The sequence below is a fragment of the Mucilaginibacter achroorhodeus genome (assembly GCF_007846095.1).
Classification (GTDB): Bacteria; Bacteroidota; Bacteroidia; order Sphingobacteriales; family Sphingobacteriaceae; genus Mucilaginibacter; species Mucilaginibacter achroorhodeus.
This window is the reverse complement of the sequence record NZ_VOEI01000001.1, coordinates 57,672-114,694: the sequence shown is the minus strand read 5'-3', so window position 1 is coordinate 114,694 and position 57,023 is coordinate 57,672. Positions and strand designations below refer to the sequence as shown.

Below are 57,023 nucleotides of genomic sequence, written 5' to 3'. Positions count from 1 at the left end.
CGCTTCGGTCTTCCCATCGGTTATCTGCTTTCTCAGCTCGGCATTGCCGGCCAACTTATTAAAGTAGGCCGTGAAGAAATGCTCTTTATCCGGGTAGATCTTGTACATATCAATTATCCAGGCCAAGTTAAGTTTTCCGCTTTTGCGGATGGTTTGCATATTGTAATTTTTGAGGTCGAGGCCGTAGCAAACAGTATCTTTTAATGGCGGGTTATCGCTCATGCCGGGTATGCTCACAGGCTTAAATGAAAAATCATATTTATCCTTCAGTTTTGGGCTGCCTATTACCTGGAACGGGAATAATGTGCCACGGCCGAGGCTTAGCTTTGTACCCTCAAAAAAGCAAATATGCGGATAAAGTAAAATGGATTGCTGTGTGTTTAAATTAGGCGACGGATTTACAGGTAATGTGTAATCCATGTTGCGGTTATAGTTGCCTGCCTTAACTATTTTTAGCTTGCACTGTACTTTGTTTTTCAACCAGCCCTCGCCATTTATCATCTGGGCATATTCGGCAATCGTCATTCCATGGAGAATGGGGATCGGGTGCATGCCTACAAACGATCTGAATTTTGCTGTGTCTAATATCGGGCCGTCAACGTAAACTCCGTTTGGGTTTGGCCGGTCTAAAATCATCAATTCGATATTGTTTTCGGCGCAGGCCTCCATCACATAATGCAGGGTAGAGATGTAGGTGTAAAAGCGAGTACCCACATCCTGTACATCAAATATTATCAGGTCAATACCGGCAAGGTCTTCCTTGGTTGGCTTAAAGTGTTTGCCATACAGGGATATAGCGGGCAGACCTGTAACCGGGTCTTTTGTAGAACTAACCGTAGCGCCATCGCTTGCGTTACCCCTAAAGCCATGTTCGGGACCGTAGATCTTTTTTACATCTACACCTAATTTGATCAGGCTGTCTATCAGCGGTTTTTTATTGCTGCCGATAATGGATGTCTGGTTGATAAGCATACCTACCTTACGGCCTTTCAAATAGGGCAGGTAAAGCTCGGTACGGTCGGCCGCGGGTAGTATGGGGTAGGTAATCTTTTTAACGCTTGTTGCTTCGCTTTTGCCGGGGGTATTTTTTACCTGTGCAAAATCGTCGCAACTGCAGGTGAGCATGGTAGCAGTTATCAGGAGCGTGTATATTTTTATGCCTTTCATAGCTGATTTTTAAAGCAAATTTAATGGCAGTATGTTACGTGTAAAAACGCATCTTTGCGAAGGTACAAAAACATTCTACATTGAATTTCGCCGCATTTATATCAAACCGCATAACTTTTAAAAGTAAACGCACATTCTCAAAGCTCATTGTGCGTATTGCCATTATCGGCATTATGCTGGGCCTTGGTGTAATGATACTTTCTATTGCGATTATCCGTGGTTTTAAACAAGAAATACGGGAAAAGGTTAGGGGTTTTGCAGGCGATATGCAAGTGGTTAAAACTGACAACAATGTATCTTATGAGCGGTCGGCATTTGTTGATAGCGCTTTATACGTAAAGGGTATCAAGTCGGTTGATCTGGTTAGCGATGTGCACGCTTACGCAACCAAACCCGGCATCATCAAAGCAAATAACGAGATAGAAGGCGTTATCTTAAAAGGTGTAGATAGCACCTACAACTGGAATTTTTTAAAAAGTAACCTGGTGGCCGGCAAGGTGATGAACTTTGCAGACTCTGCCGAAGCGATGAAACAGATCATGATTTCGCAAACTACCGCCAATCGCCTCAAACTTAAAGCAGGCGACGACTTGTGGATGTATTTTGTGCAGGAGCCCGTGCGCAAGCGTAAACTGAAAATTGTGGGCGTATTTGATGTAGGGGTAGAGGAAGTAGATAAAACCTTCGTGATAGGGGATCTTAACCTGGTGCGCCGCCTTAATAACTGGACAAAAGGGGAGATTGGCGGTTACGAAGTTCGACTTAAGAATTTTGGCGACATTGCCGTTGCTGCAGAAGCCGTTGAGAGTCGCATACCTATCACGCTTAAATCTTACACTGTTTTAGACAACTATCCAACCATATTTGAGTGGCTGAACATGCTTGATGTTAACACCGTGGTGATGCTGGTATTGATGACTATTGTGGCAGTGATCAATATGATATCTGCCCTACTCATCATGATATTGGAGCGTACATCAATGATAGGTATGTTTAAGGCCATGGGTGCATCAAACTGGCTTATTCAAAAAGTGTTTTTACATAATGCTGCCTGGTTGATAGGTTTGGGTTTGCTCCTGGGCAATGCGTTCGGCGTTGGTTTGGCACTTTTCCAGGAAAGTACCCATTTCTTAAAGCTCGACCAATCGTCTTACTACATGACGTTCATCCCTATACAATTGCGGTGGATGGATGTGATTCTGCTTAATGCGGGTACATTGGTTATTTGCCTGCTGGTGTTGATCATCCCATCAACGCTGGTTACACGCATTACACCGGTTAAGGCAATACGGTTTAAGTGATTTAAAATACTTTGAAGCCTACTCCAAACCTGAAAACGTTGGTATAAGCACCTCGTGGACCGGCAACCGATGTTCCATCGCCGTGGTCAGTAAAGCCATGGGCGTAGCTTGCATTTAAGCTGATCCTATCATAATGCACAGCAAATCCTGCCTTAGCACGTATATCCGTTTTTAGGTTATCGAACCTGTATTCAACTTTATACTGTTGTCCATTTTCATTTTTAACAAAGCCTTCGATGTTTGAAACCAACTGAAAACCGGCCTCCGCACCTACTAAAGCATCTAAACTCATTTTGCCGAAAGTAAATCTATAACCAACATAAGGATTGGCATTTATGTATTGATTATCCTGATTTACTATGCCGTTTGCATAATATGTATCCCAACTGGCTGATGTTGTATATCTTGTTACCTGTATCTTGCTTCTTAATTGATCGGTACCTGCTTGTAAACCTGCAATAAAGTTATGTTTATTTATTACCTGGACTTGTATAAAGAAGCCGAAGCTGCTACCGTTTTTTGTACCATATGGGTTAGCAAGGCGGTTAAAAGGGGTGCTACTAACTGATGTTGTACCAGCGGACCCAGATCCGGAGAAATGCATCAGCGTTCTGTAAGCACCAAAGGAAAATTCTGTTTGTTGAGCAAGGGTTGTCAGATAAAAAAAGGACAATACGAGTGATGATAAAATTCTTTTCATGTGATAAGTTAGTGCGCAAATATATAAAAATGCAGTGCGCTCTAAAATAGCGAAAATACCCTTTATCTATACTTATCTCCTGCCGCCTTTGAAGCTGAACTTCAAGTTGACACCGCCCGATCCAAACCGAATATCCTGCGCACCTAAACCTCCGAGCGGATATTTTACAAATGGCTCAACTATCAGCCTGTTGGTACCTATCGGGTAACCTATACCGAATGATAGGTTGAGCAGCCTGCCAAAATAGAAATTACTGTTGCCGCGTACCGACTGGCTTTGGTCTTGCCCTGCATCTGCTGCGTTAGACACAGTTCCATTACTGTAAGTATAACGGTAAGTATAATTCTCATTAAAGAAGGTTCCAGAGCTTAAACCAGCAGAGATAAAAGCATCTGTTTTATCCGGATTGAATTCATATTTCAAGTTTATAGGTACATCAATACCCAGCATACTCACATTGTAATTGCGGAATACCGGCAAAGCTGCAGACATGGCGAAGAAACCTCCTTGCCTTAATACAGGGGCCTTAGCAGCCACAGCAAATGCTGCCTGCGGCGCAGTATTGGCAGAGCCGTAGTTAAGCGAGTTTTGCGCCAATGCTACACCTGTTGATAGCTTAAGCTTTTTAGTCAGCCTGAAATCAGACGCAAAGCCTGCGCCTGCATTAACCTGGTTGGTACTGCCTTCGGCGTAATTGAAATAGGTGGTAGCAAATACGCTGAAAGTAACTTTTTTATCTCCCTTATCTGTTGGTTGCCTTTGTGCGGTTTGCGTGCCTTTTTCACGCTCAAACATATCCATGATGGTGCCTGATCGCTTAGTATTGTTATTGGCCGCGATAGTGGTTTGCTGCGGTTGTTGGGTTGCACTCTCCGTCGGTTTGGTTGTTTGTGAAAGCTGCGGCTGCTGTACCTGTTGCGCCTTAACCGTATCGATTGGAGTAGTTGTATATACAATACCGTTATCCTTTACAGGCGTATTGTTAGCCTGGTTATTTTCGGGTTCAGTAGCTTTAACAGGCTGTTCTGCATTAGATAACGTTGAAGCTTCCTTATAATGCCTCACTTGATAAGCCATAACCGGCCCCGCAGCTAAGGAATGCACATACGAACTTTGGTAAGGCTTTTTAACAGCTGTATCCGTCGGTGTTTCTGTGCTTGCCATTGCAGGTGTTTGGTTGGGCTGAACAAGATTTGTTGACGAATCTTTTTCAAGTGGTTTAGCAGCAGGTTTTAAAACGATATTATTTTGCGGTGTTTTATCCTGTCCTTTAAACCAAAGGCCAACGCCAAGCATCAGCAAAATTATTGCTGCAGCACTGCTCCACCAAAGCATGGCTACTTTGCGGTCTTTACCCTCAGCAGGGTATTTTTTCCTGAATTGTTCCCAACCATGATCTGCAGACGGGTGCTCGTAGTTATCGAACACTTCCCGTATGCGGTTGGTTAGTCTGTTGTCGTCAAACTGCTCATCCATGGTTACGTGATTCGATTGTTAAAAGATGCCTGAGCTTTTCCTTCGCCCTGCTCAGGTACACCCGTGACGAGCTTGCCGGCAAATTTAATATCTGCCCTATCTCATCATGGTTATATCCATCTATTTCGTACATGTTAAAAATTGTAAGCTGTATCTGCGGCAATTGCTTCATCAGCTTTAATATATCCTGTGCATTTAGGCTTTCAACAGCGGTGGCGTTATGGCCAACCTCGTAAGCATCTTCAATATCTGTATTGGCCTGGTGCCTTAGCTCCTTACGCCGCCTGTCAATTGCTGTGTTTACCACAATGGTGCGCAGCCAGGCCCTAAAAGGTTTATCAGTATTATAGGTTGTTATGTTATTAAATATCTTTATAAAAGCATCGTTCACTACCTCTAATGCATCGTCTTCGTTTAGGCTATATCGCATACTTACACCCATAGCGTAGCCATAGAACTGCTTGTATAAGAGCTCCTGGTGTTTAATACTGCCAGATTTACATTTACTGACGATCTCTTCCTCAGTAATGCGGTGAAGTAAATGCATTTAATTGTAACACTGCTTAGTTGCCAATATACAGTACGCCTCCAATTCCCAAACGTTACAGCCGCCTCAAAAAATAGTGCAATAGCAGTTATGTACGCTATGTATAGCTTAGTTTATCTTTTTAAGATCGTATTCAAATGCCAGCGAATCGCCAATAATGGTTTTCATCTGTAAAACGCTGCCGTTATAAACAAATAAATAAGTGCCATGTAAATGTGCCTTGCCGTTAATGATGGGCGCATTAGTAGTGGCTAAAGTTGCAGGTACCGATTTATCGGCAAAGCCGATGCCTTGTCCGTTTATGCCATATAAACCTTTGCTGGCTGCATGAATCTTCGAAGTGTCGCCGCCAACCGAGTAAGATGCCGTTGCTTGTGTTAACGACAATGAGATGTTGCATTTAGCAGTATCAATTTTTGTTTGTCCCGGCTTCCTGCTTATCAGCCTGAACTCGCCGCTGAAAGCACCTTCAGGGTTAGGAGTAACAGGTTGATCATTACCCTTTAAACAGCTTGATGTTAAGGCCACACCCAGTAAAACTGGTATCAAGTATCTTAATCTTTTCATATGAACTGATTTACAAATTGGATTACGTTATTGAAATTGAAAACGCTACAACAAAAAACAAACGTTTAAACTTTTTTTGCCTCTTCCCAAAAAACGTCCATTTCGGCAAGGTTCATATCGTGCAGGTTCTTGCCATGCTCGCGGGCTTTTTCTTCGAGATATTGAAAGCGTTTAATGAATTTACGGTTGGTTTTTTCAAGGGCATCTTCAGGGTTGATATTGATGAAGCGTGCGTAATTGATGAGTGAGAACAGCAGGTCGCCAAACTCACCTTCGGCCTTTTCTTTATCTATAAGGGTTTCGTCAGCAGTGTTAAATTCGTCTTTAAATTCCTGCAGTTCTTCTTCAACCTTATCCCAAACCTGGTCTTTATTTTCCCAGTCGAAGCCTACGCCACGCGCTTTTTCCTGTATGCGCGATGCCTTTACCAGCGCAGGTAACGATGCCGGTACACCACCCAAAACCGATTTATTGCCTTCCTTTAGCTTTATCTGTTCCCAGTTGCGTTTAACGTCTGCCTCATCGTTCACATGCGTATCGCTGTAAATATGCGGATGGCGGTTTATCAGTTTATCGCAAATGCTGTTCAACACATCGGTAATATCAAAGTCTTTGGTTTCAGACGCGATCCTTGCATAGAAAACCATGTGCAGCATAATATCGCCAAGCTCTTTTTTTATCTCCGTCATGTCGGCGGCCAGGATGGCGTCTGATAGTTCGTAAGTCTCCTCTATGGTGAGGTGGCGCAGGCTCTCCAGGGTTTGTTTCTTGTCCCAGGGGCAATTGGTGCGCAGGTCGTCCATGATGGTAAGCAGGCGCTCAAATGCGCCGCTTGGGTTATGTGATGCAACTGGTGCTGTTAAAGCCATAATATTTTGTGTTTACACAAAGATACTTATTCAGTTGGCAGTTATCAGTGAGTAGTTTGCAGATAGTGACTGGTAATAAAGTATAACGAAGTGGAGTTACAGCTCACTAATAGTTAGTTGCGGAGAAGGACGTGTGTAGCGTACCCTCCACAGCTAACCAAACAAAGCTGAAAACTGCTCACTGGCTACTGCACACTCGCGACAGCGCGGAGCATCTCGCGTTTGCCGGGTGCGCCGGGCGCTTTCTCCACCTTTAATCCTAATGCTTTGACGCTTCGCTTTAAATTGCCGGTTATGGCATAGGTAACAAACACGCCGCCCGGCTTTAAAAATTTAAAAGTATGCGCTATAGCCTCATCCGTCCACATTTCGGGCTGGTGGATAGCAGCAAAGGCGTCAAAGTAGATCACATCAAAAGTTTTACCTGATGAAAAATTCGTCAATTGTGTTACTGCTATCTCCAGTTCAATGTTTTCCAAAAGTTGACTTGGGGCGGCCAAAGCTGCCGGATAATCGCTTATGAAATTTTCCCAGGTAGCCGGTGCCACAAAATTTTCATAGCCCGTTTCGGCTATCATGTCAGGCGTAAGCGGATAGGCCTCTATGCCGGTATAACGGAGCTTGATATTTTGTTCTGAACAGTAATCGGCAGTGAGCAAGAAATTTAACCCCGTGCCGAAACCAACTTCTAATACAGACACCTCGCCCGAAGGATTTTTATCCAGGAAATGTTGCAATCCCGATTTAAGGAAAACATGCTGGCTTTCCTGTAATGCGCCATGCTTAGAATGGTAGTTTTCGCCAACTATCGCGTTGTGTATGGTTTTCGAACCATCGGCCGTAGTTACTATGGTGAGGTGAGTATTTTCTTTGTTCATCTATGCAAACAAACAAAGAAAAGAAATAGGAATTATAATTTTTTCTAACACCATGTCATTGCGAGCGATAGCGCGGCAATCTCATAGGTAGTTCTCCGTAAAGAATGTAAGTGAAGTAAGTTATCATCAGTGGATGTTACTTTCTTTTCTCTCAAAGATAGTAACCAGAGAAAAGTCGCGGCTGCCGCAAAATGTTTTTAAGTCTCTCCTACAGCAGTGCATATGCTTGCCGCCTTTAACGAAGGCCGATTTTTTGGTGTCGTTAAGTTCCGCTATTCTTTCAAGATCTCTAAAACCTGATCTCTGATCACAAATCTCTAACGCTAACTTACGCCGTCATGGCGATAAGGTGGTTCAAACTATGGCAGTAATCGGGTAAAGAAATAAGGCCTTTATCGTAATCTGCAACAAGCTTATCCAACTGTTTCTCAACCTGGCTGTGGTCAAACCGGCGATCATTCACGGCTGCCTTCAACGCGCGCATTTTATGTTCTGCAGCTTTTTTCATCAGCATAGGTTGGGTGCCTTGCGCCTCTACCAAAATCTTACTTAACTTTTGCCTGTTCTTTTTATCAAACAGTAGTATAAAATAAACCAATGTTGAGCCTGCCACTAAGAAGTAGAAAAAAATCGCTGTCGGTGATGTAAAATAGTCGTTCATAAAAATACCCCTTCAAATCAATTTCAGTGACAGGTTGCTTAGTTTTATTTATTACGGAAGCGTTTAACCCGGGGTTGCAATTGTTTATAAAAAAATTAACTATTGCGCATTTTCACTATTAGCAATTTCACAAATAACCACTTGTTTTAGTTTAATCCGTATACCTTTGCGGCATGTTAAACAGGCACTTAACAACAACCTTCGCTTTTATTGCATTTTTATTAATCGTAAATGATCAGTATGTCGCTGCTCAAGGCAAAAGCAAAAAAACTGCCGAAACTGCGCACTCCACTTATAAATTTAAAACCATTGTAATCGATCCCGGCCATGGCGGCAAAGACCCTGGTTCGCATGGTACTTTTTCAAAAGAAAAAACTGTGGCGCTTGAAATAGGGAAGAGGCTTAAAAATATGCTTAATGATGAGATGCCGGCCGTTGATGTGATCATGACCCGCAGTACCGATAAGTTTATTGAACTACATAAACGTGCAGATATCGCAAACGATAACCATGCAAATTTGTTTATATCTATACACTGTAACTCATCGCCGGAGAAAAAAGGTACCCACCGCGGCGTTTTATTACTGGTTTATGGTTACCATCGTAAGCAGGAGCAAATGGAGGCACTGCGCGAGAATGCTTCTATATTTATTGAGAAGGATTATAAAAAGAAATATAACGGTTATAGCGAGGATGCTGCAGTAAATGCCATTATCATGAGTGCTTTTCAACAGCGCTACAGGAAACAGAGTATCCACTTTGGTAACCTTTTAAATACGCAGATCAAAGAGAAAGATGGCCGCCGCAGTTTGGGAGTTAAAGAACAGGGAGTATTAGTTTTACAACAAAGTGGGATGCCGGGCTTGCTTTTAGAAACAGGCTTTATTAACAATCCGGCTGATGAAAAATACCTCAATTCTGCCGAAGGACAAAATGCCATTGCCCGCTCCATTGTAAACGCGGTAAAGCAATACAAAAAAGGGTTTGATTAAACGATAAACATTAAAACAAAAGCATTATGAAACCAGGAGTAAACACATCAAGAAGAGATTTTATACGTAATGGTTCCATAATGGCGGGGGCGCTGGTCATCAGTCCGGCGTTGTTAGCTGCTGCCGGTGCATCACCGGTTAAAAAACTGGGCATCGCTTTGGTGGGCTTGGGTGGGTACGGAGGCGGACAACTGGCCCCGGCGCTTCAGCAAACGCAAAATTGCTACCTGGCAGGCATTGTTACCGGTACACCTTCAAAGGCCGAAGAATGGTCAAAAAAATATAACATTCCGCAAAAGAACATTTATAACTATCAAAATTTTGATGAGATAGCGAAAAATCCGGACATCGATATTGTTTACGTTGTGCTGCCGGTATCTATGCATAAAGAGTACACCATACGCGCCGCCAGGGCGGGCAAGCATGTAATATGCGAGAAACCGATGGCGCTAAATGCTGCAGATTGCCGTGAAATGATCGCCGCTTGCAAAAAAGCCAACCGGTTGCTTTCAATTGGCTACCGTTTGCATTTTGAACCGCATAACATGGAAGCCATGCGCCTTGGCCAAAAGAATGTGTTAGGAAAGGTAACCGTAATTGACACGGGCAACGGTTTTGTTTACACCGGCGACCCTAACGCATGGCGCTTAAAAAAAGCCCTGGCCGGTGGCGGAGGTTTAATGGATATGGGCATTTATGCCATACAAGCCGCCAGATACACTTTGGGCCAGGAACCCATAGCCGTTAAAGCCACTCAGGAAAAAACAAAACCTGAGTTATTTAAAGAGGTAGATGAAACCGTTTTTTGGGAACTAAAATTTCCGGGCGGGCAAAAGGTGACCGGCAAATCAAGCTATAACAATAATTGGGGCTATTTAAGAGTAACAACCGAGAAAGGCAAGTTTGATATAGAACCCGCATACGGTTATGATGGTATCGACGGCCATATTAACGGCAAGCCTATGAACCTGCCAAACATAAACCAGCAGGCTGCCCAGATGGACGACTTTGCCACCTGCGTGCGCCTCAATAAAACCAGCCGTGTACCCGGCGAAGAAGGCGAAAAGGATATGAAGGTAATAGATGCCATTTACCGCAGCCTTGATAGCGGAAAGTGGGAGAAAATAGGGTAACAATGTTTTTATAAATTTTTCCTGACAAAATAATGTCAGCGTTCACAAGCGTTCACGGTGTTCATTGTTGTAAACGTGAACACTCATAAGGGCTTTTTGCAAATAAGGAATATCATTATCTTTCACAAAAAAAGTCATGCGCCTTAAACGTTTTTTACTAATGGGCATTATCCCGCAATTATTAGCTGTGTTAGGCTACGGCCAAAAAATACCTTATGGCAGCAACCCCGCCGCTGGTAAGTATTACCAGGTTAATGGCATCAAACTTTATGTAGAAGAGTACGGCCAGGGTAAACCACTACTGATGACCCATGGCAATGGCGGAGATATGAGCGCTTTTAGCGAGAATGTAGCCTATTTTGCTAAGAAGCACAGGGTTATTTTGGTCGATAGTCGTTCGCAAGGCAAGTCTGTTGATCCAAACCCAAAGATCAGCTTTGAGCAAATGGCTGACGATTTTGCCGCACTGCTCGATCTGATGCATATCCAAAAAGCCTATGTTTTAGGATGGAGTGATGGTGGTATCAATGCCATTATGATGGCTATACATCACCCCAATAAAGTTATAGCATTCGCTGCAACCGGTGCCAACGTTACCCCTGATGCCAGCTCATTTGCCGACCCAAAGGGCTGGGCGAGCGGCAAAAAATATTACGAGGAAAACAAGAACCGCGTATGGAAAACCACAGCAGATAAAAATCGCTGGAAAATGTTCCTGCTTGATTGGGAGCAGCCTAACCTAACCGCAGCAGATCTGCACAAAATAAACTGTCCGGCCTTTATCATTGCCGGCGACCATGACGTGATAAGCGATAGCCACACCCGCTACATTCAGAAAAACATCAAAGGCTCAAAGCTTTGGATAGTGAAAAACTCGGGCCATGGTACCTTGGTAGAACATGCTGCAGCGTTTAACAAGCGGGTTGATGAGTTTTTCTCTCAGCATTGAATTGTCATACACATTTAAAAAAAGGATGTTTAAACATCTTTTATAAAAACCTTTTATACATTTGTCTCAATTAAACTCAGAAAAAACAAAATGAAAAAGATCTTCACCCTAATCACTGTTGCTTTTTTAGCAACGGCTGTATCTGCGCAAAGCACCTGGACGGTTGACAAGGCGCACTCACAAGTAAAATTCTCTATCACTCACTTAGCAGTGTCTGATGTTGATGGCAAATTCAAAGATTTTGATGCAACTATCGTTGCCGCAAAACCTGATTTCAGCGATGCGAAATATACTTTCTCTGCAAAAACTGCTACAGTTGATACAGACAACGAAAGGCGTGATGGCCACCTTAAAGGTGCTGAGTTTTTTGATGTTGAAAAATTCCCAACGTTAAACTTCGTTAGCACTTCAGTTAAGCCAAACGGTACTAACAAATACAAAGTTACCGGTAACTTAACCTTACATGGCGTGACCAAACCGGTAACTTTAGATGTAGTTTACCGCGGTACCATTACTAACCCAATGACCAAAGGCCCTGATGCAGGTTTCAAGATCACCGGTACTATCAAACGTTCTGATTTTGGCTTTGGCAGCAAATACGGCTCGCCAATGCTTAGCGACGAAGTTGAACTTGTTGCTAATGGCGAGTTCATGAAACAATAAGTTTTTGATTAATTTATATAATGACGGCGCTTTTTTAAAAAAGGCGCCGTTTTTTTATACCCTTTTAAAGGTGAGCGTTTTGCCAATAAATTTGAAGTGCCAATAGCCTTTAACCTTCAACTCGCCTTTGCTGTTAATGTAAGCACATGAGTTCCAGAGGCGGCCATGTTTGGCATCATAAATAACACCGTTTTCCCACGTATTAGTGTTAGGAGCGTATTGAAGTTTTTCCAAAACCTCCATCCCAACGATCTTACGGTTACGTAGTGTTGGGTCTGGGTTCAGCCTGTCAAAGTGGTCATCAAGCTGCATACTTTCGTCACGGTCATCAAACCAAACTATTTTTGCATGATATTCAAGGTTATCTTTCGAGACTTGAATAATCAGATCTTTGTCCTCTGAAATCCATTTACCACAAATTACCTCATCGCTGTGCACATTGCCTGCGGTACAAGTTAACCCAGTAAGCAGTACTGTGATTAACGAAATTTGGAAGATCTTCAACATAATTATTGGATGACATTGATGTGACATAAATATATGAAACAAGAATGTTACAATCCAAACTTTTAAGAAAAAAAATTTCTTGATTTATTGACTATACTCTCTTAAAAGTCAGGGTTTTACCGATAAATTTAACGTGCCAATAACCTTTAACTTTTAGAAAGCCCTCCTTTGTCAAATAAGCTGAGGAGTTCCAATGGCGGCCGTGTTTGGCATCGTATATAACGCCGTCTTCCCAAGTGTTGGTTGTTGGGTTGTAAGTAAGCTTTTCTACCACATTCATACCCAAAATTTTGCGGCTGCGCAGAGCGGGGTTTGGATTAAGGTCATCTGTCCAGTAATCCATCGGTTTGGTATCATCGTGGTCATCAAACGAGATGATCTTTGCCCTAAATTCAGAACCCTCCCGATAGACCTGCACTGTAAGCGCGTCGTCAACCAGTTGCCATTTCCCGCACACCATATCTTCTACTGCTTTGTTGTTTGGTGTACTATAATTTGTACTGCTGTACAACATTATGATGCAAAAAATCGATAAAAAGCGTTTTGTCATGGTATTGTCTTTAGTACGTACTATAAAGGCAATAGCAATGCCAATTAAGGTTAAGCTTAAATTCTATGAAAGGTCATGGTTTTCCCGAGTAGTTTAACTTTCCAATACCCTTTAACTTTCAAAGTGTTATCGCCATCTAAAGTAGCCGCAGCGCTCCAGTATTTACCGCTTTGCACTTCATAAATGTGGCCGCCTTCCCATGATTTTGTTTTAGGGTTGTAAATAAGCCCTTCAACTACATCAAGGCCTAAAACTTTGCGGTTGCGTAATGCCGGATCAGGGTTTTTTTTATCGGTTATATTTTCCATAGGTTTGTCTTTGGTAACGCCGCCGGTAAAGCGTATCATTTTAGCCCTAAAGGTGTTTTTGTAAGGATATACCTCAACAACCAGGTCTTTTCCGCTCGATTCCCATTTGCCACAGATGCGGTTGGCATCGCTCACCTCATCAACAAGGACAGATCTGAAAGAACATAACACAATCAGGATTAAAACGGAAAGTAAACGCATAGTAATTGCAATTATAGAGATTTAAGCAATAACAGTTTAGGCGGGGATTGTTTGAATGCACTAATAAATTTTACTTTACCGTTTATCCTTTAAATTAGCAACTATGATCCGCACCGAATGGACACCTGCTGCCTACAAAGAAAATGATTCCCCGATCATCCGTAAAGCTACACTTACGGACAAACCCGTCCTGTTGCGTTTTGAGCAGGGGGTGGTGGAAGCAGAGCGTACTTTTACGCCGGAGATGAAACCCGGTCCGCAACAATATTATGATCTGGATTGGCTGCTCACCTCATCGGATTCATACCTGGTTGTAGCAGAATTAAACGGAGAGGTTATCGCCAGCGGTTATGCCCGCATCAACGAGTCGAAACCGTATCTACGTCATTCGCACGAGGCTTACCTGGGTTTTATGTATGTGCTGCCGGAGTACAGGGGTAAAGGAATCAATAGGTTGGTAATTGATGCGTTAAAAGATTGGGCCAAATCTCGCAATGTATCTGAACTGCGACTGGAGGTATACAGCGAGAACGCTCCGGCAATAAAGGCCTACGAAAAGTTTGGCTTTAAGCCTTACCTGCTGCAAATGCGTATGGATGCAGGCAATTAGCATAATGCGAATATATGCCTCAGCCAGCTATCAAATCGAACGTTAGAGGTTGCAAGACAGATGGGTTTATTTCCAATCAGAAATTATAGCTTAAATGGGCTACCGCAAAAAACTTAGTGCCGGGCGTAAAGGCTATGTTATTTATCGGCATCTGGCCTTTTAAGCGGGTCTCTGTCTCAAACTGGGTCTCTTTCCATTTTACGTTGAACAGGTTGTTTATCGTAATCCCGATCTCATACCTGCGTTTGGTGTAATTGAGAACAAGATCGTTAACAAAGTAGCCTTCAGCCTTTAAGCTATAATCCTCATTGGCCGCCCTGTTGCCCAGCCACCGGTAACGCAAACTACCGTTAAAGCCATCTCTAAATATGTAGGTTACACCACCTGTGCTGCTCCACACCGGGGCCAACGGAATATAGTTTTGCCCGGCGGGGTCATCGATAGCACGGCCATGGGCGTAGTTAATATCTGCATCAAGGTAAACAGATGATAGAGGTTGATAACGACCGGACAGATCAATACCCACACGCCGGGTTCTTCCGCTAAATTCAACTGAACCGCCGTCGCCGGCATAAACAAATTCTTTTTGCAGGTAACTATACCATATTGCTGCATTAAAAAGCAGATTTTTGGTTGGCTTTATAATGCTGCCTAAATCCGCTCCGTAAGCGGCAGGCAGGGTTTGCAGTCCCTTTTCGGTTACTACAACCCGTGTGTCATTTGAATGGAATCCTTTGCCTAAAAACAAGTAGAACTGGGCTTTATCAGTAGCCTGATAATAGAAGTTTATTTTAGGGCTAATTATGTTATTGGTGGCTTTATAAATACCCGCCCCATTAAGTGTACTATCACTTGGTAATTTGTTGTTGTAACGGTAAAAGAATTGATCAAACCGCAATCCGGCGTTTAAACTGAATTTAGGTGTGAATTGAAATGTTTCGCTTAGATACGCGCCTGCACTTGTTTCAGTAATGTTGCCCAGCTTTAGGGGATCAAGCAGTGTAAAGTTATTTACCGTATGTGAAAGTTCTGAACCTTTTGTAGCGTCCAAACGTGCGTTAATTCCAAATTCTGAGGTAAGCTTGGTGCCACCAATATAGCTTTCGTGCAGATAACTCCCGTTATAGCCAAATAAGTTACGCGCCTCCCGTTGACGTATCTCATCACCATTAACGGTATCAACAAGATAAAAAGTGAAGTTGGTATGCAGATCAAATTTATAACGGGAGTAATAAAGTTGATTCTTTAGCAGATCATTGTTTCCCAGTGTAGTAAGTAATTGGGCGTTTACGTTAGTGCGCGAGGTTAAGCCGCCTTCGTTTGGGTCTATAGCACCGTAAAAACCGATGATGCCCTCATCTACCGCGCTCTCCGGTATTTGGCCCGATGCCTTCCATTTACTGTACATGGTTGAAGCGCTAAGTGTAAGTATATTATTGGCATTTAAGCGCCCATGATATTTGGTGAAAAAATTAAAGCGGTTAAAATGCTGTGGATTGTCAAAATAACTGTTGCTGTAACGATATTCTGAAGCAGCGTACCAGGATTGTCCTTTCACTTTAGCATTATCGTTTAATAAATTAACCATGCCTAATAAACGATACGTATCAAATTGCCCGGCTTCTGCTTTAATGGTATTGCCGCTAATTGCATTTGCAGTGTTGAAATTTACCCAACCTGTTACAGCAAGATCACCTTTATCGGCATCATACATGCCTTTTTTATAGGTAGTACTCTCTATTGTTTCGGGGATAATGAAGTGGCTATCGGCATACCCTTGTCCGTGTGCCTGTGACACCATATTAATAGGCATGCCATCCACGCTCATGTTGATGTCTGTGCCATGGTCGTTATCAAAACCCCGCAAAAATATTTGTTCAGCTTTTCCTCCGCCCTGATGCTGCCCGATAAACAAGCCCGGCACTATCCGCAAAACTTCCTGAGAGTTAGACACGCCGCGGAGTTTGATATCCATTTCACTGATTGCTTTGTACGGGTTAAAAGTATGCGTCGTGATCGTTACGTCTTGCAATTGAGTTTGCTGAGTTGCCATCACTATGGTAATATTATTTCGTGATGCTGACAGATCTACGATCTGTTTTCTGTATCCTACTGCACTAAGAATCAGCTTCTGGCCCTGTGCGTTCTTAAAGAAAAACCTGCCGGCTTCATCTGTAACATCTGCCTGGCCGTTGTCAAGCTTGACCACCAAATTGCTAATCGGGATACGTGTTGCACTGTCAATGACAAGGCCGGATATTTTTCCCTGCGCGAACAGGTGCGTAATAGATAATGAGAAGATCAAAAGCAGTAAAACTTTCCTCATGAAGATCCAGTAAAGCGGCGAAGATAAAGAAATGTCCCTTTAATGTGGAAATGCCAAAACTTGTTGTCAAATTAGACATCTTCCATCACTATAAAGCCACCTACCAAGGGTGACTTTTGCTTTTTTGCATAATTTAAAAAGTTTTATCACTTATTGCTGTGTTCTGAAAAAATGCTAATTTTAAACAGCAGTTTCTACAGAAACTATTTAAAGTATACGAATTATCCCATGGAAGTTAAGAGTACCGGTGTTAAAAGTAGCTGGCTAAAAAATATGATCATTAAAAGGTTGTATTTTGATAAAGCAATGTCTTGTGCCGGTTTAAGCCAGCTTTTTGATAAAAGTATCCCGTCTATAGCCAAGGCAATCAATGAATTGATAAAAGAGGGCTTTGTGGTTGAACAGGGTTATGCGCCATCAAGCGGTGGACGCCGCCCGCTGATGTACGCTATCAATGCCAATGCTATGTTCATATTAGCCGTAGCGATGGACCAGCTATCGGCAAGGATACAAATGCTTGATCTCAACAACAGCCCAATTGCCGATATGGCTACGGTTGAGTTAAAGCTTCATAATAATGATGAAGCACTTTCCCAACTGATAAACCACCTAAAAAAATATATAGCTCAAACCGGTGTAGCTAAAGATAAAATTGCAGGTATAGGCATAGGCATGCCCGGCTTTATCAACGCCATTGAAGGTATCAACTATACCTACCTTGATGCCGGCGGCGAAAGCCTGAGCAAATACATAGAGCGCGCTACAGGCATCACTACTTACATAGATAACGACTCGAGCTTAATTGCACTGGCCGAGCAAAAGTTTGGTATTGCCCGCTCTCAGCAAGAGGTGATGGTAATAAACCTGGGCTGGGGTATAGGTTTAGGCATGATCATCGATGGCAAAATATTCAGAGGCTACAACGGCTTTGCAGGCGAGTTAAGTCATATACCGTTATCTGACGATGGCGAGCTTTGTGTATGTGGCAAACGTGGCTGCCTGGAGGCGGAAGCATCGATGCTGGTTGTGGCAAAGAAGGCTGAAAAGGGGATAAAGAAGGGCCGGGTTACCAGTCTGCAGTTGCAGGATGGCCAATCGAAACTGATAGGGGATGCTTTAATGGAAGCCGCTAATCAAGGCGACCAATTTGCCATTGAGTTGCTTACCGAAGCCGGTTATAAAATTGGCAAGGCGCTGGCTATACTGATCCATATCATGAACCCTGCTAATATTGTGTTGAGCGGCCGGGGAGCAAAGGTTGGTAAGATCCTGATGGCTCCAATACAACAGGCTTTGCACAAATATTGTATCCCAAGACTATCATCCGGCACGGAGCTTTTAATTTCTTCATTAGGCTTTGATGCCGAGCTGATAGGTGCTGCCGTATTGGTAATGGAGAATTTCGATAAAGAAGATAAGGTTGTTTAGTGATCGGAGATTAGTTAACCAGAGATTGCTAAAAGTGCTTAGAATATGTCAAACGCTTATGCCATCGCCTATCTCAATGATCTGGTGAAACTCAATACCTGATCTCTCAAAATGTTTTCTGTAGTTTTCATAACGCTGCTTCAGAAAGAATTCTTTAGCGTAGCCATCGTGTACAGGCAGTATCCTTTTAGGCCTCACTCGGTCTGCAAAGCCTGCTATACGCAGTTCGTTGGCAAAGGGGGACATGGTAACCATGATAAGTACTTCAATATCTCTGAATTCGGTGAGTTTAGTCTCCATTGAATCAACCGGGTGCAAAACTTTATCGTTGATGATAAAGCCGGTCATTTGAGGTATCGAGTTATCCAGCAATGGTTCGTGTTGCACGGGGAAGGCATGTAATTTAAACGGCCCCAGGTCAAATGTGCCTTCTTTGATGATGTTGAAGGGTATATCTTCTTTCGCCAATGCTTCGCCCACTTCATCATTGGTGTAAACGCGGGCTTGGCTGCTCGCAACTATCTTTTTAAGGTTATCTACATCAAGATGATCGGGGTGAATATGAGTGATGATTATCGCATTAACATCAGCAAAGCTATCCGGTTTAATTAATCCCTCTGCAAAAGTAAACTTACCGGGGTCGAATAAGATCTTATACCCCTTATCTTCAAACACCAGGCACGAATGCAAGAATTTAGAAATATTCATTTTTAGCAACAGTAGTTTAAATTTTAAACCCTACTTATTGCCTAAAAGTTTGATTATAATATTTCTTTTAGTTCCTCAAATTTGTTGATAGTTGCAACCATACCTGTTTCAACGGCCCCAAAACCATAGGCCGCAAAAATGAAGGGAACGCCGGCTTTTGCAGCAGCGTCATAATCGCCCATAGTATCACCTATATAAACAGGTGCTTGCAGGTTATGATCATTCACAATGTCTTTTATGTTATCTGCCTTAGGGTTTCCTTTGGTGCCAAAACATTGATGGGCAAGAAAATGCGGGTGCATGTTATGCAGATCTAAAAACAATTCGATATAGCCGCTCTGGCAGTTACTTACAATATAAAGCTTGTATAATTGGCCTAAGTAAGTTAACGTATCCGCAAGGTTTGGATAAAGCTCGCCGCCTTGTTTGTGCAGGATATCCAACTCGGCAACTGAGCAAAGTTGTTGTACCTGGCTGCGTTGTTCAACGCTAAGCGATGGGAATAACTTTTGGAAAATGGCATCGTAGGTCATCCCGGTGATAGATCTTACCCGCTCACGGCTCATCACCTCGCCTGCCATAAAAGGAGCCCGGTCCAGGGCCGTTTGCCATGCACGACTGATGGTTTCTGTACTGTCCCAAAGTGTGCCATCCAGATCAAATATAATGCTGTCGAATTTTCCTTTTAAGTTTTCCATATCGGGTTTGTGCCGCAAAAATAGAATTATTTTGAGTGCACCCGATCAATAAATAGGAAACTGACCAAATATGTACAATAACGACATGACAGGTAAAGCCAGCAGCAAGAACATTCTTGCCTGCTCTACTTTGTTTGAATCGCCTTTTACAAATACGTTGTTTATATCGGTGAGTATAGTGTCAATTGCTTTTTTCATGGTAACAGGTTGTTATTTCTGTTTGTGTGACCATGAGTGGCGCGTATGGTTTAAAGCCAGTGGCAACTAATTAGAGAATTAGCTGTTAATCACCATATAAAGATGAGTTGTGGAAATTCCAATCATCTATATCAATAATACCCGGCTTAGTCTGGTAATGAGAGTTATCGACAGGGCATTTTACAACGTACCTTATGGTATCAACCCATGCAACTATGGGCCTTGCGCCGCATTGCTTGCAGTTTTTGCAACAGAAAGTTACAGGTATGTTGATAAACCCCTTCATCTGGCATAATTTCATCCACGAGACGCGCAAATTCGTTATATCATAACACGTCTGTTAAAATATAATAATAAGGTTTGCGGGCGAAATTGTTGCCTGATGAAACTGTTAGAATTAAAGCAGTATGCTATTTAGCGTCATTTATCTCGATCCAGTAGCCGTCCGGATCCTGGATGTAAAGCTGAGACACGCCATCAATACGATGTTCTATCTGGCCCGGCACTTGTTTCCAGTTGCAATAGGAAATGTTTTTTGCTTTGAGCATCTCAGCAAATTTGGGTACCGATGATACGCTGAAACAAATATGATCTGCTATAACCTTAGTAGTTGCGCAATTGCTTTGTATTACGTGCATGGCAATATTGGGTGCAATGCTGTACCAGGTATGCACGGTATCCTTAAATGGATTCGGGATAATTTTGAGATTTAAAACGGTGGTATAAAACTCGTTGCTCTTTTTCAGATCTTTTGAGCAAAGGGCTATATGATTAAACGTTGCCTGTGCTTTCGCAGCAGGGCAAACAAACATGAACATACAAACGGCTACACCGGCCAGTAATTTGGGTAGAGAAATACGCATGGTTATTGGTTTGTGTAAATATACGTTAGTAATTGTATAGGGATCAGCTTGTAGAAAAATTATGTGTAACAATTATACTTACAATCATTTTTACGGCATTTTGGTTAAAGCTTTATGTTAAAGCAGATAAGTTCCGGTACGCGCGCATTTTGCGCTATTATATCATTGTTGTGCATTGCAGCTATTGTACTTCAGCTAAGCATGTCCCTACCTGGCTATGCAGACAGAGAGCGTACATTGGGTGGCTTCCTGTTAGAGTACTTTAGCTATTTTACCATACAAAGCAATTTATTGGTTGCATTGTGCACCGGCTGTGTTGCGTTGTCAGGCTTTAATGGTAAATGGTTTACCCGTGCGGGAGTGCTGAGTGCCGTTGCGGTTTGTATAACAATTGTATCGCTTGTATATAATCTTGTTTTGCGATCTACCTTTCATCCTGTTGGATGGGCGCGTGTGGCAGATGAACTACTGCATGTGGTAAACCCGGTCTTGTATCTCATCTTTTGGGCTGCTATATCTCCTAAAGCAGGTATCACTTATAGGGGCACGTTCAGCTGGCTTATTTATCCGCTTTTTTACATCATCTATATTCTTGTTCGTGGTGCTTTAACAACCAAATACCCTTACTTCTTTTTGGACGCCGGTAAATTTGGGTACCCGCAGGTTGCACTCAATATCGCCGTTTTGGTTGTTGTTTTTTGGTTGTTTTGTATGCTGTACGCCTTTATAGCACAGCGAATTACAGGGCGGAAAAGACAATCCTGATCATTGGCATATCTTCATTTGATTGTAACAAGTTAGTTATGCGAGCCCTGCGGCATTAAACTTGGAAAGCTTTGCGCAGTTTAATATTTAAACAATGCGCTATTAAAAAGCAAAGTGAAGGAGATATTAAAAATGAAAAAGAGCATCATAAAAATAATGGCCGTACTGGTGTTAGGTACCGCATTATTCTCAAGTTGTACAGTAGACAATTATAATAACCGTCGTTACGGCAGGTATCATTATGACAGGTATCACGACCGTTATTATCGCGACCACGGCTACTATCGTAACTATTAATCTAACAAGTACATTCTATCAACCCTAAATACGAAACAATTATGAAATACTTAAAGATGGTCGCCGTTGCGGCAATAGCACTATTTAGTTTTAGTACTGCGGATGCACAGGTGTCAATTTCGGCACAAATAGGTACGCCGGCGCCTGTGGTTTATGAGCAGCCGGTTTATGTTAACCGCCCTGTATATCACCGCCCGCCACGCCGTGTAGTAGTGGTAGAGCGCCGTTACCACCGCCGTTATTACCGCCCGGTTTTTGCACCGAGGCGATCATATTACCATCATCATTACCGCGCCCGTGGCCCGATACATGTAAGGCGATATTAATAATAAAAGCTCCCGCTGCGAAATGCAACGGGAGCTTTTGTTTTAAGCCGGTTATCAAACAATGCCTCCTTCTTAAGGTTATTGTTAACGCAAAACGTAACAGGTGTTTTTACAAATCAATTACCTATCCTTTTATATCTTGCAATCTTAAGCTATCTAATTTTATGCAAAGAGGCGGTTTATTCAATTTTTTCCTTATCACATCGGCTATAGCGTTCTTAATGGATTGGTACGTTTTTAATGGCCTGCGTACCTTAACTGCCGATTGGCAATCGCGCTTTGCCAGGCAAGCGTTACCATGGGGCTTTTTGCTTATCTCGGTAGCCGTCACCGTTGTGTTTCTGGTTGGCATCAACAGCTTTAACTCTGCAAAAGGAATGACGCCGTTTCATGAGTGGATGTTAAGCCTTTTCCTTACGTTCTTCGTTACCAAATTGGTGTTTTGTATAGTATTGTCACTTGGCGATCTTGGGCGCTTTATAACGGGATTAGTTGGGAAGCATGATCAAGGCGAGCCGTATTTTCCGCAGCGGCGAAAGTTTATAAGTGAGATAGCGGTATTGCTGGCAGCTATACCATTTGCATCTTTCTTTTATGCCATGATACGTGGTAAATACGATTATAAGGTGCATAAGCATACCATTTACTACGATGAATTGCCTGAGGCATTTGACGGATTTACCATCACCCAACTATCCGATATCCACTCGGGCAGTTTTGATAATGTAGAGGCAATGCAAAAAGGCATAGACCTGGCCAATGCTCAAAAATCTGACCTGTTTGTCTTTACCGGCGATCTGGTTAACAATGCTGCCTGGGAAATTGAGCAGTATATTGATAATTTTAAGCAGTTGAAAGCACCATACGGGCAATTTTCGATATTGGGTAACCATGATTATGGAGATTACATACAATGGGAGAGCGAACAGGCAAAGCGCTATAATCTTGAAAAATTGAAGCGCCATCACGCAGAGTTGGGCTATCGCCTTTTACTGGATGAGAACGTTGAGCTGGAAAAGAACGGCCAGAAAATATCACTCATAGGTGTACAAAACTGGGGACGTGGCTTTATACAAAAAGGAGATCTTGATAAAGCCCTGCAAGGCGTAGATGATAAAGCATTTAAAGTACTACTCTCTCACGATCCCACCCATTGGGAGGAGAAGGTACGTTATTATAAAACTGATGTTCACCTAACGTTATCCGGCCATACACACGGTGCGCAGTTTGGGGTAGAAACTGCAGGTTTCCGCTGGAGCCCGGTGCAATATCGTTACCTGGATTGGGCTGGTCTTATCAAACAAAACAACAGGCATTTGTATGTTAACCGCGGCTTTGGCTTCCTGGCCTTTTCAGGCAGGTTAGGTATCTGGCCTGAGATAACAGTGATCACACTAAAAAAGAAAAGAGCTTAACCGGCTATGGATAACGACATTTTCAGGCATTTTGCAGACATCACTACGAGAGAGATCGCTCCGGGCTTTTTCTCTAAACTGATACACACCGATAGCAATACTATCAACTTTATAGAGGTTGCGGCGGGCTGTGCGTTGGGTACACATAACCACATGCACGAGCAACTATCTTTCGTTATTGAAGGAAAATTTCAGCTAACGGTGAACGGTACCGCACAAATACTTGACCCGGGTATGTTTGCGGTCATACCATCAAATGCACCGCATAGCGGCTTAGCCATTACAGATTGTAAACTGATAGATGTTTTTACCCCTGTACGCGAGGATTATAAAAACCTGTAAGCGCAGCACTTTAACATTTGTGAGCTATTCGATACATTTGCTGCATGGCTATAACTCCTGCAAAATCTTCTGATATTCCTGAACTGGTTGATCTGGTAAACTCTGCTTATCGCGGCGAAGGCGCCAAACAAGGCTGGACAACTGAGGCAGACCTGATTGACGGAACCCGCACAGACATCGGCAGCCTTACCGAGGAACTAAATGGCCCGGCTGTTACCATGTTAAAAAATACTGATGACAATGGAAGAATCACCGGTTGTGTGTTTTTGCAAAAGCGTGGCGAAAAGCTTTATCTCGGTATGCTTACCGTATCACCAACTTTGCAGGCTAAGGGTTTAGGTAAACAATTGCTGCAAGCCGCAGAAGATTTTGGCCGGGAACATGGTTTAAATTGTATGACTATGACCGTTATAACCAAACGCGAGGAATTGATTGCCTTTTATGAAAGGCGTGGCTACGCCAAAACAGGCGAAGTGATCTCCTTTACCATACCCGAGCATAACGGCGTAGCTAAAGAACCTTTAGAGATGTACAAGCTGGAAAAGTCTTTATAGGCTACTCTCCATTTTAATAAGGCGTTTGCAGGCAATTACGATGATTTATTATCTTTAAATGCAACGCCGGTAAAATATCGGTGTCCTTTATATCAGAACTATTAAGGCATTGTATGAACCATCTATCCCCTCAATTAAAGGATTTTATTGTTGATTATTGCCGAAGGTACAAGGTTGTGCCGGTTGATACATCAATGATAAAAGCCGACACCAGCCTGGATCTCGATCTCGACATTTACGACATCGAGATAGATCTTTTTCTTTCGGAGTTTGCAGAACATTTCAAGGTAGATAAGTCAAAGTTCAGCTGGTATAAATACGGTTACCCGAAAGGTTCAACAAGGGTGCGTATGATAAAAGCCATGTTCGGCTACAAGCATAAATGGGTTAAAAAGGTAACTGGCTATTGTTACAAGCCAAAGTTTAAAGTAGCGGTTTTGCAGCAGGCTATAGATAACGGAAAGCTTGTTTAGCATAAAGATAAACTGTCGTGCCACCCGTGGCCAAAGGGTGGTATCACACACAAATTACGGCTATGACAGGTTTAGTTTTTTACGGTGTGGGTCCCGGCTTGGTAGCTAACAAACCGGGATAACAGTATTTTTTTCTTATGGCATCCGCTCACCTTTTTCACTGTATTCTATTAGCTTTTGCAAACGGCTCAGTTGCGTTTTTTCTTGCTTAGCGCTCATCACCCTGTGCAGAGAAACCTTTCGATACCATGGTGCCTGGGCCTCAAAAAATTTCCACGCGGCCTTATTGGCTTTAAAGAGCTTTTTATAAGCAGGTAGTAATTTTTTCTCCTCGTTTTCAAATGCGTAAATTGCAGAGCGGTCTTCCCTTCGCTTTTCAAAAGCTGCTACTCCGGCCGGTTTCATCAACCCCTTGTCGGTAAGTTCTTCAATCTTTTTAATGTTAACAGCGCTCCATATACTGCCGGGCTTACGCGGCGTAAACCGTATGGAATAGCTTTTATCATCTATGGATCTTCGCACGCCATCTATCCAGCCGAAACACAAGGCTTCATCAACAGATTGCGGCCAGGTTATGCTGGGCAAGCCGGAGCCTGTTTTGTAGAAACCCACCAGCAGTTCCTTTTCGGTCTCTGCGTGCTGCTCAAGCCATTCTCTTAATTTAGCGGGTGTTTCAAAAAATAAGGGCTGCATACTGCTAATATACAGTAATGCTTTAGGCTTTTTTAGAGGTTGCCACTATCACAATGCCGCCAACCAGCAAAATGCCGCCTAAGTATGGTGGCCAGTTTACCGTCTTCTCCCTATCGGCTGATACCTGTATTGGCCCCGCATCAATTATCTTTTCCTTTTTGGTATAAGTAAAGCCTGTCCATATCAGCATAACTGCGCCAACCACTATCAAAATTATTCCTAAAGTCCTGTTCATGATTTGTTGGATTTAAAGGTTCAATTTGTGAATGATTTTTTAAGGGAATTTGTTTTAATTCAACTACAGATAACCTATGGTCAACGTCGATTTTCAGTCGCTACCTATTGTAGGTCTTTAGGTGTAATCCAGCCTCATTAAATCTATTTTTTTTTGCCAGACACCGATTTATACATTAGGTTTGATACGATAATCCCTCGTCGCAAGTCGTATATAATGAAAGATGAATTGATACTGGAGACCATTACGGTGACCAAAAATTTTTTTGGCGATAAATCTTCAGGCGTAAATAATGTTACTGTTTTTATACCCAAAGGCAAGATCACAGGTATAGTAGGTGAGAGTGGCAGCGGGAAAACATCGCTCCTTAAATTGCTATCCGGCCACATGAAGCCAGATTCAGGCGACGTATTTTTTCATGGTCAGCCATTGCCTGCAAGGACTACTAATCTACAGCCCGAGCACGGCAAGATAACCATGGTAAGCCAAGACAATGCCGATATGGATACAGCCGCAACGGTGTGGGATAATCTGGGCAGGTCACTACCCGCAGAAGATGTTAATTACAAGATACAAAAGATAACACAAGCATTAAACCTGTTAGGTATTGACGATCTGCGTGACCAACCATTCGGCAAGCTGAGCGGCGGGGAAAAGCAACGGGTAACCATTGCAAGAGCGCTGATAAACCGCCCGGAAGTATTAATGCTTGATGAGCCCTTTAATCAGGTTGACGCCAATTACCGCGAAGGCTTGCAGCACGATATACGCCAGATTGTAAAGGAATGGGGAGTAACTGTTGTTCTTGTATCGCATGACCCTGCAGAGCTGCTTTCCATGGCGGATGAACTGATCGTTATAAAAGAGGGTGAGATTGTAGAGCATGGTTCGCCAGAAAAGCTCTATGAAACGCCTAAACTTTTATACACAGCCAGGATATTGGCAAGCTGCAGTGAGATGACGGCTAACCAGGCTAAAACCTGTGGCATAAAATCAAAAAGAGGTACGGTAGTGATATACGCCGAACATGTACAGATAGCGTCTTCCATGTCAATGGGTTCAAAGTGGTTGGTTAAGCAAGTGCTCTACCGTGGCTTTTACGAGGAACTTATTGTAGAACGAAATCAAGTAATCCTTCGCGTTTATAACTATAACCTGCGTAAGCATCCGGTAGGTAGTAAGATAGGAATCAAGATCACTAAGTTTTATGAGTTTGGTAGATGGTTGGGGTAAAGTGACCAACAACATCCTTATTAAAGCGTCGTTGCGAGATGCGAAGCAATCTCCCAACTTGCAAAGCGCCTCTGTATAGCAAATAGATTGCTTCGTACCTCGCCATGACGCTAATTGATAACTTTACTTATACAGCTTCTGGCACACCTCGCAATAAAAACTTGTGCGGTGCGATTTGCCGGTGTCTTTGCGGATAATTGGCACGTGGTTACGCGGGCATTCTTTCTTATGGTAAGCCTTCCAGTTTTTCTTTAATGTTCCTGCCTGTTTCTGCTCCAGAAATTGGAAGCTGTATTTCACTGCTTCGTTGATCATTTCTGTAAGCTTTTTTGGTGGCAAGGCGCTTACCAAACTCTCCGGATGGATGCGGGCGTTAAATAACGCTTCGTTTTTGATGATGTTGCCAACACCCGAGAATATGTGCTGGTCCATCAGCGCATCGCAGACAAGCAGATCAGGGTCAGCTTTCATCTTTTTGATGGCTTTGCGGCTGCTCCAGTGGTCGCTCATGATGTCGGCTTGCCAGTCGTACGCCTTGTCCAACGGTTCCGTGATCAATTGCAGCTGGCAGGCATAAAAGTTAAGCTCGGTATCGTCAGTAAAACGCAAACCTAACCGGGGCGGCTTAGCAGTGTGTGTATTGATGCGGTAGGTGCCAAACATCATCATGTGTATGCGCACCGTAAACTTAGGGAAGCATATTAAAAAGTGCTTGCCCCAGCTTTTAAAGTCTATGATGCGTTTATCTACCAGCAGTGAAGCGTCTAAAGATTTATTATTACAGGTAGCTTCGGCAACAGTTTTATGTTTAAATTGCTGTACCAGTTCTTTTAAGATCAATATGCTTGGACCTTCGGGCATGTAATTGGTTTTAGCCCCTCCAACCCCCTGGAGGAGGAGCTTTTTTAAAACAATTGAAAAAGCAATTGTTTTAAATTCCTAATTAAGGCCGCAACGTGAAAGAATTTCCTAATTCCCCTTTAGGGAACCGGGGGCTTAATGCCCGCTCTTCTTCTTCAGTAAACCACCCGTGGTATCGTCAACACTGGTTTGGACAATAAAGGCAGCAGGATCTATCTTTAGTATCTCACGTTTCAAAAGCGGCACCTCCAGACGGGTAGCCACGGTGAAGATGATCTCGCGAGGAGAATTAATATGGCCATCTTTGCCATAACCGCTTTTACCCTGGTATACAGTAACCCCACGGCCCAGGCTTTGGGTAATGGCAACGCGTATTTCTTCGCCTTTGGTTGATACCACCGTCATGCCCGTGTATTGCTCCAAACCGTTAAGGATAAAGTCGATCATTTTAGAAGCGGACAAATAGGTAAGGATCGAATACAAACCCGATTCAACACCGAGGGTAAATACGGCGACAACAAATATGACTACGTTAAGGATAAGGATCACATCGCTCACGCGGACTATCTGTGCACGTTTACTTACCAGTAGGGCAGCTATCTCCGTGCCATCTAAAACGGCACCACCACGTATAGCCATACCTATACCTGCACCAATAAATACCCCGCCGAATACTGCAGTAAGCAATTTATCATGCGTAACATCAGGGAAATGAACGAAAGCTAAGCACAGCGATAGACCTGCAATTGCAGCCGCGCTTTTAACAGCAAACTTTAAACCCAGTTTGCGGTAGCCAAGTATTAAAAAAGGTATGTTGATGATAAAGATAAGTACTGATAGCGGTGTTTTCGTAATATCGGCCATCAACATTGATATACCGGTAACCCCGCCATCAATAAAGTGACTTGATAAAAGGAATCCCTTTAGGCCAAAGCCGGCAGAGAATATTGCACAAACGAGTAAGACGGTGTCAACCAGTACATTTTTAATTTTCATAGTAGAATTAGGTTAGCAAACGGGCTTAAGATAGCCAAAAAAGCCCGGATGACCTAATTTACCAGCCTCCCTGCAGGCCCTCTTTAAGCGCTGCGCGGTAGTTTTCGAGGTTAAAAGAGTATAGGTAAGGGGCTTTATGAGCGCCACCTTTTCGTGTCTCTTCCAGTTTATTAAGAATACCAAAACCAAGTATCCGGCGCTGAAAATTACGGCGGTCGAGCTTTTTATCCAGTATGGTCTCGTAGAGTTTTTGCAGCTCTGGCATGGTAAACTGCTGCGGCATCAGGCTGTAGCCTATAGGCTGGTAGTTAAGCTGCAGCCTGAGGGTATCCAAAGCAGTACGGAAGATATGCTCGTGGTCTAACTGGAAAGCAGGCAGATCATCAAGATCGCGCCATGTGCATAGTTCAGAAAAAGCATCGGGCATTGGAGTAACATCAACAAAGTCGACCAAGGCATAGTAACCTATGGAAATAAAACGTTGATTAAAGAAGCTGTTATCCTTATAGATCTCATTATGAAACTTTGACCTGTCCGGATCGCCAAAAACATGAAACTGGCGGAGAAAAACCTCATCAATGCCGGTGCGCTCCTTTAATATTCGGTTTGCTGCTTCTTCAATAGGTTCTTCTTTAAGTACAAAACCGCCCGGCAGGTACCAGGCTTCTTCATTATTGCTTTTAAGCATCAAAACTTTGAGCTGGCCTTCATGAAAACCAAACACAACGCAGTCAATAGATATATGATTTAAGTATATCTTTTCCCAATGATCGTCTAACTGCTCCTTTGTTAACATTTAAGGGGTATTATATAAAAAACTTTGATTGTTTGATTTTAATATCTACAATTGTGTACTATTTACACCTTTCCGGGCGTAAATTCTATAGCCAATTATAGTAATAAGTTTTACAGTTATTTTATAAAGATAGGTTAACATTTGAATAATGTTGGCTTTTACCGTATTTAAGCTGTTTATAGATGAAAAAAAAATTTACCCGTAACAGTGCAGCATTTATAGGTGCTGCTTTATTAATGAGCGTTTGCAGTATAAATGTAAATGCACAAACTGCTGCAGAAACTGCAAAGATGAACGCCTATGTAACCGGCCTGATGAAGAAAATGACGGTCGATGAAAAAATAGGTCAGCTTAACCTGGTTACCGGCGGTATGGCCATCACGGGCTCGGTTACTAATAACGGTATCGGCGATGGCGTTAAGAACGGCACCATTGGCGGCATCTTCGGTTTATACGGTGTTGCCGAAGTTCGTAAAATGCAGGAGGCTGCCGTTAAAGGGTCTCGCCTGCATATACCTTTGATATTTGGTTTGGATGTTATCCACGGTCACCGTACCATATTCCCCATACCACTGGGTATGTCTGCTACGTGGGATCTTGATCTCATCAAACAATCTGCACGTATTGCCGCGAAAGAGGCAACTGCCGAAGGTTTGAACTGGGTGTTTTCTCCAATGGTTGATATTGCTCGTGATGCACGCTGGGGCCGTATTTCGGAAGGTAGCGGCGAAGACCCATACCTGGGCGGTCGCATTGCTGCAGCTATGGTGCATGGCTACCAGGGCACCAGCCTAAAAAATACAGATGCTGTTATGGCTTGCGTAAAGCACTTCGCACTTTATGGTGCTGCGGAGGCTGGCCGCGAATACAACACGGTTGACATGAGCCGCCTGGCAATGTATAACTATTACCTGCCGCCTTACAAAGCGGCCGTTGATGCCGGTGTTGGCAGTATCATGAGTTCATTTAACGTGGTGGATGGTGTGCCCTCAACCGTTAATAAATGGCTGCTTACAGATCTGCTTCGCAAGCAATGGGGCTTTAAAGGTTTCGTGGTTTCAGATTATACCTCACTTAACGAGGTTACCAATCACGGCCTCGGCGACCTTAAAACGGTATCAGCCCGTGCTATTAATGCCGGTTTAGATATGGACATGGTAGGCGAAGGTTACTTAAAAACACTTAAGAAATCATTACAAGAGAAAAAAGTAGACATGGCCGATATTGACAGGGCCTGCCGTTTGATACTGGAAGCTAAATATAAATTAGGCTTGTTCGATAATCCATACAAATCGCTTGATGCCGCGAGAGAGAAAAGTGATATCATGACGGTTGCTAACCGTGTTGCGGCCCGTTCGGCTGCGGAGCATTCTTTTGTACTGCTAAAAAATGATAACCAGATATTGCCGCTAAAGAAAAGCGGTGGCAGCATAGCTTTGGTTGGCCCCTTGGCAAACAACAAACGCGATATGCTGGGCACCTGGGTTATCGGTGGCGAATGGGAAAAATCGGTAAGCGTGATGGAGGGCATTGAGCGTGTGGTTGGCGATAAGGTAAAGATCAATTACGCCAAAGGCAGCAACATTACTGATGATACAACTTTTATCAAACGTTTAAACTTTGGCCCGGGCATGGTTTCCTTAGATAAGGAGTCGCCTGAAGATATGATCGAGGATGCTGTTAAAGCGGCAAAGAGGTCCGATATCATCGTGGCTGTAGTAGGAGAGTCGCAAAGTATGAGCGGTGAGTCATCAAGCCGGTCTGATATCAGCATACCCGAAAGTCAACAAAAAATGCTCAGGGAACTTGCAAAACTACATAAGCCTATGGTGTTGGTGCTATTTAATGGGCGCCCGCTTACCCTGCAATGGGAAAATGATAATGCAACCGCTATATTAGATGTATGGGCGCCGGGCACCGAAGCCGGTAATGCTATTGCTAACGTATTGTTTGGTAACTATAACCCTTCAGGAAAGTTAACCACAACATTTCCGCGCAGCGTAGGGCAGATACCGTTATATTATAACCACTTAAATACCGGCCGCCCTTACACTAACGGTCCAACAAAGTTTAAATCTAATTACCTCGATATTGATAACTCACCGCTTTATCCATTTGGCTATGGCTTAAGCTACACGAAATTCCAGTATAGTAATTTAAAGCTCAGCAAAACCAACCTTAAAGGCAACGAAACACTTACCGCAACGGTTACGGTTTCTAATACGGGTTCTTATACAGGAGAGGAAACTGTGCAATTATATATAGGCGATCCGGAGGCCAGCATCAGCAGGCCGGTAAAGGAGCTTAAAGATTTCAAAAAGATCACGCTTCAGGTAGGCCAAAAGAAAGATGTAAGCTTTACGATAACGCCCGACAAATTGAAGTTCTTTAATAGCGATCTGAGGTATGACTGGGAGCCGGGCAAGTTCATTATCGAAGTAGGTACCAACTCTGATATTACCGAATCTGCTACTGTTAATTGGATGAAATAGCTTATAAATAAATTAAATAAACTGTCATTAAAACAGCTTTTGCACAATGCAAAAGCTGTTTTTGTTTATACAAACCTTTTACAGTGCAAGAAAAATCGACTTCGTGTATTTTGTACAAGTAAATGTCGTTTAGACATTATTAACCACTTTAAAATTTAATAATTCGTTAACATCTTATACATCCGGCGGGTCAGACTTCTTAAAAAAAATCGCGAAGTTTTTAAATGCAGCGTTTTGCTGGGCCGGGAAATCTATTATATCCCTTAAAGTGTTGGTAATTGTGGATAATTAGCACTTTTAACGCTGTAAATGAGCTTATTATTTAGATACAAAAATTGCCTTTTTTTTAATAAAAATATAAGCGGCAGGAGATATGCTGATATTTTATTAATTAATTGATTGCATTTATGAATAATTTATAATTCTGATATAAATCTTGTGTAGCGTATACACCTTAGTTATATTAGATAAATGCCAATATAAACCGGGTTCTTTTTAAATAAGCCCAAAAACAAATTAACCAGATATTAAAGTGAGGCAACATCAGCCGCTTCCATATCCTGGTTTTAGTAGGAACATTTTAATAGGATAGTGTAAATACATGATTAAACTTTTACATTTTCTTTTTTCATATCTCAAAACCGAAGGCTTAGGCTTTTACCCTGAAAAAAGAACTTCTCTAAGCTTATTGTATGCTACCACCGCACGACGGCGAACGTGCAGGTACGGCCATGTTCCTATATCTCACCAAGAATAAGGTCTTAAATCAAATATATTAATCAACTAAATCTCAATCTCATGTTTAAAAGTTTACTCCGCAAAGGGAGAGCATTGTGCTTGCTACTGGCATGCATGGTATCTTCGCTGGTAGTTACAGCTCAAACAAAGCACACAGGTAAGGTTATTGGCAGCGACGACAAGTTGCCGGTAGTTGGCGCCTCTGTATTGTTAAAGGGTACTACCACAGGTACACAAACAGATGTAAACGGTAATTACAGTATATCTGTAAAGCCGGGCGATGTGCTTGTGTTTACTTACCTGGGTTACACCACTCAGGAAGTAACAGTAGGCCAAAGCGACGTTGTTAACGTTACTTTAAGGTCTGCTAACAATACTTTAAACGAGGTTGTAGTAACAGGTTATACCGCTCAGCGTAAAAAGGACATCTCTGGTTCTGTTACAACGGTTAACGTTACTGCAGCTAAATCGGTACCAACTGTAAGTGCCGAAACTATGTTACAGGGCCAGGCGGCCGGTGTTAACGTGATTACACAAGGTGCCCCTGGTGCGGGTGCACAGGTAAGTATCCGTGGTATAAGTAACTTCGGTAACTCTTCACCGCTTTATGTTGTTGACGGTTTGCAAACCGGAAGCATCTCTAACATCAATCCTAGTGATATAGAGTCTATCTCTGTATTGAAGGATGCTGGTGCAGCTGCTATCTACGGTGTGAGCGGTGGTAACGGTGTTGTAGTGGTTACAACTAAAAAAGGTAAACAAGGCAAAGCGTCAATTTCTTACGATGCTTTCTACGGTACTACCCAGCCTTTAAGTGGCAATGTTTTCAACTTGCTTAATGCAGACCAGTACGAGCAATTAGTTGCAAAAGTTGACCCTGACAACGACCTGATGAAAGGCAACAATGGTAAATTTTACGATTACGGTTATCAATCAGGCGCGGGTTCTAAGGGTGTATTTAACCAGGCACAAGCAGGTAACTTTTTACCAAACTATCACTTAGATAATGACCCGGCTAAAGATTACCTGATCCAGAAATTTGTTAGAGGAGCAGGTACAGATTGGTTCCACGAGATCTTTAAAGCTGCTCCAATCCAACAGCACTCATTAAGTGCAAGCGCGGCAAGCGATAAAAGCTCATATTTCTTATCATTTGGTTACACTAACCAACAAGGTACACTTATTAATACATACTTTAAACGTTACCAGGCCCGTGTTAACACAACCTTTAACGTAAAAGATCACATCCGTTTAGGAGAGAACCTAAGTTTCTATTATGCTACTTCACCTAATGGTGGCGGTGGTTTAGGTAACGGTGGTAACCAAAACGAAGGTAACCCAATTTCTGAAACGTACCGTACGCTTCCAATTATCCCTGTATATGATATTGCAGGTAACCTTGGTGGTACTTACGCTGGTCCGGCTGCTTTAGGTAACGCTTTAAACCCTGTGGGTATTCAACAGCGCCAAACTACAACTCATACTAATGAGTACGGTATTCAAGGTACCGTTTTTGCTGAGGCTGATTTCTTGAAGCACTTTACAGCGCGTACAGCTTACAGTGCAGACATTTATAACCGTTATTATTACAACATTGGCTATCGCCAGTATGATAGTGGTGAAGCGCATGGCGGTAACAATAGCTATAATGAAGGTGCTTTATATGCAACTAACTTTAACTGGAGTAACACCATTGCATACAAGGAAGTATTTGGCAAACACAATATCAGTTTATTGGGTGGTTTTGAGCAAAGAGGTTTTACCGGTCGTAACATTAACGCAACTGCAAAAAACCTGTTCTCACTTGATCCATTCTACGCAAACATCACCAATGGTCAGTCTGGACAAACCACAGCAAACAGCTCGTTTGGCGCAAACAATACACCTCTTAACAGGATCATGTCATTCTTCGGTCGTTTAGATTATACCTATGACGATAAATATATTTTAGGTGCAACTATCCGTCGTGATGGTAGCTCACTATTTGCTTCAGGCCAAAAATGGGGTACATTCCCTGCGGTTTCATTAGCATGGAGAGCATCGCAAGAGGAATTCCTTAAAGGTAATGCATGGTTAAATGACTTGAAGATCCGTGGTAGCTACGGTACTCTTGGTTACAACGCAAACGTTGGTCAAAATAGTGCTTATGCTGCGTTTGGCGGTAGTGCAGGTGGTTCTTCATACCCTATTACCGGTTCATCAAGTTCAGTAGTTCCCGGTTATTTCTCAAACTCATTGGGTAACCCTAACACAACTTGGGAAACCGACAAAATATTCAACGTAGGTTTCGATATGTCTATCCTTAACCATTTCGATTTTACAGTTGAGTATTACAGAAAAACCATTAGCAATCTTTTGGTAAATGTACCTCTTCCTGCAACTGTAGGTGGTTTGGATGCTGCTATCCCTGCTGTTAACTTCGGTACAGTAGTTAACAAAGGTTTTGATATCAGCGCTAACTACCACGGTGCTTCAGGTGGGTTTACCTATTCAATTGGCGCTAACATCACAACGCTTAACAATAAGATCACCGAACTTGGTGCACCATTCTACACTACCGGTATACGTAATGGTAACGTAGTTTACAACCAGGTAGGTGGCAGCATCGGCGACTTCTACGGTTATAAAGTGATTGGTTATTGGAATAACCAGGCTCAAATTGATGCGCTTAACGCTCAGCAAAAACCGGATCTTTTCGGATCAACTCCTGTTTATCAAACAGATGCAGCTCCTGGCCGTTTCCGTTACCAGGATACCAATGGTGATGGCCGCATCACTGATGCTGACCGTACAAAGATCGGTAGCCCACTGCCGGATTTCACTTATGGTGTAAACTTAAATCTTAGCTACAAAAAGTTTGATTTAGGTGCAGTGTTCTATGGTTCGCATGGTGCTGATATATACAACACCATCAAATACTGGACTAACTTCTACGGTTCACAAACCGGTAACAAAAGTTTAGACCTGTTAAACAACTCTTGGACACCAACCAACACCAATCCTAAAGCTCCAATTTTAGAAAAAACCACAAGCTTCAGTACCTCTGATGCGATCAGCTCATACTATGTTGAAAGCGGTTCATTCCTTAAATTGAGGTCAGTTCAAGTAGGTTACACTTTTGAGCCTTCTATAATCAAGAAAATTGGCCTTGAAAAATTGCGTGCGTATGTACAGGGTACTAACCTGTTCACTGCTACTAAATATAGTGGCCTTGATCCGGAGTTGCAGTCTGTTGACCGTAACAGCCCTGGTATTGATTTGGGTAACTATCCAAATAACGAGCGCAGGTTTATTTTTGGTGTAAACGTAACTTTCTAATAATAACTAACAGAAGATATAAGATAATAGTTATGAAAACAAGCTTTAAACTAAAGGTAATTATCCCGGGCACGCTTCTGCTGGTCGGTTTAACTTACTCTTGTAAAAAATATCTGGATCAGGCGCCGATAGGCTCGCTGATTCCGGAAGTGATTGCAACCCGCACAGGTGTTGACGGTGTCCTTATTGGTGCATATTCTGTAGTAGATGGCGTGTTTGACGGCCAGGCAGGTAGCCCATGGGAAACCGGTACCGATAACTGGGTGTATGGTAGCGTTGTTGCGGGTGATGCATTTAAAGGTTCAAACCCCGGTGACCAGCCGGCTGCTGCTAACCTTGAAGCATTTAGCGCTACAGGCGCAAACGATTACCTGAACGATAAATGGCGCGTATGCTATGCTGGTGTACAGCGCGCAAACGACGTGCTAAGGTTGTTGCCACAGGTTAAAGATGGTTCTGTTTCTGATGATCAAAAGAAGCAATACATCGCTGAAGCACGTTTCCTGCGTGGATTTTTTCACCTGGAGGCTGCCAAACTTTGGAAAAACATTCCTTATGTTGATGAGACCATCACTTACGCGGCTAACAACTACAACGTGCCAAACAGTGGCCCAATTTGGGATAAAATAGAGGCAGATTTTGCAGCAGCCGCAGCAGATCTTCCTGCTACACAGTCTCAGATCGGTCGTGCTAACAAATGGGCAGCGCTTGCATTTGAAGCTAAAACCCTGATGTTTGATCATAAATATTCTGCTGCGTACACCATATTAAAAGATGTAATTGCTAACGGCGTTACCTCTTCTGGTGCAAAATATGCTTTAGGCGCTTATGCAAACAACTTTAACCCGTCAACCAAAAACGGCCCTGAGGGTGTGTTTGTGGTGCAAACGTCTGTAAATGATGGTGCAAACGGTTTAAATGGTAACGCTGGTAGCGTATTAAACTTCCCATCAGGCGGCCCTGCCGGTTGCTGCGGTTTCTTCCAGCCTACATTTGATTTTGTAAACTCGTTTAAAGTAGATGCAAACGGTTTACCGTTGATCGATACTTACCAAAACGGTTATATCAAAAACGACCAGGCTGTTCCTGCTGGTACAGTATTTACTCCTGGCGATGAATTGTTAGATGCAAGGTTAGACTGGTCAGTTGGCCGTCGTGGTATACCATACTTAGACTGGGGTATTTGCCCGGGTGCTGCATGGGCCCGCGACCAGCCAAACGGTGGTCCGTACCTGCCAATTAAAAACGTTTACTACAAAGCTGCACAAGCAACAACTTCTGACAGCTACGGCGGTTGGGCTGCTAATCAGGCAACATCAAACAGCTACAATGCTATCAGGTACGCTGATGTATTGCTATGGGCTGCAGAGTGTGCGGTAGAAGCTAACGAACTTGCAAATGCGCAAACTTATGTGAACCTTGTTCGTGCTCGTGCTGCTGATCAAAGCGGTTGGGTTAAAGGTAAGTTAACCGGTTATACCAACGGTGATGCTACCAAACCAATTGTTGATAACAGCCAGTTTGCTGCTAACTACAAAGTTGGTTTATATACTAATCAATTTGTAACAAACGGGCAGGCTTATGCTCGTAAAGCAGTATACTTTGAGCGTAAACTTGAGTTGGGTATGGAAGGACATCGTTTCTTTGACCTTTCTCGTTGGGATGCTGTTAACGGCGGCCCTGCAACAGGCTTTATGTCATCAGAAATTGAGAAGTTCCTGAAAAATACCCGCGACTTTGGTGATTCATTCACTTCAGCGGTTATGAAGGTTGCGAAGTTCACTGCTAACAAGAATGAACTTTACCCGATCCCACAAACTCAGATCGACTTATCTAAAGGTACTCTGAAACAAAACCCAGGCTACTAATAGCTTACAAATAGTTTAAAAAGAGGGGAAGATGTATCGTCTTTCCCTCTTTTTTTTGAATATATTTGTTCATAACCCGTTATGACTTCCCTAAGATACTTACTTGTAATAGCTATTGCTTTATCGGTTACCGCGTGTAAAAAGGCAACACTTTTTGAACGTATATCATCCTCTCAATCCGGTATAAAATTCAACAATCTTATTGTAGAGAACGACAGTATAAATCCGTTAGATAAATTAAATATTTATAATGGCGGCGGTGTTGGTTTAGGCGATTTCAACAATGATGGCTTACAGGATATTTATTTTATTGGTAATGCAGTACCAAACAAGCTGTACATCAATAAAGGTGATTTTAAATTTGATGATGTAACAGATAAGGCAGGCGTTGGAGGCAAAGGCGGCTGGGGCAGGGGTGTTGCCGTTGTTGATATCAACAATGATGGCTTAAAAGATATCTACGTATGTAATACTCTTTTAAACGATGCGAACAAACGCACAAATTTACTATACATTAATCAGGGACCTGACAAAGATGGTGTCCCTCACTTTAAAGAATCTGCAGAGGAGTACGGCTTAAAGATCAACGTACACTCCACAATGGCTTCGTTTTTCGATTATGATAATGACGGTGATCTGGATATGTACCTCACCGTTAATGAAGCGCAATCTACTGACAATACCAGCCAGTTTAGGCCATTGATCAAGGATGGCTCGGCCCGCAGCACGGGTAAACTTTTCAGGAACGATTATGATCCTGTACTAAAGCATCCAGTTTACAAGGATGTTTCAAAAGAAGCCGGTATCCTGATCGAGGGATATGGGCATGCAACTTCAACAGTAGACATTAACAGGGATGGTTGGAAAGACATTTATGTAACCAACGATTTCCTACCTAATAACATCCTGTACATTAACAATCACGACGGTACTTTTACCGATCGCTCGCAGGAATATTTTAAACATACCGCTACCAGCGCCATGGGGCAGGATATACAGGACATCAATAATGATGGCCTCGCGGACGTTTTTGAACTGGATATGGACCCCGAGGATAACTATCGGAAAAAGATGTTTATGCCCGGCACAACTTACCAGTTATACCAAAACTTTGACTTTTACGGCTATCAGTATCAGTATAATCATAATACCCTTCAGCTAAACCAGGGTCCGCGTTTGGGTCAAAATGATTCGGTAGGTGCTCCTGCATTCAGCGAGATTGCATTTATGAGTGGCGTAGCCCAAACAGATTGGAGCTGGGGGCCTATGATAACCGATTTTGATAACGATGGCTTCAGGGACATCGTAGTTACCAACGGTTACCCAAGAGATGTTACCGACCATGATTTTATTGCTTTCAGAAACGAGTCGTTTGCACTGGCATCAAAAAAGCAGGTTTTAAATCAGATACCGATTGTAAAGATCCCTAATTACGCTTTTCGTAACGACGGTAAATTGCAGTTTGAAGATGTTACCAAAACCTGGGGCATGGACATAGCATCGTTTTCTAATGGCTGTGCTTATGCCGACCTGGATAATGATGGCGCAATGGATATGATCATCAATAATATTGATGATGAGGCATTTGTGTATCGTAATACATCGCGTGATAAGGATAAAGACAATAACCATTACCTCCAAATTAAATTTGAAGGCTCTGCTCAAAATAGGGATGGCATAGGCGCCTGGGCAGATATTTATTACAACAACGGTAAACACCAGGTTTATGAGAATACGCCATTCAGAGGCTATTTATCAACCATTCAAAACATAGCCCATTTTGGTTTGGGCAAAGTAGCTAAGGTTGACTCGGTAGTTATTAAATGGCAGAATGGCTTGCAACAAACGCTGGCCAACGTTAAAGCCGACCAAACGCTTACGGTGAACATTAAGAATGCTAAAACCCCTTATATCTTTAAAATTGGCGGCGTAAACGATCGATCTCTTTTTGCTGAAGTAACCAAAGCCTTAGGCATCAACTATAAACATCAGGATGATGATTACATTGACTTTAATGTTCAGAAATTGCTTCCGCACAAATTTAGTGAGTATACGCCTGCAATTGCGGTAGGTGATATTGACGGCAATGGCTTTGATGATATGGTTGTTGGCGGTACCTCAAAATATCCTGCTCAGCTATTTTTGCAGCAAGCCAACGGCACCTTTAACCAACGTGCTTTGGAGCCTGCCTCTACCACTGTGCAATTTAAAGATGAGGGCATGCTTTTGTTTGATGCCGACGGCGATGGCGACCTTGATCTGTATATAGCAAGCGGCGGCTACGAGCAGGAGCCAAATTCAAAGGCTTACCAGGATAGGATTTATGCTAATGACGGTAAAGGAAACTTTGCCTTACAGCCCAACGCCCTGCCTGCAAATTTTACCAGCAAGCTATGTGTAAAGGCAGTCGACTTTGACAAAAACGGATCGCTTGATCTTTTCGTATCCGGCAGGGTTGAGCCGTGGGCCTATCCTAAACCGGTATCGAGCCTTGTGTTGAAGAACGAGAGCACAAAAGGGCAGATTAAATTTGTTGATGCTACGCCAACCGTAGCCAAAAGTTTAAATAAATTGGGTTTGGTTTGTGACGCGTCGTTTACGGATTATGACAACGACGGATGGCCCGATCTGATCATAACCGGTGAATGGATGCCGCTTACCTTTCTTAAAAATGATCATGGGGTGTTTAAGAATATGACCGCTTCTACCGGGGTTGAGAATAACCTGGGATGGTGGAACACCATAGCCGGTGGTGATTTTGACCATGATGGCGACATTGATTACATCGTAGGTAATACGGGCCTAAATACATTCTACCGCGCAACGGACCAGTACCCGATGTACATAACTGCAAAGGATTTTGATAATAATGATAGCTATGACGCTTTCCCATCGCTGTTTTTAAGGGACAAAGAAGGCAAGCTACAGGAGTTCCCGGCGCATACGCGTGATGACATTGTTAAGCAGATGATCAGCATGCGGGTTAAGTTCCAAAACTATAAAAGCTTTGCGGTAGCAACCATGGATAGTGTTATTACGCCGGAGATGCGTAAAGGCGCAATCCGTTTAAAGGCTAACGATCTAAGATCTGGTTATTTGCGTAACGATGGGCATGGTAAGTTCACATTAATGACATTGCCAATTGAGGCCCAGATGTCGCAACTTGCAGGTATGGTGATCGACGATTTCGATCATGATGGCAACTTAGATGTGATACTTAACGGTAACGATTACGGATCTGACATTAGCAACGGCCGCTACGATGCCTTTAACGGCTTAATGCTTAAGGGCGATGGTAAAGGTGGGTTTAAACCGTTAAGCATTATGCAAAGCGGCATTTATATACCGGGTGATGGTAAGGGTTTGGTTAAGCTACGCGGTGCCAACGGCAATTACTTGTTAGCCGCCAGCCAGCACAAAGGCCCTTTAAAAGTATTTCAACTTAAAAAATCTCCTAATGCCGTAGCGCTACAACCTATGGATATGTATGCTACAATCAAATATAAAAACGGAAAATTAGCTAAGCAGGAGTTTTATAATGGTGGGTCGTTCTTGTCACAATCGGGCAGATTTTTTAATATTGACGATACAATGGCCGCTGTTACGGTAACCAATAATAAGGGCCAAACGAGAACTATACCCTTAAATTAATTTACAACGCATAATGATGAGGAGCCTGAAGGTTTTAGTCGCTGCTTTTACGATAAGTTTAATTATTGCCGGCTGTAACCACAAACAAAAGATAAAGCTGAAAAGCGATACCGATGTTTTACACGAGAATGTTGACCAGCTAACCCAGGTTATCATATATGATGCTTTTAGCCCGCCGGTTGCCAGCCGCATTTATGGATACACAACGCTGGCAGCTTACGAGGCCATGAGGTTCCAAAATCCAAAATACAATTCTATAGCCAACCAGCTCAAGGGATTTAAAACTATGCCTGTCCCGCAAAAAGGGCTAAAGTATAACTACGCTCTTGCTGCTACCAGGGCGCTTTTCACCGTTGCCCATAAGGTTACTTTCTCGGTTGATACATTGAAGCGATACGAAGACAAGGTTTTTGCCATGTATAAGGATAATCTTGATGAGGAGACCTTTAATCGCTCGTTAGCATTTGGGGATACCATTGGTAAGGCTGTTTTAGCAAGGGCAAAATTTGACAATTACGCCAAAACAAGAGGCAAACCACGCTTTTTAGGGAGCCGTGATAACGGCAAATGGCGCCCAACCGCTCCCGATTATCTTGATGGGGTAGAGTTTTGCTGGGGAACCATGGAAACTTTCGTAGTAAAATCGTCTTCGGATTTTCCTTTGCCGCCGCCACCGCCTTACAGCGAGGATAAAAACAGCACGTACTTTAAGCAAAACCTTCATGTTTACGAACAAAGCAAAAAGCTAACTAAAGAACAGGTAGAGATCGCTAAGTTTTGGGATGATAACCCATTTGTGATACAGCACAACGGGCACATGATGTTCGTAAATAAAAAGATAACCCCCGGCGGCCACTGGATAGGTATTACCGCCATAGCCTGCAAAAAATCAAAGGCGGATGCTGCCAAAACCGCCCAGGCTTATGCCATGACAGCCATTGCCCTTTACGATGCTTTTATTTGCGGCTGGCAGGTTAAATACACCACGGAGTACATAAGGCCGGTTACGGTGATAAATGATAAAATAGACCCTAAATGGCTGCCGCTGCTGCAAACACCTCCGTTCCCTGAATATCCGAGCGGGCATAGCGACATTAGTGCCGCATCAGCAGTGGTTTTAACTCATCTGTTTGGTGATAATTTTGAATATCAGGATACCAGCGATCTGCGATACATAGGCATGCAAAGGCACTTTAAATCATTTTACCAGGCTTGTGATGAAACATCTATAAGCAGGTATTATGGCGGTATACACTATAAATTTAGTGTTGATGCGGCGGCTAAGCAGGGTAGGGAAATTGGAAATTATATTTGGAATACGCTTAAGTTAGAGAATTAATTAGGGAGAGGTATATGAGTTTAAAACGTAATTCTTTTATCGTAAGTGCGTTGCTAACAGGTTTGGTGCTGCTATCAATAAGTGCGGGGATCGAAGGCTGTAAGCCAAAAACTGCCGCCAGTTATAAGCTTACGGGCGATGTTGTTGCAGATGGTAAGTACCTTACCCAGCAGTACTGTACAAATTGCCATGCCCTGGTGCCAGCTAACGCGCTTACTAAAGATGTATGGCGTATGCATGCCCTGCCTGTAATGGCTGATTACCTTAAGATATCTACCTACGGCAGCGATTTTTTTAAAAAGCCGACAGATACAGGTGGGATCTCTTTAGTACACTGGCAGGCGATAGTTGATTACTATAACAAAATTGCACCTGCAGAGCTAAAACCCGCTCAGGCGCCGGTTGCATTAAGTAGCGATTGGGCAGGCTTTACTTTACGTAAGCCAAATGAGGTTACAGATGTATCTTTTACAACCACCATTAAAGGTGATCCTGCTACGGGGAAGATCTACACCAGTGACCTGGTGGCTTCTAATTTAACCGAGTGGGATACCGAGTTTAAACCCAAAGTACTCACTACGCTTTCATCGGGTGCTACGGATATACAACTGCAAAATAATGGTACAGCCGTTATATCTGCAGTTGGTCGCATAGATCATGTCGATTACCCAAACGGACGTATACAGGGTTTTAAATTAAATGGCGGCAACAAGACTTTTGACATTGCCGGTGACATGCCGAGACCCGTACAAACCATCAGTGCTGATTTTGATAAGGATGGCAAAGATGAGATTGTAGTATGCGGTGAGGGTTTCAAAAAAGGTGGTGTTTACTTGCTAAAGACTGATGCAAACGATAAACCACTAAAGCAGACAACTATTGCTGATAGGGCAGGTGCGGTACAAGCCATAGCACAGGATTTTAACAAAGATGGCTGGCCCGATCTGATGGTGCTTTATGGCATTGGTAACGAAGGATTAGCTTTGTATCTGAATGATCAAAAGGGCGGATTTACGACAAAAGAGCTACTCCAGTTCCCACCGGTGAATGGATCTACCAGTTTCCAGTTGACCGACCTTGACCATGATGGTAACCTTGATCTGATATACACCTGCGGCTACAATTTCCATGACTCCCGCATTTTAAAACCCTATCACGGCCTATACATCTACAAAAACAAAGGTGACTTCAAATTTGAGCAACAATGGTTTTACCCGATAAATGGTGCAACTAAAGCTGTGGCAACCGATTTTGACGGTGATGGCGATATTGACATTGCCACTATCGCATTCTTTGCCGATATGAAAGAAAAGCCCGCAGAGGAGTTTATCTATTTTGAGCAACAAAAACCAATGCAGTTTAAGCCACACAGCGCGCCCGTAAGCCAATATGGCCGTTGGATGAGCATGGATGTAACGGATATTAATAAAGACGGTAAACCGGATATATTATTAGGCAATTACGCCAGCGGATTTATGTTTCAGCCTAATTTTGCACCAACCTGGAATGAACATTTACCGTTCATTGTGTTGCAGAATAATTTTAAGAAATAGTCTTTAGACTATCCAATATCAAATAAGCGCCGGTTACCCGGCGCTTATTTTTTTGCCTTTAAATATTGTAATATCTTGCTTGTTTCATCAGGATATACACCGATGTGATGGGTGCGTATCATCACAGATTGCTGCTCGTTCACTATCGCTTTTGATGGCAATAATGGCATGTGGCAATCTATACATTTAGAGCGAAGTACAGCAGCATCGATTTTGCCTGTCATTTTGCAAAGGTTATGATTGGCGTTGCTGTGGCAGGTTTCGCATTTTGCAGCAAAGTACAAAGCCTCGTCGTGCTGTTTTTTATGCGGATCGTGGCAGCTTGAGCAATTCATTTTGGATGCGCTAAAGCACTTACTCGTTTTAAGCATTTCAAGCTGGTCGCCGTGTACATCCAGGTGCTTTAAATCCGGCGGCCCTGCAGAGGCGGCCCTTTTCTTAAAGTCGGCAAGTTTATCACCCGGTTTAAATTCAAATATCGAACGGCTATTATCAGTTTGCGTGCCCGAGTGACAGGTGCCGCAAAGGTCTGTTTGCTGCGTTTGTGAAAGCGATTGAATACGGGTGATATACTTCGCTGTTTTTATGTCCGGATTACTAAACTGATATTCGGCATGCTGCCTGCCGGGGCCATGGCATCTTTCGCAATCTATTTTTAGTACTACGGAGCTTTTATCAAAACCAACTGATTCGCCCGAAAAGCTGGCAACTTTGCCCGGCTCTGTTTTAGCGTAAGATGCGTGGCATTCCATGCATCTAAGATTAACCATCCTATCATAACTAGCTATGGTTGTATCAAACCCGGGGCTTACTATCCATTTGCTTTTGGTTTTGTCGTAAGAGACCGGTAGCTCAAATAATTCGTTTTCTTTCCAGTATAGATACGTCTCACCTTTTACGCCGCCTGTTACCAGGTCAATTCGTTCGCGGTTTACCTGCTGTCCGTTTATAAAACTTGCCTGGTACATCCCGCTGTCTGTTTTCTGCATCATGATGTGTGCATGATCATTATAGTACACAGAATCATTTCCCTTAAAAAAACTGCCATGAACACTACTATCAGGAGGGAGGGAAGATGCGAGATAATGCGCCGTATGTATATATGACTGATCGATATTTTTATGGCAGCTAATACATGTTTTGGCTCCCGTATAATCTTCACCTCGCGGATCTGTAGCAGCGATCTCCTTGTTGCTTAAGCATTGCGTAAGAATTGCAGCTACAGGTAAGAAAAACAGGGCGAACAGCACTAATCGCTTTCGAGGCATAATTTAAGCCGATTGGTTAAGTATATAATAATAATCATAATTATATGTGGCAATAAGTAAGGAACTGTAATGTTTCTGTTACATATTGATGGCAACGCCCAAAACGATACAAAACTGTATTCTGTCAAATTTAATTACCTGTAAATAAAAATATTATAAATTATAATAGTACTATGTATTGCATAATACCATGTAATGTTTATTTTTGCGTAAATACTTATTACAATGAACAGGCAAGTAAGATTTTTGATTATAGCCATAGGCGCATTAGCTTCAATGGCTGGATGTAACAGAGGTAGGACAACCCGCATCATCAACACAAGCGAAGATCATAAGCAGGAGATCAAATTTTCGGGAAGTGTGGTTTTCAGTCGCGATTCAACAAGTGTGGCGCATATTTCAGACAAGGGATATCTCTTCTTTGATGAGGATGGCAAGAAGTTAAGGGCTGAAAATGATGGTAAGAACCATGTGGTGTACAGCTTTGATGGCGACGGTTTTGTGAACTTGTTGTCGGCAGAGCAGAAAACCTTTTTGGCTCACGCTGTAAAAGTTATCATCCGCGAGCGTGCCAAACTGAACAGGTAGTTCAGTGAAAAATTTTGAGTTTCAATTTGAGTGTGTGAATACCTGCCGCCGCGAGGGTAGCAGGCATTTCTATGTTAAAGCGTGTCCAACTCTACTACTGTGATCTTGTCGAGGCCACTCACAACCTTCTCTGCCTTAGTTAGCACCTCAGGTGAGCCGATACCTACCGTTTTCATGCCACCATTTATGGCAGCTTCAATACCCGCAACGGCATCTTCAAATACCACACAATCAGCTGGCGATACGCCTAAGGCTTCAGCGCCTTTTAAGAATACTTCAGGGTCGGGTTTTGGGGCGCTTACGCTGTTGCCATCAATCACAGCATCAAAAAAAGATTGCAAATCTAATTTTTGCAATATATTAAGCGTGTTCTTACTGGCCGAGCCTATAGCCGTTTTAAGCCCCGCATTGCGGCATGCAATAACAAAATCTCTGACGCCGGGCAATATTTCAGAAGGTGTCATTGCGCCGATCATCTCGGTGTACCAGGTATTTTTGCGGTCGGCGAGTTCTATTTTTTGCTCGTTAGACATACCTTTAATTCCACCCCAGCCCAGTATCAGATCAAGGGAGGCCATACGGCTTACACCTTTTAGTTGCTCGTTCTGGTGTTCGGTAAAGTCGAACCCCAATTCGTTCGCAAGGCGTTTCCACGCTTTGTAATGGTAAACAGCGGTATCTACAAGAACACCATCGAGATCAAAAATGCAAGCCTTTATTTTCATTTTGTAAATGTAGCAGCCTTGTTAATAATCATTATAAATAATTATTAACATTATTTGGATTAATTATAAATAAATGTGACTTTTGTTGTCAGAAATGGTTACAACGCTTACAGAAACACAAACAGGGATTTGGGAAGATGTGTTCAGCACCAAAGCAGGGACAGTTTACCAGTGCGACTCCGAAACTTGCTGGTACATTAATTTTGCCGGTAAGGTGGCCAAATTTGATTACCGTTGTCTGCAAAAGCTTAAGAAAGCCGTTTACCACATTGATATCGAAGCTAAACTCCTCGATTCATCAAAAGATCCGGATGTTGAGATCATCTTCATTTGCGCTTGCGACCATACGTATATCCTCACACTCCTGCAGATCATCGAGCTCAAAGAATTGTTACAGGGCACATTTGTAATGTTGCAACTGAACAATATTCTTCACGATAAGCTGTACCGCACTGCTGTTTAATAATTTAGACTGAATTCATATTGCTTTTATTTTGAACGGATGGCTCAAATGAGCCGTATTATTGTTTAAATGCTTAAGTCGGCACACTTGTTGACTATAAAATTTAACAATAATCTAAATACACAATATGAAAGATCTGATCCGTGTAAAAAGCCTTCTTTCTACAGAAGTAGAAGAGCTTTTAAACCATCAAGTAAGGAAAGAAGCATTGTCTTCATCTATATATTTAGCCATGGCCTCATGGTGTAACCGTAACGGTTTTGATTATTCTTCAGAGTACTTTTTTAAGCAGGCAGAAGAAGAGCGCCATCACCAGCTAAAGTTTTACAAATACATTCTGGATATGGGCGGTAATGCCGTATCACCGGAGGTTACAGGCATCAAACAAGAGTATAATTCATTCCGCGAGGTATTTGAGGATGCGCTTGACCAGGAGATAAGCGTTACGCAATCTATCAAGAAGATCTACGCACGTTGCTTAAACGAGCAGGATTATGTAACCAATGAGTTTTTAAACTGGTTTCTGAAAGAGCAACGCGAGGAAGAATACAAAGCCCGCCGTGCGCTTGAGCTGTTTGAAGTTATTGGTGTTGAAGGTACCGGTGCGTGGGAAATTGACCGCCATGTTGGTAAAATCAAATACGACAGCGAAGCAGCCGATTAATTAATCGGTCATCAGTTTTAAAACATCTTTCTCCGAATACTCTTTTAGCCAGATATTGCCGGGAGATATAGTACAGACCGGCGCCCAATCGCACCGGTCTGTACATTCTATACGTATCACTTCTATATCCTGTCCGCTGTATTTGGCAAACCTCTTTGCTGCTTTATAAGTGTCTTTTCCGCCACGTTTAGCGCATTTGCTGCCGGTACATATAAACAACGTTTTATCAGGAACGGGGAACTTGCCCATATTAATTTCACTTTAGTAATTCAACTTACAAATATCGGGTTTGTTTTTGAGAGTGGTTTATTTGATGGGTTTATCGTTAACTCACCCCGACTACGCTTCGCTGGTCGACCCTCTCTGCTGCGCAAAGAGGGTAGGAGCTACACTGGTTGAACAAAGCAAGCATGCTGCTTGCGTGAGCTGAAAGCTTGCTTAACTTAGGGACGAAGTTACGCTATTGCTAAACTTCGACCAGTTGGCGGAGTAACTCACCCCGACTGCGCTATGCTGGTCGACCTCTCTGCTGCGCAAAGAGGGTAAGAGCTTCACTGGTTGAAGCTTGTAGCTTCGACCACAAACAAAGCAAGCATCCTGCTTGCGTAAGCTGAAAGCTTACACCATTTTGGGACGAAGTACGCTGTTGCTAAACATCGACCAGTTAGGCAGAGAGAGTTAGAATAAGCCCAATTCCCTCTTTTCGCAAACCGAAGAGATGGTGGTCAAGCGAAGCGATGACCGGGTGAGTAATTCTCCAGTAATTTAACCAACAAAAAAGGCCATACTCGCAGATGGCCTTCACAATATTTTAAACAAAGCTTATTCAGCTTTAGCAGGTTCTTCTTCTTTAATTCCGTAAGGTGCAAGCATCTTAAGAAATGATGCTAATTTCTCTTTCATCTCCCTGCGGTCAACGATGAAATCAAGGAAACCGTGCTCTAATACAAATTCTGCTGTTTGAAAACCTTTAGGCAGGTCTTTCTTAATAGTTTCTTTAATAACGCGTGGGCCGGCAAAACCTATTAATGCGCCGGGTTCAGCAATGTTGATATCGCCAAGCATTGCATACGATGCGGTAACACCACCTGTTGTAGGGTCGGTTAATAAAGATATGTACGGAACTTTAGCTTGTGCCAGCAACGCCAGCTTTGCTGATGTTTTAGCCATCTGCATCAGCGAGAAAGCAGCCTCCATCATACGTGCACCGCCCGATTTTGAGATCATCAGGAAGGGCACTTTGTGCTCAATGCTGTAATCGATAGAACGGGCAATCTTTTCGCCCACAACAGAACCCATTGAGCCGCCTATAAAGTTAAAATCCATACAGGCAATAACAATGTCCTGTCCGTTCATTTTGCCAACGGCAGCACGGATAGCATCGGTAAGGCCGGTTTTACTTTGAGTTTCTTTAAGCCTGTCGCTGTATTTTTTGCTGTCGGTAAAATTTAAGGGGTCGCCAGAATGAAGTTCTGCAAATAGTTCGGTAAACTGGTTCTCATCAAACAGTACCGAAAAGTATTCTTTAGAGCCTATACGTAAGTGAAAACCGCAATAGTGGCAAACGTACTGGTTTTCAACTTGTTCAGAGTAGTGAAGCGGTTTTTTACAATTTGGGCACTTGTTCCATATACCGTCCGGTGCTTCCTTCTTCTCCTCTGTAGTGGTAATAATGCCTTTAATTTCGCGCTTAAACCAAGCCATATCTTAAAAGTGGTTAAAAGTAACTGCAAAGAAACAAAAAAAGCTTGTAATTGATTGCAGAAATTTAACCGGCACACTATGCTTCGGTTTATAAAGCATTTAGTGTTGTATTTCAGGCAGTAACCTACCGGGCTTGTTGTATATATTACACTATTAACTTTCTACGAATGCCTATTAAACAGGTAGCATTATTTTGATTGCACCTAATTCGCTTATATTTCAGCTTATTAAATCAAAAATAGATGATAATAATTATGCAAAACATTAAATTTTTATAACTTCGAAGCCCAAACAAATGCTCATGGATTTAAAAAATTATAAAGGCGTTCTGCACGGCGATCAAGTGCAGGAACTATTTGAAGCAGCTAAAAAACATCAGTTTGCATTACCTGCAGTAAACGTAATTGGTACAAACTCTGTTAACGCTGTAATGGAAACTGCCAAGGCAGTTAATTCTCCTGTAATTATTCAGTTATCAAACGGTGGTGCGCAGTTTTACGCAGGCAAATCATTAGATAACTCAAAACTGCAAGCCTGCATTTTGGGCGCTGTATCTGCAGCTAAACACGTGCATTTATTAGCCGAGCACTACGGTGTTGCGGTTATTTTACATACAGACCATGCCGCAAAAAAATTATTGCCATGGATAGATGGTTTATTAGAGCACGGCGAAAAGTTCTTTGCTGAAACCGGCAAGCCATTGTTCTCATCACACATGCTTGACCTTTCTGAAGAGCCTATTGAAGAGAACATCGAGATCTCGGCTAAATATTTACAACGTATGGCTAAAATGGACATGACTGTTGAGATAGAGCTTGGTGTAACCGGTGGTGAAGAAGATGGTGTTGACAACTCTGATGTTGACAGCTCACGCCTTTACACCCAGCCTGAAGAAGTTGCTTACGCTTACGAAGAATTATCAAAAGTTAGCCACCGTTTTACTGTTGCGGCTGCCTTTGGTAATGTACACGGTGTATACAAACCGGGTAATGTTAAATTGATGCCGGTTATCCTGCACAACTCACAAGAGTTTTTGAAAGAGAAACATAACCTTACTGCCGACAAACCTATCAACTTTGTTTTCCATGGTGGTTCTGGTTCAAGCCAGGAAGAGATTCGCGAAGCTATCTCTTACGGTGCAATCAAAATGAATATCGATACCGATATGCAATGGGCTTTCTGGGAAGGTATTAAGGATTACTATCAATCAAAGGAAGCTTACCTGCAATCGCAGATTGGAAGCCCTGATGGCGACGATTCTCCGAACAAAAAATATTACGATCCACGCGTATGGTTGCGTAAAGGCGAAGAAACTTTTGTTAAACGCTTAACAGATGCTTTTGCCGACCTTAACTGCCTTGATGTGAATAGCAAATTGTAACAATATAGCTAAAAGGAGTTTAAAGCGCCAATGTTGAAAAACATTGGCGCTTTTTTTTAGTTGTGGCTAAATACCCTACAAATCATGGCCATACAAAAACACCGCAACAAAAACTTTTTTGAAAGATTTGCTAACTGGGCAACCATTGCTACAGGTAGCTCTGCTGCTTTTATCGCCGCAACAGCCGTCATTATTATTTGGATCATAACCGGGCCGGTATTCAAATACTCTGATACATGGCAATTGGTTATCAATACAGGCACAACAATCATTACCTTTTTAATGGTATTCCTGATCCAGAAATCGCAGAATAAGGATTCAAAAGCGGTACACTTAAAGCTGAACGAGTTGCTGGCATCTCACCAGGGAGCAAGTAACCGTATGGTGAACATTGAGGATCTTACCGAAACTGAACTTGACCAGTTAGCCAAATTTTATGTGAAATTGGCTAAATTGGCGGGACAAGATGATGATATCACGTGCACGCACTCGATAGACGCTGCGGAGGAGAATCACAACGAAAAGATAACCAGCCTGAAAACCAAAAAGCATTATCAAAATGCCGTTAGAAACAGAAGCAAAACGCATAAGTGACCCAATTGATCTTGAAAAAGCATTTGCCATAAGGCGCGAAGTTTTTGTTGACGGACAAAATTGCCCACCTGATCTGGAGAGCGAGTTTAATGATGATGCTACGCACTTCCTGGCGACTGTTGAGGGCCAACCTGCCGGCGCTGCCCGTTATCGAAAAACCGATAAAGGGTACAAATTAGAACGTTTTGCGGTACTGGACAAATACCGTGGCTACGGTATAGGGCAGGCTTTGATAAAAGCTGTTTTAGCAGATCTGCCTGCCCATGCCACCTATGTTTATCTACACGCGCAAGTGCAGGCGGTAGGCTTGTATGAAAAATTCGGCTTCAAGCCTTCGGGCCCGCAATTTGAAGAAGCGGGTATTCAGCATTACAAAATGGTGAAAGAGGATTGAGGTAGTGTAGGGAATAATATTTTGTTTAAATTTTAAAAATAAAATATTATTTTGAGATATTCAGATATCGCCATGAATAACTTAGACTTTAAAATTGCCTTCCGCACTTTTTTAAAAGCGAAATGGTATAACTTATTAAACATCTTAGGTCTTTCTTTAGGTCTGGCCGCATTCATATTTGTAACGCTGTACGTAGATCATGAAACCAGCTACGATAAGTGGAACAAAAATTATAAGCGCGTTTATTTAGTAGAGCGCGAGTTGCCCAATGGCCCATCGCCTTACACACCGGCACCATTAGCAGCTACCTTAAAAGCCCAATGCCCGGAGATAGAGGAAGTCGGCAGGACAAATACTGCGCTATTTCAGATACCTTTTTATACATCCGACGGTAGATTTTTGATCAAGAAATGGGCCGGTGCCGATTATTCTATTGCAAAAATATTAGGTATAAAGCCTAAAGGTTTTAACCTAAAGCCCGACAGTCAGTTACCTACCACTTTACTCTCAAAGGAAACCGCTGAGGTGCTGTTCCCGAAACACGAAACCATCATCAACAAAACGGTGAATATGATGTCGAAGTCAGGTATGCCTTTTACCGTGGCAGGTGTGGTAGATGATATACCCGGTAATACCAATTTCAAATTTGATTGCATTGGTTTTTCAAACGATATTGCTTCGGGCAAGGATCAGAGCTATGGCAGCCGTGTTTTCCAAACGTATATCCTGGTAAAGCCCGACGCCGATATTGCGCAATTATCAAAAAAAATAGACGCTATTTACAAAAAAGCGGCACTGGCCGATACCAGCAGGGCAGCGCGTGAATCCATTAGTCCGGACGCACCGGCCATATACCTGGATGCTTTGCAGAACCTGCACCTTAAACCGCATTATGGTTCGCCGGTCGGCGATCATATCGTAAAGGGACTGATGGCGCTGGCCATCATCATACTGGTGGTTACCGGCGTAAACTTTACCAATCTTTACATCACGCAAGCCAGCAGGCGAGCCAAAGAGGTTGGCATAAAGAAAGTGAATGGCATAAAAAAGGGTAAGATAGCGCTGCAATTCATATTGGAGATTTTTATCCAGTGCCTTATAGGTTTAGCTATTGCGTTTGTGCTGGTTGTTGCGGGCCTTCCTTATTTCAATCAATTATTGCGTGTCGATCTGCTCATTTCAGGCATTGGACTAAATATAGTCATTCAGTTAATTGCAATGCTGATAGCGTTGACACTGCTTGCAGGCGTTTATCCTGCTTTGCTAATGGCGGGCTTTAATCCGGCTGTGGTGCTTCGCGGCGATCAGTTTACGGCAGGAGGGCGGTTATCATGGCTTAAAACAGGCATCACCGTGCTGCAGTTTACTTTTGCTATTGTTTTTGTGATAACATTGGTGGTAATAAACCAGCAAATAAGATACATGCGCACACAAGATGCAGGGTTTACCGCAAGGCAAGTAGTGTATGTGGATAACCTGGCGATCTTTAACACTCCGGATAAATTTACTCCTGTCCGCGACCGAATTAAAGCCATCCCCGGCGTTAAGCATGTAACGGTAAGTACGAATGTGCCAGGCGGGATCAAGCCGGTATCTAACGAGTATACGGTAAACAACAAGGCGCTTACCATGAACACGATTGGGGTTGATTACGATTATTTTGAAACGCTCAATATCAACTTACAGCAGGGCCGCTTCTTTAACCAATCGTTCCCCGGTGATTCGGTGAACGTGATTTTGAATAATGCAGCTGTTAAGGCGTTAGGATTGCAAAACCCGGTTGGTGCAACCATCAACGGTTGTGGCGGTAGCTACAAGGTGATTGGCGTAAGTAAAGATATTAAAGCCTACGGCTTTGAAGAGAACGTACAGCCAACAGTTTACCTGATGAAAGATAATTGCGGTTTATCCAAAACACAGATCATGATCAGCGCCGAAAGCAAAGCCATAGCGCCCATGCTTAAAACGCTTAACGCTCAATGGAAAGACATCAACAAATTAGATGGCGATACATTCAGCTACCACTTTTTAGATGAGCTGTACGGGCAACTGTTCATCAGGCAGGAGCAACTGCAATCTGTACTCTATTTCTTCTCGGCACTGGCGGTATTCATAGCTTCGCTGGGGACATTTTCATCTGCTGCCAATGCCATACGCATCCGCACAAAAGAGATCGCTATCAGAAAGGTTTTTGGTGCTATGGGCCGACAGTTGATGGCTACGCTTAGCAAACCGTTTTTCTATGCCGTGATACTGGCTAATGTCATCGCGTGGCCGCTATCATTTATTTTGACGTACAAGTGGTTGCAAACTTTTGCATATCGTATCCAGCTCACGCTAACGCCATTCGCCTTGGCCTTAGGTATTTCGCTGTCAATCGTGTTGTTTACGGTTTGCTTGCAGGTGCTAAGGGCAGTAAGATTTAATCCTGCCAGCAAACTAAAAATGTAGATTAACCGAATACCTTCGACGAATAATCCATAGCCTCGGCAAGTTTATCGAGGTCGAGATCTAATGGCACGTTTTGATGGAGTAAAAAAGCCACAAGGTTTTCAGTCGCGATATTACCGGTGAGATCGTCTTTGGCCATTGGGCAACCGCCGTAGCCTTTAAGCGCTACATCAAATTTATTGCAACCGGCTTCGTATGCGGCGGCTATCTTTTCCTGCCAGGTATCAGGGGTAGAGTGTAGGTGAACACCAAACTCGGTTATGTCTGATAGTTTCTTCAAGGATGGGTACAAACTACTTATCTGTTCCGGTTTGGCAATGCCAATGGTATCAGAAAGGGCAATGTAACCAATGCCTTCGTCTATCATCTTTTGCGTCCAGTTTAAAACGATGTCGTTGCTCCACTCATCCCCATAAGGATTGCCAAAACCCATAGACAAGTAGATAAGCAATGCCTTATTATTGGCAGCGCACAGATCGTTAATACATTTAACATCGTCAAATGCTTTATCGATTGTCGTGTTTGCATTCCGCATCTGGAAGGTCTCTGAAATGGAGAAGGGATAACCCAGATAGGAGATCTCCTCATGTTTTACTGCATCTTCAGCGCCGCGGTAATTAGCAATAATGGCTAATAATTTAGAGCGGGTTGTACTCAGGTCGAGTTTGCTTAAAACCTCAGCGGTATCCCGCATTTGCGGTATCGCTTTAGGCGAAACAAAGCTGCCGAAGTCAATGGTTTCAAAACCTACTTGCAGCAGTAGGTTTATGTAAGCTACCTTAACGTCAGTAGGTACAAAATCATGCAGGCCCTGCATGGCATCACGCGGGCATTCGGTAATCTTTATATGATCGGTCATTTAATCAGGTTGTGATACTTGCTGATGTTTATCTACAAGTTCTTCTCGTTTAAAATTACGGATTATTAAACGGCTGCCGCCATTGTAGGTTACATAGCTGGCCACCCAATTGATAAACACGATCACCTTGTTACGCCCACCCATCAACGAAATGAGGTGCACAAACATCCATATCAACCATGCAAAAAATCCCTGGAACTTCAATTTACCAAGATCTGCAATAGCTTTGTTACGACCAATAGTAGCCAATGATCCTTTATCGTTGTATTTGAAGGCCTCGGTAGGCTCGCCGTTTATTAAGCGGATAATATTTTTGCCGGTAATTTCCCCCATTTGTATGGCTACCTGTGCTACACCCGGGTGTCCTTTAGGCGTTTCTGGTGTTATCATAGCGGCCACATCGCCAATAGCAAAGATATTCTGGCTGCCTACCACGCGGCAAATGTTATCGATCTTAATGCGGTTACCGCGTTCAATGGCATCTTTTTCAATACCATCGGGCACAACACCCATAACACCGGCACTCCAGATCACATTTTTAGTTGCAATACTTTTGCCGCCCTCAAATTTTATCTCTTCACCGTTATAGCTTTCTACCTTAACGCCCAGCAGGAGTTCAACGCCCATCTTCTTTAAAAACTCCTCTGCAGCTTTTGAGCCTTCATCGGAGAAAGGGCCCAATACCTTCGGCAGAAAATCTACGAGGTAAACCTTCATCTCATCTTTAGCCAGTTCGGGGTAGTCTTTATCCAATACGTGATTGCGTAATTCTGCCAAAGCCCCTGCAAGCTCTACACCGGTAGGGCCGGCGCCAACCAATACGAAGGATAGGTACGGCGCTCTTTCTTCACGAGAGGGCTTTAAAATAGCTTCCTCGAGATTTTGCAGCACCATGTATCTCAGGTTCATAGCCTCCGGTATCGATTTCATCGGCATGGCGAAATGCTCTATCTCTTTATTACCAAAGAAATTGGTGGTAGAGCCGGTGGCGATAACCAGGTAATCGTATTTGATCGGGCCAATATCTGTATGAACCGTATTCAATACCTTATCGATGCCTAACACCTCAGTATGCCTGAAACGCAGGTTCTTTTGATTGTCGAAGTTCTTTCTAAGCGAGAAAGCAATAGATTCGGCCTCTAAGCTGCCGGTCGCCACCTGGTAAAGCAGCGGCTGAAAAGTATGGTAATTATGTTTATCGATGAGGATAACCTCAACCGGTTTATCTTTCAATTGCTTGGCCACCTGAATCCCGCCGAAACCGCCGCCTATGATAACTACCGTTGGGAATTTTGATGTATTTATTGCATCCATGCCGTTTATTTTGTTTGTTTTAGAAAGCCCTTCAAACCTGTCTACAAGGAAGATTTAAAACACATTATACACTGTTGGGCTAATAGTTGTAAAACAAAAAAGACTCCAAAAGTTCTTTGAAGTCTTTTAAAATAAATTTTATGACACTTTAAATAGTAATTGATCTCGCTTGATCAAGTACTATTCAGTTTTGTTATTTCAGCTTCTTATCACCGAAGTCAACAATTACCGGTGAGGCAACGCAAATTGATGAATAAGTACCAAACAGTACACCTATCAATAATGCGAATGAGAAACCACGGATAACGTCACCACCAAATGCGAACAACACAACCAATATCAACACCACGGTTAATGCGGTGATGATGGTACG

Annotated in this window: 57 protein-coding genes (2 of these 57 cut by a window edge); 29 read left to right on the top strand and 28 right to left on the bottom strand. The window is 42.8% G+C overall.

Annotated elements, in window-relative coordinates; all coding sequences use genetic code 11:
• Positions 1-1,167: the 5' portion of an exo-beta-N-acetylmuramidase NamZ family protein gene (locus FPZ42_RS00550; protein WP_146268553.1), read on the bottom strand. 75 nt of this gene lie to the left of the window's left edge; the window shows 1,167 of its 1,242 coding nt (coding positions 1-1,167); the start codon lies at positions 1,165-1,167; its stop codon lies beyond the left edge, outside the window.
• 80 nt (positions 1,168-1,247) lie between these two features.
• On the opposite strand from FPZ42_RS00550, the gene FPZ42_RS00545 reads away from it, so the two are divergent.
• A complete protein-coding gene (locus FPZ42_RS00545) occupies positions 1,248-2,468 on the top strand; it encodes an ABC transporter permease (RefSeq protein WP_146268552.1) in 1,221 nt (406 codons plus the stop codon).
• Position 2,469: 1 nt separating this feature from the next.
• On the opposite strand, the gene FPZ42_RS00540 is transcribed toward FPZ42_RS00545, so the two are convergent.
• The 7 genes from FPZ42_RS00540 to FPZ42_RS00510 form a co-directional block, all read right to left on the bottom strand.
• The gene (locus tag FPZ42_RS00540) at positions 2,470-3,168 is read right to left on the bottom strand and encodes a hypothetical protein (protein WP_146268551.1); all 699 of its coding nucleotides are present in this window, start codon (positions 3,166-3,168) and stop codon (positions 2,470-2,472) included.
• A 72-nt stretch (positions 3,169-3,240) separates the two neighbouring features.
• Positions 3,241-4,644 carry an outer membrane beta-barrel protein gene (locus FPZ42_RS00535; RefSeq protein ID WP_146268550.1) on the bottom strand — a complete coding sequence of 468 codons (1,404 nt, stop codon included), beginning with the start codon at positions 4,642-4,644 and terminating at the stop codon, positions 3,241-3,243.
• Positions 4,637-5,191, bottom strand: coding sequence for an RNA polymerase sigma factor (locus tag FPZ42_RS00530; RefSeq protein ID WP_146268549.1), 555 nt, complete (start codon positions 5,189-5,191; stop codon positions 4,637-4,639). The genes FPZ42_RS00535 and FPZ42_RS00530 overlap by 8 nt, the downstream gene beginning before the upstream one ends.
• A 108-nt stretch (positions 5,192-5,299) precedes the next feature.
• Entirely contained in the window at positions 5,300-5,758 is a 459-nt protein-coding gene (locus FPZ42_RS00525) for a hypothetical protein (RefSeq protein WP_146268548.1), read from the bottom strand.
• Positions 5,759-5,823: 65 nt separating this feature from the next.
• Positions 5,824-6,627 (bottom strand): nucleoside triphosphate pyrophosphohydrolase, encoded by an 804-nt coding sequence (mazG, locus tag FPZ42_RS00520; protein WP_146268547.1) that lies wholly within the window; start codon positions 6,625-6,627, stop codon positions 5,824-5,826.
• A gap of 185 nt (positions 6,628-6,812) precedes the next feature.
• Positions 6,813-7,505 carry a tRNA (5-methylaminomethyl-2-thiouridine)(34)-methyltransferase MnmD gene (gene mnmD / locus FPZ42_RS00515; protein WP_146268546.1) on the bottom strand — a complete coding sequence of 231 codons (693 nt, stop codon included), beginning with the start codon at positions 7,503-7,505 and terminating at the stop codon, positions 6,813-6,815.
• 328 nt (positions 7,506-7,833) lie between these two features.
• On the bottom strand, positions 7,834-8,166 hold the full coding sequence (locus tag FPZ42_RS00510) for a hypothetical protein (protein ID WP_146268545.1): 333 nt from the start codon (positions 8,164-8,166) through the stop codon (positions 7,834-7,836).
• Positions 8,167-8,339: 173 nt separating this feature from the next.
• On the opposite strand from FPZ42_RS00510, the gene FPZ42_RS00505 reads away from it, so the two are divergent.
• From FPZ42_RS00505 to FPZ42_RS00490, 4 genes are all read left to right on the top strand, one after another.
• A complete protein-coding gene (locus FPZ42_RS00505) occupies positions 8,340-9,158 on the top strand; it encodes an N-acetylmuramoyl-L-alanine amidase family protein (RefSeq protein WP_146268544.1) in 819 nt (272 codons plus the stop codon).
• 26 nt (positions 9,159-9,184) lie between these two features.
• Positions 9,185-10,291, top strand: coding sequence for a Gfo/Idh/MocA family protein (locus FPZ42_RS00500; protein ID WP_146268543.1), 1,107 nt, complete (start codon positions 9,185-9,187; stop codon positions 10,289-10,291).
• 136 nt (positions 10,292-10,427) lie between these two features.
• A complete protein-coding gene (locus FPZ42_RS00495) occupies positions 10,428-11,240 on the top strand; it encodes an alpha/beta fold hydrolase (protein WP_222431528.1) in 813 nt (270 codons plus the stop codon).
• A gap of 90 nt (positions 11,241-11,330) precedes the next feature.
• On the top strand, positions 11,331-11,903 hold the full coding sequence (locus tag FPZ42_RS00490; RefSeq protein WP_146268542.1) for a YceI family protein: 573 nt from the start codon (positions 11,331-11,333) through the stop codon (positions 11,901-11,903).
• Positions 11,904-11,957: 54 nt separating this feature from the next.
• On the opposite strand, the gene FPZ42_RS00485 is transcribed toward FPZ42_RS00490, so the two are convergent.
• From FPZ42_RS00485 to FPZ42_RS00475, 3 genes are all read right to left on the bottom strand, one after another.
• On the bottom strand, positions 11,958-12,410 hold the full coding sequence (locus tag FPZ42_RS00485; RefSeq protein ID WP_261382198.1) for a DUF2147 domain-containing protein: 453 nt from the start codon (positions 12,408-12,410) through the stop codon (positions 11,958-11,960).
• Between the two features lie 91 nt (positions 12,411-12,501).
• Positions 12,502-12,924 carry a DUF2147 domain-containing protein gene (locus FPZ42_RS00480; RefSeq protein WP_186458660.1) on the bottom strand — a complete coding sequence of 141 codons (423 nt, stop codon included), beginning with the start codon at positions 12,922-12,924 and terminating at the stop codon, positions 12,502-12,504.
• A 92-nt stretch (positions 12,925-13,016) separates the two neighbouring features.
• Positions 13,017-13,469 carry a DUF2147 domain-containing protein gene (locus FPZ42_RS00475; RefSeq protein ID WP_146268540.1) on the bottom strand — a complete coding sequence of 151 codons (453 nt, stop codon included), beginning with the start codon at positions 13,467-13,469 and terminating at the stop codon, positions 13,017-13,019.
• Positions 13,470-13,572: 103 nt separating this feature from the next.
• Between FPZ42_RS00475 and FPZ42_RS00470 the strand changes: the two genes are divergently transcribed.
• A complete protein-coding gene (locus tag FPZ42_RS00470; protein WP_146268539.1) occupies positions 13,573-14,079 on the top strand; it encodes a GNAT family N-acetyltransferase in 507 nt (168 codons plus the stop codon).
• 76 nt (positions 14,080-14,155) lie between these two features.
• On the opposite strand, the gene FPZ42_RS00465 is transcribed toward FPZ42_RS00470, so the two are convergent.
• The gene (locus FPZ42_RS00465; RefSeq protein WP_146268538.1) at positions 14,156-16,405 is read right to left on the bottom strand and encodes a TonB-dependent receptor; all 2,250 of its coding nucleotides are present in this window, start codon (positions 16,403-16,405) and stop codon (positions 14,156-14,158) included.
• A gap of 228 nt (positions 16,406-16,633) precedes the next feature.
• Between FPZ42_RS00465 and FPZ42_RS00460 the strand changes: the two genes are divergently transcribed.
• Positions 16,634-17,833, top strand: coding sequence for an ROK family protein (locus tag FPZ42_RS00460; protein WP_146268537.1), 1,200 nt, complete (start codon positions 16,634-16,636; stop codon positions 17,831-17,833).
• 48 nt (positions 17,834-17,881) lie between these two features.
• Here the strand turns inward: FPZ42_RS00460 and FPZ42_RS00455 are convergent, their stop codons facing one another.
• From FPZ42_RS00455 to FPZ42_RS19085, 3 genes are read right to left on the bottom strand one after another with little or no spacing between them, the layout of a single operon-like run.
• The gene (locus tag FPZ42_RS00455; protein WP_146268536.1) at positions 17,882-18,541 is read right to left on the bottom strand and encodes an MBL fold metallo-hydrolase; all 660 of its coding nucleotides are present in this window, start codon (positions 18,539-18,541) and stop codon (positions 17,882-17,884) included.
• Between the two features lie 53 nt (positions 18,542-18,594).
• Positions 18,595-19,239 (bottom strand): HAD family hydrolase, encoded by a 645-nt coding sequence (locus tag FPZ42_RS00450; protein ID WP_146268535.1) that lies wholly within the window; start codon positions 19,237-19,239, stop codon positions 18,595-18,597.
• A gap of 45 nt (positions 19,240-19,284) precedes the next feature.
• On the bottom strand, positions 19,285-19,437 hold the full coding sequence (locus tag FPZ42_RS19085) for a hypothetical protein (RefSeq protein WP_186458659.1): 153 nt from the start codon (positions 19,435-19,437) through the stop codon (positions 19,285-19,287).
• 109 nt (positions 19,438-19,546) lie between these two features.
• On the opposite strand from FPZ42_RS19085, the gene FPZ42_RS00445 reads away from it, so the two are divergent.
• Positions 19,547-19,732 (top strand): hypothetical protein, encoded by a 186-nt coding sequence (locus FPZ42_RS00445; RefSeq protein WP_146268534.1) that lies wholly within the window; start codon positions 19,547-19,549, stop codon positions 19,730-19,732.
• A 115-nt stretch (positions 19,733-19,847) separates the two neighbouring features.
• Here the strand turns inward: FPZ42_RS00445 and FPZ42_RS00440 are convergent, their stop codons facing one another.
• Positions 19,848-20,300, bottom strand: a complete 453-nt coding sequence (locus tag FPZ42_RS00440) for a VOC family protein (protein WP_146268533.1) — start codon at positions 20,298-20,300, stop codon at positions 19,848-19,850.
• Between the two features lie 114 nt (positions 20,301-20,414).
• Between FPZ42_RS00440 and FPZ42_RS00435 the strand changes: the two genes are divergently transcribed.
• From FPZ42_RS00435 to FPZ42_RS00410, 7 genes are all read left to right on the top strand, one after another.
• Complete coding sequence (locus tag FPZ42_RS00435) at positions 20,415-21,065, top strand: Pr6Pr family membrane protein (RefSeq protein ID WP_146268532.1); 651 nt, start codon at positions 20,415-20,417, stop codon at positions 21,063-21,065.
• Positions 21,066-21,197: 132 nt separating this feature from the next.
• On the top strand, positions 21,198-21,362 hold the full coding sequence (locus FPZ42_RS19080) for a hypothetical protein (protein ID WP_186458658.1): 165 nt from the start codon (positions 21,198-21,200) through the stop codon (positions 21,360-21,362).
• 41 nt (positions 21,363-21,403) lie between these two features.
• Entirely contained in the window at positions 21,404-21,688 is a 285-nt protein-coding gene (locus tag FPZ42_RS00430; RefSeq protein WP_146268531.1) for a hypothetical protein, read from the top strand.
• Between the two features lie 221 nt (positions 21,689-21,909).
• Positions 21,910-23,103: a metallophosphoesterase gene (locus tag FPZ42_RS00425; RefSeq protein ID WP_222431527.1), complete on the top strand. Its 1,194-nt coding sequence runs from the start codon at positions 21,910-21,912 to the stop codon at positions 23,101-23,103.
• A gap of 6 nt (positions 23,104-23,109) precedes the next feature.
• Complete coding sequence (locus tag FPZ42_RS00420) at positions 23,110-23,445, top strand: cupin domain-containing protein (RefSeq protein WP_146268529.1); 336 nt, start codon at positions 23,110-23,112, stop codon at positions 23,443-23,445.
• Between the two features lie 44 nt (positions 23,446-23,489).
• Positions 23,490-23,999, top strand: coding sequence for a GNAT family N-acetyltransferase (locus FPZ42_RS00415; RefSeq protein ID WP_146268528.1), 510 nt, complete (start codon positions 23,490-23,492; stop codon positions 23,997-23,999).
• Between the two features lie 113 nt (positions 24,000-24,112).
• Positions 24,113-24,472: a DUF1493 family protein gene (locus FPZ42_RS00410; protein ID WP_146268527.1), complete on the top strand. Its 360-nt coding sequence runs from the start codon at positions 24,113-24,115 to the stop codon at positions 24,470-24,472.
• Between the two features lie 135 nt (positions 24,473-24,607).
• Here FPZ42_RS00410 and FPZ42_RS00405 read toward each other — a convergent pair whose 3' ends face one another.
• Both FPZ42_RS00405 and FPZ42_RS00400 read right to left on the bottom strand, forming a co-directional pair.
• The gene (locus FPZ42_RS00405; RefSeq protein ID WP_146268526.1) at positions 24,608-25,165 is read right to left on the bottom strand and encodes a YdeI/OmpD-associated family protein; all 558 of its coding nucleotides are present in this window, start codon (positions 25,163-25,165) and stop codon (positions 24,608-24,610) included.
• Positions 25,166-25,187: 22 nt separating this feature from the next.
• Positions 25,188-25,400, bottom strand: a complete 213-nt coding sequence (locus FPZ42_RS00400) for a hypothetical protein (protein WP_146268525.1) — start codon at positions 25,398-25,400, stop codon at positions 25,188-25,190.
• A gap of 216 nt (positions 25,401-25,616) precedes the next feature.
• Between FPZ42_RS00400 and FPZ42_RS00395 the strand changes: the two genes are divergently transcribed.
• Positions 25,617-26,633: an ABC transporter ATP-binding protein gene (locus tag FPZ42_RS00395; protein WP_146268524.1), complete on the top strand. Its 1,017-nt coding sequence runs from the start codon at positions 25,617-25,619 to the stop codon at positions 26,631-26,633.
• A gap of 123 nt (positions 26,634-26,756) precedes the next feature.
• Here the strand turns inward: FPZ42_RS00395 and FPZ42_RS00390 are convergent, their stop codons facing one another.
• From FPZ42_RS00390 to FPZ42_RS00380, 3 genes are all read right to left on the bottom strand, one after another.
• Entirely contained in the window at positions 26,757-27,494 is a 738-nt protein-coding gene (locus FPZ42_RS00390) for a DNA-formamidopyrimidine glycosylase family protein (RefSeq protein ID WP_146268523.1), read from the bottom strand.
• A 135-nt stretch (positions 27,495-27,629) separates the two neighbouring features.
• Positions 27,630-28,490 (bottom strand): YitT family protein, encoded by an 861-nt coding sequence (locus FPZ42_RS00385; RefSeq protein WP_146268522.1) that lies wholly within the window; start codon positions 28,488-28,490, stop codon positions 27,630-27,632.
• 58 nt (positions 28,491-28,548) lie between these two features.
• The gene (locus FPZ42_RS00380; RefSeq protein WP_146268521.1) at positions 28,549-29,286 is read right to left on the bottom strand and encodes an NUDIX hydrolase; all 738 of its coding nucleotides are present in this window, start codon (positions 29,284-29,286) and stop codon (positions 28,549-28,551) included.
• A 182-nt stretch (positions 29,287-29,468) separates the two neighbouring features.
• Here FPZ42_RS00380 and bglX point away from each other — a divergent pair, with 182 nt between their 5' ends.
• The 6 genes from bglX to FPZ42_RS00350 all read left to right on the top strand — a co-directional run bounded on the left by bglX (position 29,469) and on the right by FPZ42_RS00350 (position 44,245).
• Positions 29,469-31,778 carry a beta-glucosidase BglX gene (gene bglX, locus FPZ42_RS00375; protein ID WP_146268520.1) on the top strand — a complete coding sequence of 770 codons (2,310 nt, stop codon included), beginning with the start codon at positions 29,469-29,471 and terminating at the stop codon, positions 31,776-31,778.
• Between the two features lie 852 nt (positions 31,779-32,630).
• Positions 32,631-35,834, top strand: a complete 3,204-nt coding sequence (locus FPZ42_RS00370; RefSeq protein ID WP_222431526.1) for a SusC/RagA family TonB-linked outer membrane protein — start codon at positions 32,631-32,633, stop codon at positions 35,832-35,834.
• Positions 35,835-35,866: 32 nt separating this feature from the next.
• A complete protein-coding gene (locus FPZ42_RS00365; protein ID WP_146268518.1) occupies positions 35,867-37,702 on the top strand; it encodes a RagB/SusD family nutrient uptake outer membrane protein in 1,836 nt (611 codons plus the stop codon).
• Between the two features lie 81 nt (positions 37,703-37,783).
• Positions 37,784-41,353 (top strand): VCBS repeat-containing protein, encoded by a 3,570-nt coding sequence (locus tag FPZ42_RS00360; RefSeq protein WP_146268517.1) that lies wholly within the window; start codon positions 37,784-37,786, stop codon positions 41,351-41,353.
• A gap of 13 nt (positions 41,354-41,366) precedes the next feature.
• A complete protein-coding gene (locus FPZ42_RS00355; RefSeq protein ID WP_146268516.1) occupies positions 41,367-42,692 on the top strand; it encodes a vanadium-dependent haloperoxidase in 1,326 nt (441 codons plus the stop codon).
• Between the two features lie 14 nt (positions 42,693-42,706).
• Complete coding sequence (locus FPZ42_RS00350) at positions 42,707-44,245, top strand: FG-GAP repeat domain-containing protein (RefSeq protein WP_146268515.1); 1,539 nt, start codon at positions 42,707-42,709, stop codon at positions 44,243-44,245.
• 44 nt (positions 44,246-44,289) lie between these two features.
• On the opposite strand, the gene FPZ42_RS00345 is transcribed toward FPZ42_RS00350, so the two are convergent.
• The gene (locus FPZ42_RS00345) at positions 44,290-45,513 is read right to left on the bottom strand and encodes a multiheme c-type cytochrome (protein WP_146268514.1); all 1,224 of its coding nucleotides are present in this window, start codon (positions 45,511-45,513) and stop codon (positions 44,290-44,292) included.
• A gap of 225 nt (positions 45,514-45,738) precedes the next feature.
• Between FPZ42_RS00345 and FPZ42_RS00340 the strand changes: the two genes are divergently transcribed.
• On the top strand, positions 45,739-46,101 hold the full coding sequence (locus FPZ42_RS00340) for a hypothetical protein (protein ID WP_146268513.1): 363 nt from the start codon (positions 45,739-45,741) through the stop codon (positions 46,099-46,101).
• Positions 46,102-46,175: 74 nt separating this feature from the next.
• Here FPZ42_RS00340 and pgmB read toward each other — a convergent pair whose 3' ends face one another.
• Positions 46,176-46,826, bottom strand: coding sequence for a beta-phosphoglucomutase (gene pgmB / locus FPZ42_RS00335; protein ID WP_146268512.1), 651 nt, complete (start codon positions 46,824-46,826; stop codon positions 46,176-46,178).
• A gap of 94 nt (positions 46,827-46,920) precedes the next feature.
• Between pgmB and FPZ42_RS00330 the strand changes: the two genes are divergently transcribed.
• Positions 46,921-47,289: a hypothetical protein gene (locus tag FPZ42_RS00330; protein WP_146268511.1), complete on the top strand. Its 369-nt coding sequence runs from the start codon at positions 46,921-46,923 to the stop codon at positions 47,287-47,289.
• Positions 47,290-47,416: 127 nt separating this feature from the next.
• Complete coding sequence (locus tag FPZ42_RS00325) at positions 47,417-47,953, top strand: ferritin (protein WP_146268510.1); 537 nt, start codon at positions 47,417-47,419, stop codon at positions 47,951-47,953.
• On the opposite strand, the gene FPZ42_RS00320 is transcribed toward FPZ42_RS00325, so the two are convergent.
• Both FPZ42_RS00320 and accD read right to left on the bottom strand, forming a co-directional pair.
• Entirely contained in the window at positions 47,954-48,202 is a 249-nt protein-coding gene (locus FPZ42_RS00320; RefSeq protein WP_146268509.1) for a (2Fe-2S) ferredoxin domain-containing protein, read from the bottom strand.
• A gap of 573 nt (positions 48,203-48,775) precedes the next feature.
• Positions 48,776-49,657 (bottom strand): acetyl-CoA carboxylase, carboxyltransferase subunit beta, encoded by an 882-nt coding sequence (gene accD, locus FPZ42_RS00315; RefSeq protein WP_146268508.1) that lies wholly within the window; start codon positions 49,655-49,657, stop codon positions 48,776-48,778.
• Between the two features lie 301 nt (positions 49,658-49,958).
• Between accD and fbaA the strand changes: the two genes are divergently transcribed.
• The 4 genes from fbaA (at position 49,959) to FPZ42_RS00295 (ending at position 54,477) form a co-directional block, all read left to right on the top strand.
• The gene (gene fbaA / locus FPZ42_RS00310; protein ID WP_146268507.1) at positions 49,959-51,038 is read left to right on the top strand and encodes a class II fructose-bisphosphate aldolase; all 1,080 of its coding nucleotides are present in this window, start codon (positions 49,959-49,961) and stop codon (positions 51,036-51,038) included.
• A gap of 84 nt (positions 51,039-51,122) precedes the next feature.
• Positions 51,123-51,632 carry a low affinity iron permease family protein gene (locus FPZ42_RS00305; RefSeq protein ID WP_146268506.1) on the top strand — a complete coding sequence of 170 codons (510 nt, stop codon included), beginning with the start codon at positions 51,123-51,125 and terminating at the stop codon, positions 51,630-51,632.
• On the top strand, positions 51,598-52,026 hold the full coding sequence (locus FPZ42_RS00300) for a GNAT family N-acetyltransferase (RefSeq protein ID WP_146268505.1): 429 nt from the start codon (positions 51,598-51,600) through the stop codon (positions 52,024-52,026). The genes FPZ42_RS00305 and FPZ42_RS00300 overlap by 35 nt, the downstream gene beginning before the upstream one ends.
• A 72-nt stretch (positions 52,027-52,098) precedes the next feature.
• Positions 52,099-54,477 (top strand): ABC transporter permease, encoded by a 2,379-nt coding sequence (locus tag FPZ42_RS00295; protein WP_146268504.1) that lies wholly within the window; start codon positions 52,099-52,101, stop codon positions 54,475-54,477.
• Between the two features lies 1 nt (position 54,478).
• On the opposite strand, the gene FPZ42_RS00290 is transcribed toward FPZ42_RS00295, so the two are convergent.
• The 3 genes from FPZ42_RS00290 to secDF form a co-directional block, all read right to left on the bottom strand.
• Positions 54,479-55,336, bottom strand: coding sequence for a hydroxymethylglutaryl-CoA lyase (locus FPZ42_RS00290; RefSeq protein WP_146268503.1), 858 nt, complete (start codon positions 55,334-55,336; stop codon positions 54,479-54,481).
• Entirely contained in the window at positions 55,337-56,650 is a 1,314-nt protein-coding gene (locus FPZ42_RS00285; RefSeq protein ID WP_146268502.1) for an NAD(P)/FAD-dependent oxidoreductase, read from the bottom strand. It abuts the gene before it with no gap.
• Between the two features lie 193 nt (positions 56,651-56,843).
• Positions 56,844-57,023 carry the 3' portion of a protein translocase subunit SecDF gene (gene secDF / locus FPZ42_RS00280; protein WP_146268501.1) on the bottom strand. 2,802 nt of this gene lie beyond the right edge of the window, so only the last 180 of its 2,982 coding nucleotides appear in the window; the start codon falls outside the window, past its right edge — the gene reads right to left on this strand; the stop codon is at positions 56,844-56,846.

Bases quoted from the DNA above. Each gene is read 5' to 3' on its own strand.
- FPZ42_RS00540 (WP_146268551.1), bottom strand. From the start codon at position 3,168: ATGAAAAGAATTTTATCATCACTCGTATTGTCCTTTTTTTATCTGACA.
- FPZ42_RS00535 (WP_146268550.1), bottom strand. From the start codon at position 4,644: ATGGATGAGCAGTTTGACGACAACAGACTAACCAACCGCATACGGGAA.
- FPZ42_RS00530 (WP_146268549.1), bottom strand. From the start codon at position 5,191: ATGCATTTACTTCACCGCATTACTGAGGAAGAGATCGTCAGTAAATGT.
- FPZ42_RS00525 (WP_146268548.1), bottom strand. From the start codon at position 5,758: ATGAAAAGATTAAGATACTTGATACCAGTTTTACTGGGTGTGGCCTTA.
- mazG (WP_146268547.1), bottom strand. From the start codon at position 6,627: ATGGCTTTAACAGCACCAGTTGCATCACATAACCCAAGCGGCGCATTT.
- mnmD (WP_146268546.1), bottom strand. From the start codon at position 7,505: ATGAACAAAGAAAATACTCACCTCACCATAGTAACTACGGCCGATGGT.
- FPZ42_RS00510 (WP_146268545.1), bottom strand. From the start codon at position 8,166: ATGAACGACTATTTTACATCACCGACAGCGATTTTTTTCTACTTCTTA.
- FPZ42_RS00505 (WP_146268544.1), top strand. From the start codon at position 8,340: ATGTTAAACAGGCACTTAACAACAACCTTCGCTTTTATTGCATTTTTA.
- FPZ42_RS00500 (WP_146268543.1), top strand. From the start codon at position 9,185: ATGAAACCAGGAGTAAACACATCAAGAAGAGATTTTATACGTAATGGT.
- FPZ42_RS00495 (WP_222431528.1), top strand. From the start codon at position 10,428: ATGCGCCTTAAACGTTTTTTACTAATGGGCATTATCCCGCAATTATTA.
- FPZ42_RS00490 (WP_146268542.1), top strand. From the start codon at position 11,331: ATGAAAAAGATCTTCACCCTAATCACTGTTGCTTTTTTAGCAACGGCT.
- FPZ42_RS00485 (WP_261382198.1), bottom strand. From the start codon at position 12,410: ATGTTGAAGATCTTCCAAATTTCGTTAATCACAGTACTGCTTACTGGG.
- FPZ42_RS00480 (WP_186458660.1), bottom strand. From the start codon at position 12,924: ATGTTGTACAGCAGTACAAATTATAGTACACCAAACAACAAAGCAGTA.
- FPZ42_RS00475 (WP_146268540.1), bottom strand. From the start codon at position 13,469: ATGCGTTTACTTTCCGTTTTAATCCTGATTGTGTTATGTTCTTTCAGA.
- FPZ42_RS00470 (WP_146268539.1), top strand. From the start codon at position 13,573: ATGATCCGCACCGAATGGACACCTGCTGCCTACAAAGAAAATGATTCC.
- FPZ42_RS00465 (WP_146268538.1), bottom strand. From the start codon at position 16,405: ATGAGGAAAGTTTTACTGCTTTTGATCTTCTCATTATCTATTACGCAC.
- FPZ42_RS00460 (WP_146268537.1), top strand. From the start codon at position 16,634: ATGGAAGTTAAGAGTACCGGTGTTAAAAGTAGCTGGCTAAAAAATATG.
- FPZ42_RS00455 (WP_146268536.1), bottom strand. From the start codon at position 18,541: ATGAATATTTCTAAATTCTTGCATTCGTGCCTGGTGTTTGAAGATAAG.
- FPZ42_RS00450 (WP_146268535.1), bottom strand. From the start codon at position 19,239: ATGGAAAACTTAAAAGGAAAATTCGACAGCATTATATTTGATCTGGAT.
- FPZ42_RS19085 (WP_186458659.1), bottom strand. From the start codon at position 19,437: ATGAAAAAAGCAATTGACACTATACTCACCGATATAAACAACGTATTT.
- FPZ42_RS00440 (WP_146268533.1), bottom strand. From the start codon at position 20,300: ATGCGTATTTCTCTACCCAAATTACTGGCCGGTGTAGCCGTTTGTATG.
- FPZ42_RS00435 (WP_146268532.1), top strand. From the start codon at position 20,415: ATGTTAAAGCAGATAAGTTCCGGTACGCGCGCATTTTGCGCTATTATA.
- FPZ42_RS19080 (WP_186458658.1), top strand. From the start codon at position 21,198: ATGAAAAAGAGCATCATAAAAATAATGGCCGTACTGGTGTTAGGTACC.
- FPZ42_RS00430 (WP_146268531.1), top strand. From the start codon at position 21,404: ATGAAATACTTAAAGATGGTCGCCGTTGCGGCAATAGCACTATTTAGT.
- FPZ42_RS00425 (WP_222431527.1), top strand. From the start codon at position 21,910: ATGGATTGGTACGTTTTTAATGGCCTGCGTACCTTAACTGCCGATTGG.
- FPZ42_RS00420 (WP_146268529.1), top strand. From the start codon at position 23,110: ATGGATAACGACATTTTCAGGCATTTTGCAGACATCACTACGAGAGAG.
- FPZ42_RS00415 (WP_146268528.1), top strand. From the start codon at position 23,490: ATGGCTATAACTCCTGCAAAATCTTCTGATATTCCTGAACTGGTTGAT.
- FPZ42_RS00410 (WP_146268527.1), top strand. From the start codon at position 24,113: ATGAACCATCTATCCCCTCAATTAAAGGATTTTATTGTTGATTATTGC.
- FPZ42_RS00405 (WP_146268526.1), bottom strand. From the start codon at position 25,165: ATGCAGCCCTTATTTTTTGAAACACCCGCTAAATTAAGAGAATGGCTT.
- FPZ42_RS00400 (WP_146268525.1), bottom strand. From the start codon at position 25,400: ATGAACAGGACTTTAGGAATAATTTTGATAGTGGTTGGCGCAGTTATG.
- FPZ42_RS00395 (WP_146268524.1), top strand. From the start codon at position 25,617: ATGAAAGATGAATTGATACTGGAGACCATTACGGTGACCAAAAATTTT.
- FPZ42_RS00390 (WP_146268523.1), bottom strand. From the start codon at position 27,494: ATGCCCGAAGGTCCAAGCATATTGATCTTAAAAGAACTGGTACAGCAA.
- FPZ42_RS00385 (WP_146268522.1), bottom strand. From the start codon at position 28,490: ATGAAAATTAAAAATGTACTGGTTGACACCGTCTTACTCGTTTGTGCA.
- FPZ42_RS00380 (WP_146268521.1), bottom strand. From the start codon at position 29,286: ATGTTAACAAAGGAGCAGTTAGACGATCATTGGGAAAAGATATACTTA.
- bglX (WP_146268520.1), top strand. From the start codon at position 29,469: ATGAAAAAAAAATTTACCCGTAACAGTGCAGCATTTATAGGTGCTGCT.
- FPZ42_RS00370 (WP_222431526.1), top strand. From the start codon at position 32,631: ATGGTATCTTCGCTGGTAGTTACAGCTCAAACAAAGCACACAGGTAAG.
- FPZ42_RS00365 (WP_146268518.1), top strand. From the start codon at position 35,867: ATGAAAACAAGCTTTAAACTAAAGGTAATTATCCCGGGCACGCTTCTG.
- FPZ42_RS00360 (WP_146268517.1), top strand. From the start codon at position 37,784: ATGACTTCCCTAAGATACTTACTTGTAATAGCTATTGCTTTATCGGTT.
- FPZ42_RS00355 (WP_146268516.1), top strand. From the start codon at position 41,367: ATGATGAGGAGCCTGAAGGTTTTAGTCGCTGCTTTTACGATAAGTTTA.
- FPZ42_RS00350 (WP_146268515.1), top strand. From the start codon at position 42,707: ATGAGTTTAAAACGTAATTCTTTTATCGTAAGTGCGTTGCTAACAGGT.
- FPZ42_RS00345 (WP_146268514.1), bottom strand. From the start codon at position 45,513: ATGCCTCGAAAGCGATTAGTGCTGTTCGCCCTGTTTTTCTTACCTGTA.
- FPZ42_RS00340 (WP_146268513.1), top strand. From the start codon at position 45,739: ATGAACAGGCAAGTAAGATTTTTGATTATAGCCATAGGCGCATTAGCT.
- pgmB (WP_146268512.1), bottom strand. From the start codon at position 46,826: ATGAAAATAAAGGCTTGCATTTTTGATCTCGATGGTGTTCTTGTAGAT.
- FPZ42_RS00330 (WP_146268511.1), top strand. From the start codon at position 46,921: ATGGTTACAACGCTTACAGAAACACAAACAGGGATTTGGGAAGATGTG.
- FPZ42_RS00325 (WP_146268510.1), top strand. From the start codon at position 47,417: ATGAAAGATCTGATCCGTGTAAAAAGCCTTCTTTCTACAGAAGTAGAA.
- FPZ42_RS00320 (WP_146268509.1), bottom strand. From the start codon at position 48,202: ATGGGCAAGTTCCCCGTTCCTGATAAAACGTTGTTTATATGTACCGGC.
- accD (WP_146268508.1), bottom strand. From the start codon at position 49,657: ATGGCTTGGTTTAAGCGCGAAATTAAAGGCATTATTACCACTACAGAG.
- fbaA (WP_146268507.1), top strand. From the start codon at position 49,959: ATGGATTTAAAAAATTATAAAGGCGTTCTGCACGGCGATCAAGTGCAG.
- FPZ42_RS00305 (WP_146268506.1), top strand. From the start codon at position 51,123: ATGGCCATACAAAAACACCGCAACAAAAACTTTTTTGAAAGATTTGCT.
- FPZ42_RS00300 (WP_146268505.1), top strand. From the start codon at position 51,598: ATGCCGTTAGAAACAGAAGCAAAACGCATAAGTGACCCAATTGATCTT.
- FPZ42_RS00295 (WP_146268504.1), top strand. From the start codon at position 52,099: ATGAATAACTTAGACTTTAAAATTGCCTTCCGCACTTTTTTAAAAGCG.
- FPZ42_RS00290 (WP_146268503.1), bottom strand. From the start codon at position 55,336: ATGACCGATCATATAAAGATTACCGAATGCCCGCGTGATGCCATGCAG.
- FPZ42_RS00285 (WP_146268502.1), bottom strand. From the start codon at position 56,650: ATGGATGCAATAAATACATCAAAATTCCCAACGGTAGTTATCATAGGC.